This window comes from Pseudomonas sp. UBA7530 (assembly GCF_002479365.1).
Classification (GTDB): Bacteria; Pseudomonadota; Gammaproteobacteria; order Pseudomonadales; family Pseudomonadaceae; genus Aquipseudomonas.
Genome location: NZ_DLMS01000001.1, coordinates 487,126 through 531,842 on the forward strand (window position 1 = coordinate 487,126; position 44,717 = coordinate 531,842).

The 44,717-nt window shown below is 63.4% G+C and carries 41 protein-coding genes, 1 other RNA gene and 1 pseudogene; 20 read left to right on the top strand and 23 right to left on the bottom strand.

All coding sequences use genetic code 11. The features are described 5' to 3' along the window. Positions 1-720: DNA polymerase III subunit gamma/tau (gene dnaX, locus B2U07_RS02365; protein ID WP_296275640.1), on the bottom strand; the 720-nt coding region annotated here is incomplete at its 3' end. 164 nt (positions 721-884) lie between these two features. Continuing rightward, entirely contained in the window at positions 885-2,618 is a 1,734-nt protein-coding gene (ltrA, locus tag B2U07_RS02370; protein ID WP_296275643.1) for a group II intron reverse transcriptase/maturase, read from the bottom strand. A 1,487-nt stretch (positions 2,619-4,105) separates the two neighbouring features. On the opposite strand from ltrA, the gene B2U07_RS02375 reads away from it, so the two are divergent. Then, a complete protein-coding gene (locus B2U07_RS02375) occupies positions 4,106-4,327 on the top strand; it encodes a hypothetical protein (RefSeq protein ID WP_197859471.1) in 222 nt (73 codons plus the stop codon). 56 nt (positions 4,328-4,383) lie between these two features. Next, positions 4,384-4,671 (top strand): DUF3509 domain-containing protein, encoded by a 288-nt coding sequence (locus tag B2U07_RS02380; protein ID WP_197859472.1) that lies wholly within the window; start codon positions 4,384-4,386, stop codon positions 4,669-4,671. A 132-nt stretch (positions 4,672-4,803) separates the two neighbouring features. Here B2U07_RS02380 and ffs read toward each other — a convergent pair. The 3 genes and pseudogenes from ffs to B2U07_RS23015 all read right to left on the bottom strand — a co-directional run. Then, an RNA gene (gene ffs / locus B2U07_RS02385) (signal recognition particle sRNA small type) lies at positions 4,804-4,900 on the bottom strand. 104 nt (positions 4,901-5,004) lie between these two features. Then, positions 5,005-5,784 carry a methyl-accepting chemotaxis protein gene (locus B2U07_RS23010; RefSeq protein ID WP_419096317.1) on the bottom strand — a complete coding sequence of 260 codons (780 nt, stop codon included), beginning with the start codon at positions 5,782-5,784 and terminating at the stop codon, positions 5,005-5,007. A 78-nt stretch (positions 5,785-5,862) separates the two neighbouring features. Next, positions 5,863-6,639 (bottom strand): annotated as a pseudogene (locus tag B2U07_RS23015) (MCP four helix bundle domain-containing protein); the annotation flags it as partial. Positions 6,640-6,958: 319 nt separating this feature from the next. On the opposite strand from B2U07_RS23015, the gene B2U07_RS02395 reads away from it, so the two are divergent. Then, on the top strand, positions 6,959-7,237 hold the full coding sequence (locus B2U07_RS02395; RefSeq protein ID WP_197859434.1) for an HU family DNA-binding protein: 279 nt from the start codon (positions 6,959-6,961) through the stop codon (positions 7,235-7,237). Positions 7,238-7,290: 53 nt separating this feature from the next. Here B2U07_RS02395 and B2U07_RS02400 read toward each other — a convergent pair whose 3' ends face one another. The 5 genes from B2U07_RS02400 to B2U07_RS02420 form a co-directional block, all read right to left on the bottom strand. Beyond that, the gene (locus B2U07_RS02400) at positions 7,291-7,800 is read right to left on the bottom strand and encodes a cupredoxin domain-containing protein (protein ID WP_197859435.1); all 510 of its coding nucleotides are present in this window, start codon (positions 7,798-7,800) and stop codon (positions 7,291-7,293) included. A gap of 85 nt (positions 7,801-7,885) precedes the next feature. Beyond that, complete coding sequence (locus B2U07_RS02405) at positions 7,886-8,257, bottom strand: hypothetical protein (protein WP_275544829.1); 372 nt, start codon at positions 8,255-8,257, stop codon at positions 7,886-7,888. Between the two features lie 70 nt (positions 8,258-8,327). Further along, entirely contained in the window at positions 8,328-9,755 is a 1,428-nt protein-coding gene (gene arcD, locus B2U07_RS02410) for an arginine-ornithine antiporter (RefSeq protein WP_275544828.1), read from the bottom strand. 71 nt (positions 9,756-9,826) lie between these two features. After that, on the bottom strand, positions 9,827-10,429 hold the full coding sequence (locus B2U07_RS02415) for a glutathione S-transferase family protein (protein WP_275544827.1): 603 nt from the start codon (positions 10,427-10,429) through the stop codon (positions 9,827-9,829). 120 nt (positions 10,430-10,549) lie between these two features. Further along, on the bottom strand, positions 10,550-11,707 hold the full coding sequence (locus B2U07_RS02420) for a PLP-dependent aminotransferase family protein (protein ID WP_275544826.1): 1,158 nt from the start codon (positions 11,705-11,707) through the stop codon (positions 10,550-10,552). Between the two features lie 83 nt (positions 11,708-11,790). Here B2U07_RS02420 and B2U07_RS02425 point away from each other — a divergent pair, with 83 nt between their 5' ends. The 4 genes from B2U07_RS02425 (at position 11,791) to B2U07_RS02440 (ending at position 16,481) form a co-directional block, all read left to right on the top strand. Further along, entirely contained in the window at positions 11,791-12,300 is a 510-nt protein-coding gene (locus B2U07_RS02425) for a MarR family winged helix-turn-helix transcriptional regulator (protein ID WP_275544825.1), read from the top strand. Between the two features lie 220 nt (positions 12,301-12,520). Beyond that, positions 12,521-13,039 carry an RNA polymerase sigma factor gene (locus B2U07_RS02430; protein ID WP_275544824.1) on the top strand — a complete coding sequence of 173 codons (519 nt, stop codon included), beginning with the start codon at positions 12,521-12,523 and terminating at the stop codon, positions 13,037-13,039. Next, entirely contained in the window at positions 13,036-13,995 is a 960-nt protein-coding gene (locus B2U07_RS02435; RefSeq protein WP_275544823.1) for a FecR domain-containing protein, read from the top strand. Before B2U07_RS02430 ends, B2U07_RS02435 begins: the two co-directional genes overlap by 4 nt. A gap of 80 nt (positions 13,996-14,075) precedes the next feature. Further along, on the top strand, positions 14,076-16,481 hold the full coding sequence (locus B2U07_RS02440) for a TonB-dependent siderophore receptor (RefSeq protein ID WP_275544822.1): 2,406 nt from the start codon (positions 14,076-14,078) through the stop codon (positions 16,479-16,481). A 53-nt stretch (positions 16,482-16,534) separates the two neighbouring features. On the opposite strand, the gene B2U07_RS02445 is transcribed toward B2U07_RS02440, so the two are convergent. Next, positions 16,535-17,182, bottom strand: a complete 648-nt coding sequence (locus B2U07_RS02445) for a hypothetical protein (RefSeq protein WP_275544821.1) — start codon at positions 17,180-17,182, stop codon at positions 16,535-16,537. A 144-nt stretch (positions 17,183-17,326) separates the two neighbouring features. On the opposite strand from B2U07_RS02445, the gene B2U07_RS02450 reads away from it, so the two are divergent. Both B2U07_RS02450 and B2U07_RS02455 read left to right on the top strand, forming a co-directional pair. Beyond that, positions 17,327-17,938 carry a LysE family translocator gene (locus B2U07_RS02450; RefSeq protein WP_275544820.1) on the top strand — a complete coding sequence of 204 codons (612 nt, stop codon included), beginning with the start codon at positions 17,327-17,329 and terminating at the stop codon, positions 17,936-17,938. Continuing rightward, positions 17,938-19,128 (top strand): benzoate/H(+) symporter BenE family transporter, encoded by a 1,191-nt coding sequence (locus tag B2U07_RS02455; protein WP_275544819.1) that lies wholly within the window; start codon positions 17,938-17,940, stop codon positions 19,126-19,128. Before B2U07_RS02450 ends, B2U07_RS02455 begins: the two co-directional genes overlap by 1 nt. A 138-nt stretch (positions 19,129-19,266) precedes the next feature. Here B2U07_RS02455 and B2U07_RS02460 read toward each other — a convergent pair whose 3' ends face one another. From B2U07_RS02460 to B2U07_RS02480, 5 genes are all read right to left on the bottom strand, one after another. Further along, a complete protein-coding gene (locus B2U07_RS02460) occupies positions 19,267-20,172 on the bottom strand; it encodes a bile acid:sodium symporter family protein (RefSeq protein ID WP_275544818.1) in 906 nt (301 codons plus the stop codon). Positions 20,173-20,283: 111 nt separating this feature from the next. Continuing rightward, the gene (locus B2U07_RS02465; protein WP_296275649.1) at positions 20,284-21,045 is read right to left on the bottom strand and encodes an SDR family oxidoreductase; all 762 of its coding nucleotides are present in this window, start codon (positions 21,043-21,045) and stop codon (positions 20,284-20,286) included. 218 nt (positions 21,046-21,263) lie between these two features. Continuing rightward, positions 21,264-21,965, bottom strand: coding sequence for an orotidine-5'-phosphate decarboxylase (gene pyrF, locus B2U07_RS02470; RefSeq protein ID WP_275544817.1), 702 nt, complete (start codon positions 21,963-21,965; stop codon positions 21,264-21,266). A gap of 235 nt (positions 21,966-22,200) precedes the next feature. Further along, a complete protein-coding gene (locus tag B2U07_RS02475) occupies positions 22,201-23,118 on the bottom strand; it encodes a response regulator (protein ID WP_296276268.1) in 918 nt (305 codons plus the stop codon). Further along, positions 23,115-24,389, bottom strand: a complete 1,275-nt coding sequence (locus B2U07_RS02480) for a sensor histidine kinase (RefSeq protein WP_275545335.1) — start codon at positions 24,387-24,389, stop codon at positions 23,115-23,117. The genes B2U07_RS02475 and B2U07_RS02480 overlap by 4 nt, the downstream gene beginning before the upstream one ends. Before the next feature lie 260 nt (positions 24,390-24,649). Here B2U07_RS02480 and B2U07_RS02485 point away from each other — a divergent pair, with 260 nt between their 5' ends. The 4 genes from B2U07_RS02485 (at position 24,650) to B2U07_RS02500 (ending at position 27,863) form a co-directional block, all read left to right on the top strand. Next, complete coding sequence (locus B2U07_RS02485) at positions 24,650-26,044, top strand: ethanolamine ammonia-lyase subunit EutB (RefSeq protein WP_275544816.1); 1,395 nt, start codon at positions 24,650-24,652, stop codon at positions 26,042-26,044. Next, positions 26,044-26,808 (top strand): ethanolamine ammonia-lyase subunit EutC, encoded by a 765-nt coding sequence (eutC, locus tag B2U07_RS02490; protein WP_275544815.1) that lies wholly within the window; start codon positions 26,044-26,046, stop codon positions 26,806-26,808. Before B2U07_RS02485 ends, eutC begins: the two co-directional genes overlap by 1 nt. A 55-nt stretch (positions 26,809-26,863) precedes the next feature. Further along, entirely contained in the window at positions 26,864-27,037 is a 174-nt protein-coding gene (locus B2U07_RS02495; RefSeq protein WP_161865283.1) for a DUF2897 family protein, read from the top strand. A 67-nt stretch (positions 27,038-27,104) separates the two neighbouring features. Further along, entirely contained in the window at positions 27,105-27,863 is a 759-nt protein-coding gene (locus B2U07_RS02500; RefSeq protein ID WP_275544814.1) for a CPBP family intramembrane glutamic endopeptidase, read from the top strand. Here the strand turns inward: B2U07_RS02500 and B2U07_RS02505 are convergent. Together B2U07_RS02505 and B2U07_RS02510 are read right to left on the bottom strand one after the other, a co-directional pair. Next, on the bottom strand, positions 27,814-28,632 hold the full coding sequence (locus B2U07_RS02505; RefSeq protein WP_419096305.1) for a substrate-binding periplasmic protein: 819 nt from the start codon (positions 28,630-28,632) through the stop codon (positions 27,814-27,816). The two genes, B2U07_RS02500 and B2U07_RS02505, sit on opposite strands and share 50 nt — an antisense overlap. A 204-nt stretch (positions 28,633-28,836) precedes the next feature. Beyond that, entirely contained in the window at positions 28,837-29,460 is a 624-nt protein-coding gene (locus B2U07_RS02510) for a TetR/AcrR family transcriptional regulator (protein ID WP_275544812.1), read from the bottom strand. Positions 29,461-29,681: 221 nt separating this feature from the next. Between B2U07_RS02510 and B2U07_RS02515 the strand changes: the two genes are divergently transcribed. The 7 genes from B2U07_RS02515 to B2U07_RS02545 all read left to right on the top strand — a co-directional run bounded on the left by B2U07_RS02515 (position 29,682) and on the right by B2U07_RS02545 (position 39,218). Continuing rightward, on the top strand, positions 29,682-31,469 hold the full coding sequence (locus B2U07_RS02515; protein WP_275544811.1) for an acyclic terpene utilization AtuA family protein: 1,788 nt from the start codon (positions 29,682-29,684) through the stop codon (positions 31,467-31,469). A 235-nt stretch (positions 31,470-31,704) separates the two neighbouring features. Continuing rightward, a complete protein-coding gene (locus B2U07_RS02520; protein WP_275544810.1) occupies positions 31,705-32,574 on the top strand; it encodes an SDR family oxidoreductase in 870 nt (289 codons plus the stop codon). 4 nt (positions 32,575-32,578) lie between these two features. Further along, positions 32,579-34,195, top strand: coding sequence for a geranyl-CoA carboxylase subunit beta (gene atuC, locus B2U07_RS02525; protein ID WP_275544809.1), 1,617 nt, complete (start codon positions 32,579-32,581; stop codon positions 34,193-34,195). A gap of 25 nt (positions 34,196-34,220) precedes the next feature. Next, positions 34,221-35,381 (top strand): citronellyl-CoA dehydrogenase, encoded by a 1,161-nt coding sequence (atuD, locus tag B2U07_RS02530; protein ID WP_275544808.1) that lies wholly within the window; start codon positions 34,221-34,223, stop codon positions 35,379-35,381. A 57-nt stretch (positions 35,382-35,438) separates the two neighbouring features. Further along, positions 35,439-36,236: an isohexenylglutaconyl-CoA hydratase gene (gene atuE / locus B2U07_RS02535; RefSeq protein ID WP_275544807.1), complete on the top strand. Its 798-nt coding sequence runs from the start codon at positions 35,439-35,441 to the stop codon at positions 36,234-36,236. Positions 36,237-36,322: 86 nt separating this feature from the next. Then, positions 36,323-38,311, top strand: a complete 1,989-nt coding sequence (locus tag B2U07_RS02540; protein ID WP_275544806.1) for an acetyl-CoA carboxylase biotin carboxylase subunit — start codon at positions 36,323-36,325, stop codon at positions 38,309-38,311. An 82-nt stretch (positions 38,312-38,393) separates the two neighbouring features. Further along, positions 38,394-39,218 (top strand): SDR family oxidoreductase, encoded by an 825-nt coding sequence (locus B2U07_RS02545; protein WP_275544805.1) that lies wholly within the window; start codon positions 38,394-38,396, stop codon positions 39,216-39,218. A 167-nt stretch (positions 39,219-39,385) separates the two neighbouring features. Here the strand turns inward: B2U07_RS02545 and B2U07_RS02550 are convergent, their stop codons facing one another. The 5 genes from B2U07_RS02550 to B2U07_RS02570 form a co-directional block, all read right to left on the bottom strand. After that, positions 39,386-39,877, bottom strand: coding sequence for a hypothetical protein (locus B2U07_RS02550; protein WP_275544804.1), 492 nt, complete (start codon positions 39,875-39,877; stop codon positions 39,386-39,388). A gap of 90 nt (positions 39,878-39,967) precedes the next feature. Continuing rightward, positions 39,968-40,642: a hypothetical protein gene (locus tag B2U07_RS02555; RefSeq protein WP_275544803.1), complete on the bottom strand. Its 675-nt coding sequence runs from the start codon at positions 40,640-40,642 to the stop codon at positions 39,968-39,970. After that, complete coding sequence (locus B2U07_RS02560; RefSeq protein WP_197857274.1) at positions 40,639-41,211, bottom strand: RNA polymerase sigma factor; 573 nt, start codon at positions 41,209-41,211, stop codon at positions 40,639-40,641. The genes B2U07_RS02555 and B2U07_RS02560 overlap by 4 nt, the downstream gene beginning before the upstream one ends. Further along, positions 41,208-42,908, bottom strand: a complete 1,701-nt coding sequence (locus tag B2U07_RS02565) for a VWA domain-containing protein (RefSeq protein WP_197857276.1) — start codon at positions 42,906-42,908, stop codon at positions 41,208-41,210. The genes B2U07_RS02560 and B2U07_RS02565 overlap by 4 nt, the downstream gene beginning before the upstream one ends. 86 nt (positions 42,909-42,994) lie before the next feature. Further along, positions 42,995-44,440 (bottom strand): PLP-dependent aminotransferase family protein, encoded by a 1,446-nt coding sequence (locus B2U07_RS02570; protein WP_197857278.1) that lies wholly within the window; start codon positions 44,438-44,440, stop codon positions 42,995-42,997. Between the last annotated feature and the right edge of the window lie 277 nt (positions 44,441-44,717).

A 44,717-nucleotide genomic window follows, 5' to 3' on the forward strand; every position in this document is an offset into this window, starting at 1 on the left:
CATGGCGCGCACATCGGCGGCCAGCACCTTGCCTTCACCAAAGGCGATGGCCTGGTCAGTCAGGCTCATGGCGTCACGCATCGAGCCATCGGCAGCGCGGCCGAGCAGCCACAACGCATCGTCCTCGAAGGGTACGCTCTCGGCGGTCAGAACATGAGTCAGGTGCTCGACCACACGCTCCGGCGGCATGTTCTTCAGCGAGAACTGCAGGCAGCGCGACAACACGGTGACCGGCAGCTTCTGCGGATCGGTGGTGGCCAGGAGGAACTTCACGTGAGGCGGCGGCTCTTCCAGGGTCTTCAACAGCGCGTTGAAGGAGCTGGTAGAGAGCATGTGCACTTCGTCGATCAGGTAGACCTTGAAGCGGCCACGACTCGGCGAGTACTGCACGTTGTCGAGCAGCTCGCGGGTATCCTCGACCTTGGTGCGGCTGGCGGCGTCCACTTCGATCAGGTCGACGAAGCGCCCCTCGTCGATCTCCCGGCATACCGAGCAGGTACCGCAGGGCGTGGAGCTGATACCGGTTTCACAGTTGAGGCACTTGGCGATGATTCGCGCGATAGTGGTCTTGCCGACACCACGGGTCCCGGTGAACAGGTAGGCGTGGTGCAGGCGCTGGCTGTCCAGGGCGTTGATCAGGGCTTTGAGCACATGGGTCTGGCCGACCATTTCGCGGAACGAGCGCGGACGCCATTTACGTGCAAGAACCTGATAACTCATGGAAAACCGTCATGTGAAGAAAGCAAATCGGGTAGGGACAGACCATTACTGGCCCGCCCCCCCCTAAGAACCGTACGTGCGGCTTTCACCGCATACGGCTCAAGCTTACGAAAAACCAAGTAGCTTGGCCGGCAACGTACGAAGTGTTGCGTCGGATTCTACAGCTATAAGCCGCTGAATCGTAGAGTTACCTCTTGGCGCTGGCTGTGAACCAGCGCGTGGCAGTTGGGATGAAGCAGGGTGCGATTACGTAAAGTATCCGAGCCGCCGTCCACACGCCTGATGACGTGGTGATCGTGCCAGCCCGTTTCCTTACTCACCGCTTGCCCGCAAAGGGCACAAAGCCCCTTTTGTCTGCGGAAGATACTGAGTATCTGCCCCCGATAACGCAGCTTGTGCTGCATTCGCTGGACTCTCAGTGCCTCCCACTTCAGTTCGTGTTCCGCGTCGTAGGGGTTGTAGTCCCCCGGAAGACGTTTGTGGCGCACGATTGCGGTTCCCGCCAACAGGTATAGCCGGCGGTACTGCTTTTCTCCCTTACCATTCTTGTAGGGGTACGCGAACACCCAGCTCTGCCCGCCTATGGATCGGAAGTATTTATTCCTGATCCAGTCAGCTGACTTCCTCGGATGCCTACGCTTCACCCACCTCCAGATTCGCCAAAAGATCAGGTGATCCAGCTTGCTGAAGGTTTCCTTTGCCACGACCGGGGAGTGGTATTGTGCCCACCCCTTCAGTACCGGGTTCAGTTGGCCGATCAACGCTTCCTGCGTCAGTGCCCCACTACTTTTGATGATCTCGCGCACCTTCCGATACAACGCCGAGGCGTTCTTCTTCGAGGGCTTGATCAGCAGCTTGGCCTTCCTGCGTGGTGACTTCGGCACGTACTTCCTGAAATTCCACCCCAAGAAATCGAATCCTTGGTGAATGTGCGTGATGCGCGTTTTCTCCCGAGATAACTCAACCCCTCGTACTGACAGGAATTGCTCTACCCAGGGCTTGACCTCTTCCTCCAGCAGCTCTTTCGAGGCCGCCAGGATCACGAAGTCGTCCGCATACCGTACACACTGCACCTTGGTCTTCTCGGCCTTCTTGATGCCTAGCTTCTTCGCCAGATGACGTTTCAGCTGAGTTTCCAGACCGTTCAGAGTGGCATTGGCCAGACAGGGCGAAATAATTCCACCCTGCGGCGTCCCGGCTTCCGTTGCCATGAGTTGTCGCCGGTCGATAACCCCGGCTTTTAACCACTTGCGCAGTACCTTGGTGTCCATCGGAACATTTCGGCATAGCCACTCGTGGTTGATGTTGTCGAAGAAGCCTTTGATGTCCCCCTCCAGAACCCAGGCCGGTGCCACTTCGGGCGCCAGCAGGTGGAAAAGTTCAACCATGGCATCAGCGGTCGATCGGTCAGGCCGGAAGCCATAACTTTTCGGGTCGCTGGTGCTTTCTATTACAGGCTCCAACGCTTGCAGATGCAGCGCCTGCATGGCCCGATCCAACATCGTCGGGATGCCCAGCGGGCGCTCCTCCAGCTTACCGGGTTTCGGTATCCAGACCCGCCGTAGCGGTTTGGGCCGATAACCCCGTTGTTTCGACAGACTTCCCACAGCACGGAGCTTGGCCTGGGGCGATCCCCAGGTTTCTCCATCGACGCCCGGAGTCTTACGACCCCGGTTCTCCGTGACTCGTCGTACAGCCAAACAGCGGCCGTAAAACGAATAGGTCAGCATCCGTTGCAGGCGTTTAACCCTGCGCCAGTTACCTTCCTGTGTTGCCTGCGCAATCTTTAGCTGCGTTTTCCGAACGGCTTGCTGAATGGTGGCCCAATCAAGATCGTGCCAATTCATCACTCCGCCGGAGGGCGCAGACGCGACCGGTGTTGCTGGTTGCGTTTTCATACAGTCCTCCTGAGATGAACGACATTCAGGACGGACTACTCCCCTATGGGCAGTAGTCGCCCATAGGGTCGTTTGGTTATCGCTGGAATCAGCGGCTCTTCTTGCGCTCGTAAACCAGATGCACGTCAGCCAGGGTTGCCCCTGCCGGTGATATTTCAACCGGTATGCTACCCATTACAGGCAGCCATTCGCTTTTTGCATCCTCTTCTTCCCCACACTCATCAGCGCCCCTTGCGGTTTGCCTGCCTGACCATGTTACTGGCCAGGCGAGTGGTCGGGATTGCCACGTTCCCCGAGTCGCATCAATTCCCCGTTTAGGCTTCGTCTTTCCCCCGGCAGCGGTGTAGTACCGCATCCCTTCCACTCATAGGGATGACTAACTGCATTGCCATTTTGGCTGGGGCCAATAATTGCCGTAGGCCCGTCGATTATGACGAGGGTTCTGGCGACGATTCACATGTGTTAGCCATGCGGGTTGGGTCATTAGCCTCGTTACGTCCGTGCAATTCGGACGTAAAGCGTTCTCCGTCACCGGATAACACCCTCATGGGAGCGAGACATTGTTAATCGGGCTTCACACCCCAGGGTTGGCCCCTGACGCATGCCGATCTAATGAACTGGCAGGTACATGCCAGGCTCGGTACTTCCTGTGCCAGCGAAGTTGAGCAATGCGATTCGGAGCTTTTCGCTCCGTGCTTGGTTCAACATCCCCCCAACGTCTCACGACGGTGAATTGGCTCACTGCCAGACGTGCGAGGATGAGTTCTGCCCGGAGGACAAATTCACCCTCGGGCCAGACATTTTTAGTAACAATTCGATGATAGCTGAACGTTACTATCCTGTTTCTGTAACCGCTCATTGACCCATTTTAGGGTGTGAACAGATACAGCTTTTGTTATCCATCCCCGCCAAAACGAAGCGTTTCCAGGGTGTGGATTAACCAGGCTGAGCCGGTTTGTTGACTGCTTTTCTGGCTTAAACCCCCTGATAGCAAGGGATTCAGGTGCCTAGGCGCAGTGACCTAACCAAGTCCGGCACGTTCAACGTGTCGCACAAGTGGGCTAATCCTAGCGGAGCAACCGGCAAATTGCATCCGCCATCCGAGCCCCAAGGCGGCCGGGCATGAGCTCGGCAAATAGCACTGGTCAATTCTTGAACAATGGCGTATCATTCGCGCCGTTCGTACCACGCTGTAAGTCAAAAAGGCCGTAGCGCCTCCTCGCTGGTTTCCCGGTTCAACGTCTAGCGCACCCTGCGCTGCCGCCCTCCCCGATCCCACCTGCTGACTGACCAGGCCGACTCGCCACTTATCGGCGCTGTTTCTCTGCCTGCCTCCGACGTACCGACCACGCCGAAGAACCGTAACAATGGAACTTTATCGTGCCCATAAAGCTCCGAATGGTTTACCTAGCAGGCCGCTTTTCGGCCGACCTCATGGAGCAAAGCGCGCATCGATGCGCACACCGTTTTAAGGAAAACCTAACAACATGAATACTCAACATCAGATCCAGAAAGCCATCAGCACGCTGACCCACGCCTTCGCACCTTTCGACTGCCGTATTCAGGCAACGCGCAAGGGCAGCTTCAGCTTTACCTTGGTCGACAAGACCGGCATTGCCCAGTACAGCCAGCGCCTGTATCCCGGCCAGTACAACGACGACTCGCTGCAACAGGTGATCGAGCGTACCCGCCAGTCGCTCACGGCCTGAACCAATCCACCATCCCGAGGTCGAAGGTGACCAACCATCAGGATGGAGTGGGATATTTGGAACTCACCAACCAGCAACTCGTCGATCACCTGTTCAACCCGCTGCGTGCCAGCTTCAGCTCACCACGCCCGGACGGCAGCATCATCCTCGCCCTGCTCGACGAGAGCGACAGCACCGTATACAGCCGAGTCCTGGCCAAACTTCAAGTCGACGACCAGAGCGCCTTCGCCCAGAGCCTGGAAGAGATTCGCCTTGAGTTGGCCCTACGCGCCGGCAATATTCCCGCCGACCTGCGCAAGACGCTCAAGGAACAGGACAGCGTGTTGAACTACCGCATCGCCTAATTCCGCCCAAAGATCAAAGCCCGCGCCATTGCGCGGGCTTTTTCTTGCACGCAGGAAAACGCTCGACGCGATATGCGACTTGAAAAAGAGGGAATCAGGAAGCTGGCAAACGCCCGGAAAACTGGAGGTGGACCCTACCAGCCACACCCCGGCACTCGATGTCACCGCTGCGGCTGCTCCCTTCCGGGCCTGACCGGGTTCACGGCTGATCAATGCGAGGGGACCGGCAGGGCCACCATAACGCTGCCCACCATTGCGATGGGCCGCGCCATTGTAACGACTAAACGTAAACTTACAACTGCTTCAAACACTTAGATACGCAAGTCGCTCACCTCAAACGCGGAAACGGCCCACCAATTGGGCCAGGCCAAGGGACAACTCGGACAGGTGCTGACTGGCCCGCGTGCTTTGTTCGGAAGTCTGCGCCGCCTCGTTGGAGAGGTCGCGGATGTCGCTGATGTTGCGCGCGATCTCCTCGGTGACGCTGCTCTGCTCCTCGCAGGCCGTGGCAATCTGCGCAGCCATGTCGTTGATCCGCTGCACCGAATCACCGGTCACGCTCAGTGCCTGGTCCACTCCAGCTGCCTGCTCGACGCTCTGCCGCGCCCGGGCGCTACCCGAATGCGTAGCCTTGACCGCATTCTGCACACCGACCTGCAGGCGCTCGATCATTTGCTGGATATCCTTTGTCGAGTCCTGAGTACGCGCGGCCAGCGCCCGCACTTCGTCAGCCACCACGGCGAAACCGCGGCCCTGCTCCCCCGCGCGCGCCGCCTCGATGGCCGCATTGAGCGCCAGCAGGTTGGTCTGTTCGGCGATGCCTTTGATAACCGCCAGCACTGCGCCGATGTTGGCAGTTTCCTGCTCCAGGGTCTGAATGGTGTCGGAGGCGCTTTCCACTTCCTGCGCCAGTTGACGGATCGAGTTGATGGTCACGCCGACCACCTGCGCTCCCTCGCGAGACTGCACCTCGGCATGCCGCGCGGCATCGGCGGCACTCTGCGCGTTGCGCGCGACTTCATGCACCGCCACGCTCATTTCTGTCGCTGCGGTGCTGACCTGATCCACCGCAGCATGCTCGCTGCTGATCAGCCGGTCGTTGGCCGCCGCCATTCCCGCCAGGCTCTTGGCCGAATCAGCCACTTCACCGGTTACCCGCCCGACTTCCCTGATCAAAGGCTGCAGCTTGTCGAGAAAACGGTTGAAGGCATGGCTGAGCTTGCCCAGTTCATCTCTGGACAGCACATCCAGACGCACCCGCAGGTCGCCATCGCCATCCGCGATTTGCTCGATGCGGTGGAGTAGGCTGTGCAAGGGCCGGGTCACCAATAGCGGAAAGCCGACCACCAGTGCCACGCAGACCAGCAGGCCGATGGCGATGATAAGTCCCTGCTGCCAGGCCAGAGCCTCACCGTGCGCAATGGCTTCGGTGCCGACAGCGTTGGCGGCGCTGTCTTCGAGTTCACCCAGCTTATCGATAGCGGTACGCGCTTGTTCGAAATGCACTTCGCTGTCAGCGAAACTCAGCCTACTGGCTGCGTTAGGATCGCTGTCGGCCATTTCCAATACGCGCAGAGAAGTCGCTTTCCAGCGCTCATAACCACGATCGAATTCCGCCACCAGCGCCAGCGCCTCTTTACTCGGCTGCATTGCGGCGAATTCGTGCACCCGGTCGTAGGCTTGCTGCAGGTTCTCCGCATGGGAGGCGCGAAGCTCCGCCGCATGCGCGTCGGAGTCTTCGTCGAGCAAACTGCGCTCGGCAATGAAGGCTTGATAAAGATCACGGTCTGCATTGAGCAGCAGGCTGATTGCCGGCAAATGACGATTCGTCAGCGTGGTGCTGGATTCGGCAACCTGGGTGATACCACGCATGCCCAGCGCACCCATGGTAACCAGCAAGGCAGCCAACAATAGAATCGGCAGAGCGATTTTCCAGCGAAACCCTAAATCGGCGAATGCGCGCAACATGATGGCACTCCAACAATGGGCAGGTTTCAGAAGCTTAGTCGAGCCTTGCCAAGTCGCCGTCTGGCTGCAAGAACAATGATTGGCTCAGACCAGCCTGTGCGACCGGCTCGATAGCGAGCCATGCTCGGCACCACAACCAGGCCGATGCGTTTTTTGGTCGCACGCCGGAACCACAAGGGCCGATGCGACACTAAGCCCTATCGGAAGTGCCTGCTGCGGCGCAGCCGAGCCCTATCTTTTGTGCTAGCTTTCCCACGTTTTCGGCTGTGCAGGCCTTGCCTGGCGCGCCGAACCTCTCACCTGCAAACGGAGTTACATCATGGCAATCACCAAAGACCAACTGATCAGCGACCTGGCCGAGGCCGTATCCCTGCCGAAAGCCACTGTCCGCACCCTGATCGATCAGTTGGGCGAAATTGTCGGCGACGCGCTGGAAAATGATGGTGAGATCACCCTGCCGGGTATCGGCAAACTGAAGGTGAGCGAGCGTCCGGCCCGCACCGGCCGCAACCCGCAGACCGGCAAGAGCATCGAAATCGCGGCCAAGAAAGTGGTCAAGCTGGTACCTGCCAAGGGCCTGACCGACGCGCTGAACTGATCCAGCGTCTGGCCGCGACTCGTCCTGAGTCGCGGCCATCCCCTACCCCCGCCTTACTCAGCCAGCACCTCGATGCTGCCGCGCATACCCGCCTGGTAGTGCCCGGCGATCAGGCACGCGAATTCGAATTCGCCAGCTTGATTGAACGTCCAGATCATCTCACCCTGCTGCGCTGGCGCGACGTGCGCCATGTACGCCTCACCGTGCGCCATGCCCGGTGCCTTGAGCATCTCGGCGGCATGCTCGTCCAGGGTTTGCCGTGTTCCCAGAACGAACTCGTGCATCAGCTCGCCCTCATTGCGATGGACGAAGCGGATGGTCTCACCCTGCTTGACCTGCAGCCTCTCGGGGGTGAAGCGCATGCTGTCGTCCATACGAATCTCCACGCTGCGATCGACCTTGTCGGCCTGCCCGGCGATGCCCCAGGGCTTCTGCTGCGGGGCGTGCTGCATCATGTTCATGGCGCCATGGCCGGCGTGACTGTCCTCGTGGGCCTGGGCCTGCACCGCGCTGAGCAGTGTTGCGAGCAGCAGGGCTGGCACGGTGTAAGAAGCTCTTTTCATCTATCCATCTCCAATCATTCGTATCGTTAGCGCGCAACCAGGCGCGCACGGCCAGCCAGATGCTGCCGTGTGTAAAGGTGTTCGATCAGACGAAAGAGAGACGCGGCGGACGCTCGGGCGTGTCCGGCACGATGGAGACAAGGCGCTCGTTCGATGAGCCAGGCGGCTGCGCAAGGCGCATCGGCTCGGCGTGAGCGAAGGGCTGGCTGATTACCACGGCACTGACGCAGAAGGCGCAGAGGCTGCAGACGGTGGCACTGGCCGGATGATGCGTGGCAGGTTTTGGCTTTTCGGCAGCCATCGTCGCACCATGCTGAGCGCCATGATCGACCATCCCGTGCAGCGCAGCGCTGCCATGCACCTGCTGGCAAAGCTGCAGGCCGAACGCGGCCATGGCTTGAATCGGCAGAGCCAGTATCAGCAGACAGACAAGGGCGGTATGCAGCCGTTTGCGCATGGCAGGACAAGAGAGCCAGAAGAATGCGAATAGCGATTATCCACCTCCAGCCTGCATCCTCCAACCCCACTTACAAACTCAGATGCCCGCTATACAAGCCATAACCCGCCAGCAGCGCGGTCAGCAGCACCGCGATGAAGATCAGCCATTCAAAGTGCCTGAAAACCGCCTGCCCCAGCTCCCGCTTGGCCTTGTGGAACAGCAGCACGCCCGGCGCGTAGAGCAGCGCCGACAGCAGCAGATACTTTACCCCGCCGGCATACAGCAGCCAGATGGCATAGAGCGTGGCCAGCAGGCCGACCAGCAGGTCCTTGCGACGCGTGCCGGGCTGCCCCTCGTAGCTGTCGCCGCGCAGCACCAACAGCAGTGCATAGACCGACGACCACAGATAGGGCACAAGGATCATCGACGACGCCAGGTAGATCAGCGATAGGTAAGTGCCCTGGGCGAACAGGATGACCAGCAGAAACAGCTGAATCATCGCATTGGTCAGCCACAGCGCATTGGCCGGCACCTGGTTGGCGTTCTCCTTGCGCAAAAAGGCCGGCATGGTGCCGTCCCTGGCCGAGACGAAGAGGATTTCGGCGCACAGCAATGCCCAGGACAGCAAGGCGCCGAGTAGCGAAACCGCCAGACCGATACTGATGAAGATCGCCCCCCAGCGCCCCACCACATGCTCCAGCACGCCGGCCATGGAGGGATTCTGCAGCGCCGCCAGCTCGGGCTGGCTCATCACCCCCAACGACAACAGGTTGACCAGCATCAGCAGCGCCAGCACGCCGAGAAAACCGATCACCGTGGCCTTGCCCACGTCGCTACGACGCTCGGCCCGCGCCGAATACACGCTCGCCCCTTCGATACCGATGAACACGAATACCGTCACCAGCATCATGTTTCGCACCTGCTCCAGTACGCTGCCGAACTGCGGATTGCTGCGGCCCCAGATATCGCGGGTGAAGATGTCGCGATCGAAGGCCAGCGCAACGATGACGATGAACAGCAGGATAGGCACCAGCTTGGCGACGGTGGTGATCAGGTTGATCAGCGCCGCCTCCTTGATCCCGCGCAGCACCAGAGCGTGCACGCACCACAGCAGCACCGACGCGCAGCCAATCGCCAGCGGCGTATTGCCCTCGCCGAAAACCGGAAAGAAGTAACCCAGGGTCGAGAACAGCAGCACGAAGTAACCGACATTGCCCAGCCAGGCGCTGATCCAGTAGCCCCAGGCCGAGGAGAACCCCATGTAGTCGCCAAGACCGGCCTTGGCATAGACGTACACGCCGCCGTCCAGCTCCGGCTTGCGATTGGCCAGGCTCTGGAACACGAAGGCCAAAGCCAGCATGCCCACCGCAGTGATGCCCCAGCCGATCAGCACCGCGCCCACATCAGCCCGCGCAGCGATGTTCTGCGGCAGCGAGAAGATCCCGCCACCGACCATCGAACCCACCACCAGCGCGGTCAGCGATCCCAGCCCCAGCTTGCGATTTCCATCCGACATGGCGGCTCCCTCGTACGGTTACCGCCAAACTCTAGTCGAGGCCGGCTCACCTGCCAGCCTTTTCAGGCTGCTCAGCCCAGCAGGGTGACGTGACGCGGATGGCTGGCAACGCGATCGACCCAGGCGCGTATGGCCGGGAAGGCGTCGAGGCTGAAGCCGCCCTCGTCCGCCACATGGGTGTAGGCATACAGGGCGATATCGGCGATGGAGTACTGTTCGCCAACCAGATAGGGCGTGCGTTCGAGCTGCTTCTCCATCACCTTGAGCGCCTTGTAGCCGCCGCTCAGGCAGCGTGCGTGCTCCTCACGGCGGGCTTCGGGCAAGCCCTGATAAAGCTGGATGAAGCGCGCCACCGCGACATAGGGCTCGTGGCTGTACTGCTCGAAGAACTGCCACTGCAGCACCTGGGTACGCAGCCGCGGCTCGCTGGGCAGGAACTCGCTGCCATCGGCGAGGAAGTTGAGGATGGCGTTGGACTCCCACAGGCAGGTGCCGTCTTCCAGCTCCAGCACCGGGATCTTGCCGTTGGGGTTCTTGGCCAGGAAGGCTTCGCTCTGCGTCTCGCCCTTGAGGATATCGACGTCAATCCACTGGTACGCCTCGCCCAGCAGATGCAGCATCAGCTTGACCTTGTAGCAGTTGCCCGAACGGTAATCGCCGTAGACCTTGAACATCGCGTTGCCCTCCCATCAATCCTCGCGGCAATCACCCTGCTTTTGTAGAAGCGGCTGGGCGGCATTCCGCTTCAGCCGCGAATTTCGCGGATAAATCCGCTCCTACAGGGAAATATCCAATCACGCACTCTGCGCATCGCGGATCACCGCCGCCAGCCGGCGCAGCCCCTCGCCCAGACGCTCCGGCGCCACATGACTGAAGTTCAGTCGCAGGTGGCCGGGGTTGGCATCCGGGTCGATGAAGAACGGCTCGCCCGGCATGAAGGCGACGTTCTGCGCCAACGCGGCGTCGAGCAGCGTGCGGGTGTCCAGCGGCTGCTTCAGGGTCAGCCAGAAGAACAGGCCGCCCTGCGGGATTTCCCACGAGGCCAGATCGCCGAAGTGCTCCTGCAGCGCCGCCTGCATGGCGTCGCGGCGAATGCGGTAGAAATCGCGCAGCTCGGCCAGGTGGCCGCGGTACTGCTCGCTACCCAGCCACTGCAGCGCCTGCCATTGGCCGATGCGGTTGGTGTGCAGGTCGGCCGACTGTTTCAGACGCAGCAGGTGCGGGTACAGATCCCTGGTGGCGATCAGGTAGCCGACGCGCAGGCCCGGCAGCAAGGTCTTGGACACGGTGCCGGTGTAGATCCAGCTGGCCCTCTGCAGGCGGCTGACGATGGGCGTGGCGCTCCCTTCATCGAATACCAGCTCGCGGTACGGCTCGTCTTCGATCAGGGTCACGCCGAACTCGTCGAGCAGCGCCGCTACCGCTTCGCGCTTGGCTTCGCTGTAACGGGTGCCGGACGGATTCTGAAAGGTAGGGATCAGGTAGGCGAAGGCCGGCTTGTGGTTTTCCAGACGCTGGCGCAGCGCAGCCAGCTCGGGGCCGTCGGCCTCCTGCGGCACGCTGATGCAATCGGCGCCGAGCAGCTGGAAGGCCTGCAGGGCCGCCAGATAGGTCGGCGCTTCGAGCAATACTTCGGTACCCGGATCGATGAACAGCTTGGAGGCCAGGTCCAGGGTCTGCTGCGAGCCGCTGACGATCAACACCTGGCTGGCATCGCAGGGCACGCCCAGCGCACGTGCCTCGGCGGCGATGGCTTCACGCAACGCCGGCTCACCTTCGCTCATACCGTACTGGCCCATGCTCGCCGGCATCTCGGCCCAGTCCACCTTGGGCAGCATCGGCTCGGCCGGCAGGCCGCCAGCGAACGACATCACCTCCGGACGCTGCGCCGCGGCAAGAATTTCACGGATCAGGGAGCTTTTCAGGCGGGCGATGCGTTCGGAGAAGGCCATGGGATGTCCTGGGGTGCAAAAGTCGTTGGAATTAAGTCAAACTGCTTGACCGAAACTACGCCGCCAACCCGAGATACGTCAATATGACTGACCTAAAAAATTTCCCCGAGAAGTTTTTAGCCCCATCCGCCGAGGGCGCGCAAGGTGGCCGTCATGGCGCGCAGGTCATCAAGAACGCCGCGGCTCAGCAGGCTGCCATGGAAGCCTTCTTCTTCGGCTATCAGGCTTTCACCGCCAAGCCCGACGAAATGCTCGCCAAACGCGGCCTGTCACGCGTGCATCACCGCATCCTGTTCTTTATTGCCAAGTATCCGGGGCTGAACATGAGCGAACTGCTGGGTTACCTGGGCGTGAGCAAGCAAGCGTTGAACATGCCGCTGCGCCAATTGATCGAGATGGACATGGTGCAGAGCGAAGCGGCCGCGGACGACAAGCGCAAGCGCCTGCTCGGCTTGAGCGCTGAAGGCGCCAAGCTGGAACAGGCCCTGCGCCGCGAACAGGCGCGCCTGTTGCAGCGCGTATTCGGCGAGATGGGCGAAGACGCCGTACGCGGTTGGCTGGATGTCAATCACGCCCTGGCTCGCGGTCGTTAGGAAGGCACCTGAGCATCGTCGTCACAAGCCCCCCGTAGGAGCGAGCTCTGCTCGCGAACCCTCTTATTCGCGAGCAGAGCTCGCTCCTACGGATTCAGCCCGCCTTTTCGTTCCCCTTCACCACCGGTCATGCCACACCAACGCGTGATTGCACGCTGACACGACCTCTGCAATCATATGCGAATCATTATCACCTTAACTTAGATGTCGCGAGGTGCGCGTGTCGGTTCAGGATTCCAGCAATCAGCAGCTGGTCGGTCTGCTTTATCGCGACCATCGTGACTGGCTGTTCGGCTGGCTGCGCAGAAGCCTGAATTGTGCGCAGCGCGCCGAAGACCTGAGCCAGGACACCTTCGTTCGCCTGCTCGCTCGTGCTGACCTGCACACCCCACGCGAGCCCAGGGCCCTGCTTACCACCATCGCCAAAGGCCTGATGGTCGACCAGTTCCGCCGCAGCGCGCTGGAGCGCGCCTATCTGGAGGAACTCGCGCAAGCTCCCGAATCCGTGCAGCCGAGCCCGGAGGAACAAACCCTGGCACTGGAACAGCTGGCCGAGATCGACCGCCTGCTCGGACAGCTGTCGAGCAAGGCACGCGCGGCTTTCCTCTATAACCGCCTGGATGGTCTGGGCCACGCCGAGATCGCCGAGCGCCTGGGTGTGTCCGTCTCACGCGTGCGCCAGTACCTCGCCCAGGGCCTGCGCCAGTGCTACATCGCACTGTACGGGGTGGCGCAGTGAACCAGGTTTCGGCGCGCGTACTCGATGAAGCCATCGCCTGGCAGCTGTGCCTCGACTCGGGGGAAGCCAGCGAGCAGCAACGTCACGATTTCGCCGACTGGCTCGCCGCTCACCCGGAGCATGGCCTGGTCTGGCGGCGCCTCGGCGGTATCGACCAGCAACTCTCCGCCGCCAGCGCCCCCATGGCACGGCGCGCCCTGCTGCAGAGCAGCGTCAATCGTCGACGCAGCCTGCGCCGGTTTGGCGGCAGCGCTTTGGGCGTGCTGCTGGCCGCAGGCATGACACTGACGTTGCTGGCTCAGCAGCGCCCGCTGGGTGATTACCTCGCCGACTACCATACCGCCAGCGGTGAGCAGCGCGACCTGTTGCTCGCCGACCGCAGCCAGATTCGCCTCAACAGCCGCAGCGCACTGGATATCGAGTTCGACGACAACGAACGACGCCTGCATCTGCGTAGCGGCGAGATCCTGATTCAGACGGCCAAGGGCGATGCCCGCCCCTTCGTCGTAGAAACGGATCAAGGGCGCCTGCGCGCACTGGGCACGCGCTTTCTGGTGCGACGCGACGGCGCCGCCACCGAGTTGATCGTATTGCAGTCGGCGGTCGCGGCCAGACCGCTGGCTGGCTCGCAGGAGCGCGTCATTCACAGCGGTGAACAGGTGCGCATGGACAGCCAGCGCCTCAGCGACAGCAGCCCCGCCCCCGTCGGCGCCGACGCCTGGAGCCGCGGCATGCTGGTGGCGGACAACCTGCCGCTGCAGAGCCTGATCGACCAGCTTGGCGAATACCGCAGCGGTTATCTGAGCCTCGACCCGAGCCTGGCCGGGCTGCGTATTAGCGGCAGCTTCCCGCTGCATGACAGTGACAAGGCGCTGGCAGCATTGGCATTGAGCCTGCCAGTACGGGCCGAGCAACTGGGCCCTTGGTGGACTCGCGTGGTGCCGGCGGAAAAATAATTTTTTCCGCCCCTGTCACTTTTCGTTTCTGCTTCGGCAGAAGGGCATTGAGATACATTAACTCTTAGGAGAGATTCGCAATGTCCTTCCGCCCTGTCCCGTTCCGCCATACGCTGTTGGCCCTGACCATCGCCTTCGCCGGCCATGCCGGGCTGGCTCATGCGGAGCCCTATCAGTTGCCGGCCGGCCCCTTGGCCGCCACGCTCAACCAGATCGCCAGCCAGGCCGGCGTGACATTGAGCATCGATCCTGCGCTGACCGAGGGCAAACGCTCGGCACCGGTCAGCGGTGACTACGAAGCCATCGAAGCGCTCAATCAGGCGCTGCGTGGCACCGGCCTGCAGCTGCAAGGTAGCGGCGGCGCTTACAGTCTGGTCCCGGCAGCAGACGCAGCAGTTGCGCTACCGGACGTGACCGTCACCGCCAGCGAGCAGGCCGCCGAAACGGCTTTGGGCCCGACCCGCAGCTACCTGGCCAACCGCACAGCGACCGGCACCAAAACCGACACACCGCTGCTGGAAACGCCGCGCTCGATCTCCGTCGCCACCCGCGAACAGATGCAGGACCGCAAGGTCCAGAACCTCGATGACGCCGTGCGCTACATGCCGGGCGTGATCGCCAGCAGCTACGGCAGCGACAGCCGCGCCGACTGGATGAAGATCCGCGGTTTCGAGCCGATCCAGATGCTCGACGGCCTGCCGCTGCCCAAGGGCAGCTACACCATGGCCAAGCTGGAAACCTGGAATCTGGAGCGTGTCGCCGTGCTGCGCGGCCCCGCCTCGGCTGTGTATGGCCAGACGCCGCCCGGTGGCCTGGTGGATGCCGTCAGCCGCCGCCCGCAGGCTGAAAGCAGCCATGAAGTACAGGTCCAGGTCGGTAACTACAACCACAAGCAGATCAGCTTCGACAGCACTGGCAAGATCGATGATGAAGGCCAGTTTCTCTACCGTTTCAGCGGCACCGGCCGTGACAGCGGCACCACCGTCGAACATATTGACGATCAGCGTTTCAATCTCGCGCCAAGCCTGACCTGGAATATCGCCGACGACACCAAGCTGACCTTCCTCGGTCAGTTCAACCGTGACGATACCGGCGGCACCAGCCAGTTCCTGCCCCTGCAAGGCACCAAGCTGGGCACGCCGGCCGGCAAGGTCGACTACCACAAGAACCTTGGCGACCCTGATTGGGAGTTCTACGACAAGACCTTCTATGCGCTGGGCTACGCCTTCGAGCACCGTATCAACGATATCTGGCAGTTCAATCAGAACCTGCGCTACAGCAAGCTCGAACTGGATAACCAGATCATCACGGCCGGCGGCTGGGCCACTGCAGTGGCTGACGACGGCACCGTTGCGCGCGGCGCCAACGTGTACGACGAAAACATCAGCCACTTCGCTGTGGACAACAACTTCCAGGCCGACTTCAACACGGGCGCAATCGGGCACACCTTGCTGCTCGGCGTGGACTATCTGCGCGTCGACACCGATTACCGCTGGCTGTATGGCACGGCGCCGAGTAGCAACATCGTTCGCCCGATCTATGGTCAGGACTTCAGCGGCGTCGCCTACACCGCCTACCAGGACTACAACCAGAAACGCCGCAACACCGGCCTCTATCTGCAGGACCAGATGTCCCTCGACGCCTGGCGCCTGACCCTGGGTGGCCGCTGGGATCGCCTGGACACCGACTCGGTATTCCACAACGCCAACGATGCCAAGGATAGCCGCCGCGACAGCCAATTCAGCGGTAACGCGGCGCTGAGCTACGTGTTCGAATCGGGCTTCACGCCTTATGTGTCCTATGCCGAATCCTTCCAGGCCGAAGCGGGCGGTAATAGCGGCGCAGCATTCAAACCCAGCACCGGCAAGCAGTACGAACTGGGCATCAAGTACCAACCTCCGGGCAGCGACATGCTGTTCACCGCCGCCGTCTATGACCTGACGCGGCAGAACATCGTCACCACCAACATCGCCGGTGCCACCGAGCCAGTAAGCGAGGTAGAAGTTCGTGGCCTGGAGCTGGAAGCTACCGGCAACATCACCGAGAACCTCAGCCTGACCGCGTCCTACAGCTACACCAACAGCAAGATGACCGAGGTCGGCGACCCACGCGACAAGAACCGCGCCCTGCCGCTGATCCCCGAGCATCAGGCGTCGATCTGGGCCGACTATGACTGGACACAGGGTGCGCTGGCGGGCTTCGGCATTGGTTTTGGCGCCCGCTTCGTCGGTTCCACAGACAATATTGCCGTTGGCAACCTGGGTTTCGTGCGTGACGCATCCGACGGCCACAGCAGCGCTTACACCGTCTACGACGCTGCGGTGCGCTACGACCTCGGCCAACTCGATGGCAGCTTGCGCGGCGCCAGCATCTCGCTGAACGCCAACAACCTGTTCGACAAGGAATACCTGGCCACCTGCGACGGTTTCTACTGCTACGCCGGCGACCCGCGCCGGGTTACGGCGAGCCTCGACTACAAGTGGTAATCGGCTGAAAACAGGAGCCGCCCAATGGGCGGCTCCTGTCATTTACGCCGCTGTCAGTCGGCAGCGCCGCGCAACTCGGCAGCGCCTTTGAAGAACACCCCCATCAGCGCCACTCCAGCGCCGAGCAACGGCAGCAGTGCCAGCAGCATCAACAACACGCTGGCCAACATCAGCCCGCCGACGATATCCAGCCAGGCCATCACCTTCAGTGACTGGTAGGGATATTCCAGTTTCAGCAAACGTATCCCCAGCCAGGTCGTACAGCTGCCCATCAGACACAGCAGCACCATATAGCTCAGCGTCTGCCAGTCCAGCCCGGCAAATAGCTGCTCGCCGAATAGCACATCAGCCAGCTCCAGCAACAGGGAAACGAGCAACACGGCCCATACCGGCGCGCTCAGATTGCGCGCTGCGAAGCGGGCCTCGGCAAAGGCCTTGAAGCGCAGCAGCAGATAGCAACCAAGCAGTACCAGCACCAGACCCAGCCAGTCGGTGTAGGCGAACAACAGCTCGGCCTCCTGCGCGTCCAGCAGCGCCCCGGCGAACAGCAGCGCGACCACCAGGGTATTGATCAGCACCGAGACCAGCGCCAGCCAGCCCAGTACCCGCAACTGCCTGGCACTCCAACCCGGCAACGCCTGGACCCCGGCCCCCTCGAGCAAGTCCGCCTGTGGCGCACGGTAAGGATTGTCCGGTTGCATCGCCTTTTATCCTTGTTCGGCCAAACCCCGAGGCTAACCACCTGCGCAACGCTTGACCAGACTGTATGGCCCAACCCAGCCATGGCTGTACCGCGACGCCGCTGCGGTGGCGCAATAGGCTTTGCCAGTCCCCGGAGAACGACCATGTCCACCGAACTGCTGCTCGCCTTCATTGCCTTCGCCTTCGTCACCTCTGTGACGCCCGGCCCCAACAACATGATGCTGCTCGCCTCCGGCGTGAACTTCGGCGTACGCCGCAGCATTCCGCACATGCTCGGCATCAGCCTCGGCTTCATGCTGCTGGTGGCGGCCGTGGGTCTGGGTCTTGGCCAGGTCTTCCAGCGCCTGCCGGTGCTGCACGATGTGCTGCGCTATGTCGGCGCTGCGTATCTGCTCTACCTGGCCTGGAAGATCGCCCAGTCCGGCGCGCCGCAAAGCCGCGAGAATCCCGAGGCAAAGCCGTTCACCTTCATCCAGGCTGCCGCCTTTCAGTGGGTGAACCCGAAGGCGTGGATCATGGCCATCGGTGCCATTACCACCTACACACCGCAAGATGGCTTCTTCAGCAACGTGTTGCTGATCGCGGCCCTGTTCGCCCTGGTCAACTGCCCCAGCGTGGGCTTATGGACCATCGCCGGTAGCCTGCTGCGCAAATGGCTGAACAACCCGCGCGCGCTGCGCGCCTTCAACATCGGCATGGCGCTGCTGCTGGTCGCCTCGCTCTATCCCATCATCGTCGACACTGGAATGTTCTGATGCAAGACGCCGCCCCTACCCGCCTGCGCCCACTGGCGGACACCTCCACCTCGGCCGTGGTCGCTGGCTTCATCGCCATGCTCACCGGCTATACCAGCTCTCTGGTGCTGATGTTCCAGGCCGGCCAGGCTGCCGGCCTTACTGCCGGGCAGATTTCCTCGTGGATCTGGGCGCTGTCGATCGGCATGGCGCTGTGCTGCATCGTGCTCTCGCTGCGCTATCGCGCGCCTGTGATGATCGCCTGGTCCACCCCGGGCGCCGCGCTGTTGATCACCAGCCTGCCGGAAGTTTCCTATGGCCAGGCGATTGGCGCCTATATCCTGGCCTCAGGCCTGATCGTGCTGATCGGCCTGACCGGTACCTTCGACCGCCTGATGCGCCGCATCCCGGCCTCCATCGCCGCCGCCCTGCTGGCCGGCGTGCTGTTCAAGATCGGCCTGGAAATCTGCGTGGCCGCCGAACAGCAGCCGATTCTGGTGGTCGCCATGCTGCTCGCCTACCTGCTCGGCAAACGCCTGTGGCCGCGCTACTCGGTGCTTTGTGCGCTGATCGTCGGCAGCGTGCTGGCCGCGGTCTTCGGTCTGCTGGATTTCAGCGATTTCCAGCTGCAACTGGCAACACCCGAATGGACGACGCCCAGCTTCTCCCTGGCCGCGGCGATCAGCATCGGCATCCCGCTGTTCATCGTCGCCATGGCCTCGCAGAACCTGCCGGGCATGGCCGTACTGCGTGCCAATGGCTATGACGTGCCGGCCTCGCCGCTGCTGACCAGCACCGGCCTGGTGTCGATTCTGATGGCGCCGTTCGGCAGCCACGGGATTCACATGGCTGCCATCAGCGCCGCCATCTGCGCCGGCCCGGAGGCTCATGAAGACCCGCGCAAGCGCTACACCGCTGCGGTCTGGTGCGGGGTGTTCTACGCCATCGCCGGCACCTTTGGCGCCGCCCTGGCCTCGCTGTTCGCCGCGCTGCCGGCAGCGCTGATCCTGTCCATCGCCGCGCTGGCACTCTTCGCCTCGATCATTGGCGGCCTGACCCAGGCCATGAGCGAGCCCAACGAGCGCGAAGCGGCGCTGATCACGTTCCTGGTCACCGCTTCCGGCATGACTCTGGCCGGAGTCGGCTCGGCGTTCTGGGGTATCGTCGCCGGCCTGCTGACGCTGGCCGTGCTGAACTGGGGCAAGCGGTAGATTCTCTGTAGCCGGATGCAATCCGGGAACGCTCTGCCAGGCCGCCCCGGATTGCATCCGGGCTACGGTTTCCGTCGAAAGTGGGAGGGGCTTTAGCCGCGATCATCGCAGGCAAAGCCTCTCTCACTCTCGCTGGCTCTAGGCCCTCTCCCCTGGCCCTACTACCGGCTCGGCCAGTTCGGCGCCATGCACACGATTGACCCACAAGCCGAACAACGCCGCCGTGATGAACATGATCAGGCTGTAGATGGCTGCCGGAATCGCCATGGTCGGGTTGTTCAGCAGCGCCGGGCTCAGCGCCAGGGCGATGGCCAGCGTGCCATTGTGAATGCCGATTTCCATGGCGATGGCGATCGCCTGACGCAGGTTGAGCTTGAGCAAGCGCGGCACGCAGTAACCCACCGCCATGCTCAGCAGATTGAAGGCCAGCGCCGCACCGCCCACCGAAGGCGCATAGTCGACGAAGGTGCGCCAGTCCTTGGCCGCCGCCAAGAGGATGATCAGCAGCAGGAACAGCGCCGAGATGATCTTCACCGGCTTCTGCATGCGCTCGGCGAACGCAGGGAAACGGCTGCGCAACCACATGCCGATCGCCACCGGGCCGAGGACGATGATGAACACCTGCACCACCTTGGCGAACTGCAGCGGGATGGCCTGATCGGCGGACATGAAGTACGCCAGCGACAGGTTGACGATCAGCGGCATTGTCAGAATCGCGATCACCGAATTGACCGCGGTGAGGGTGATGTTCAGCGCCACGTCGCCATGGGCCAGGTGGCTATAGAGATTCGCCGTGGTGCCGCCCGGCGAAGCCGCCAGCAGCATCAGGCCGACGGCCAACGCCGGTGCCAGGCCGAACGCCTTGGCCAGGAAGAAGCAGGCCAGCGGCAACAGCAGCAACTGACAGGCCAGGCCGATCAGCACCGGCTTGGGGAATTTGGCCACGCGGGCGAAGTCAGCCAGGCTCAGCGACAGGCCAAGCCCGAGCATGATGATGCCCAGCGCAGCGGGAAGGAAAAACGTCAGCAAGGGATCGGCGGTCATTATTGTTATCGCTCCAGTTGAACCTGGCAGGATTTTGCGCAGTCAGGCCACCACTGACAGTGGCCCTGCGTGCCAACCTTAGCCTGCTTGCAGACTACCGGGCTAGAGCCATCAGATTGCGGTAGCGCCGCCATCGACCGCCAACGCATGGCCGGTGGTGAACGCGGCATGGTCGCTGCAGAGGTAGAGCACCGCGGCGGCGATTTCCTCGACCTTGCCGATGCGCCCGACCGGGTGCATGGCGGCGGCGAACTCGGCTTTCTTCGGATCGGCTTCATAGGCGCGGCGGAACATATCGGTGTCGATCACCGCCGGGCACACCGCGTTAACGCGGACTTTCTTCTTCGCGTATTCCACCGCCGCAGATTTGGTCAGGCCGATCACCGCATGCTTGGATGCTGCATAGATGCTCATCTTCGGCGCCGCCCCGAGACCGGCTACCGATGCGGTATTGACGATTGCACCACCGCCCTGGGCCAGTAGCAGCGGAATCTGGTGCTTCATGCACAACCACACGCCCTTGACGTTGACGCCCATGATCGCGTCGAACTCGGCCTCGTTGCCATCGGCCAGCTTGCCCTGCTCGATCTCGATGCCGGCGTTATTGAATGCGTAGTCGAGGCGGCCATACTGTGCCACGGTGGCGTCCAACAGCGCCTTGACCTCGGCGTCGCGGGTCACGTCGCAGCGCACGAAGCAGGCCTCGCCACCGGCCGCGTGAATAAGCTCGACGGTGCCCTCACCGCCTGCCACATCCACGTCGGAAACCACCACCTTCAGCCCTTCGGCGGCGAATGCCTGGGCCGTGGCACGGCCAATGCCGGCGGCACCGCCGGTGACCAAGGCGACCAAGCCGGAGAACGTCATGCTCATGTCTGCTTCCTCGCAGCGATTCGTGTTGAATTGGCGAGGAGTCTAGCCAGCAAGCCAGACGGCGAGCAGCACTATTAGACTCTAGAGTGGTGGGTCATGCAGGGCACTGATGGCGACTCCACCAGCGCGGCGCTGCGATCAGCGGACAGCCCGGATCAAATCCGGTAAAGATCGGACGGCGTGCCAGGCCGCCCTGGATCTCATCCAGGCTACAGGGCTCAGGCGCGCAGTTCTGCGACCACAGCAGCCAAGGCCTGCGCCGGATCGGCGGCCTGACTGATCGGGCGACCGATCACCAGGTAATCGGAGCCGGCCTCCAGCGCCTGGCTCGGGGTGAGGATGCGCTTCTGGTCGTCGGCGCTGCTGCCGGCAGGGCGGATGCCCGGGGTCACCAGTTGCAGGCGCGGCTGCGCGACCTTCAGCGCGCGGGCCTCCTGCGCCGAGCAGACCAGGCCATCGAGCCCGGCCTCGGCGGCCAGACCGGCCAGGCGCAGCACCTGTTCCTGCGGCGGCACGTCGAGACCGATGCCGGCCAGATCCTGCTGTTCCATGCTGGTCAGCACCGTCACTCCGATCAGCAGCGGCTTGGCACCCGCCAGCTTGTCCAGCTCGTTACGACAGGCCGCCATCATGCGCAGACCACCGGAACAGTGCACGTTCACCATCCACACACCCATTTCCGCCGCGGCCTTGACCGCCATGGCCGTAGTGTTGGGAATGTCGTGGAATTTCAGATCAAGAAACAGCTCGAAACCCTTGGCCTGCAGCGCCTCGACCACCTGCGGCCCGCTGCGGGTGAACAGCTCCTTGCCGACCTTGACCCGGCACAGCGCCGGGTCGAGCTGATCGGCCAGGGCCAGAGCGGCATCCTGGCTGGGAAAGTCGAGGGCGACGATGATCGGAGTTTGGCAGGCGGGCATGGGCAAGTCTCGGACAGATGAAAAAACGCCGCGCATTGTAGCGCAAAGCTCGCCGGCACTGGTCGCGGCTGAAGCCCTGCCATCAGCAGCCCGTAGCCCGGATGCGATCCGGGGTGTTGGCTTCGGCACAAAGGCATCGCGGCTGAAGCGGAGTGCCGCCCAGCCGCTCCTACAGATAGCCACAGCCTCGTAGGAGCGGCTTCAGCCGCGAAAACGCTTAAGGGCAGCCAGCCGATCAGGCAATCAGACGCTCACGCAGGCGCCCGAGCATGCCCATCAGGCTGCCCACCTTCTCCTGTTCGCGCTCGTCACACGGCACCTCGGCCAGGCGGGTGACCAGCTGTTGCGGCTGCGCGCGCCAGATCAGGGCCTGCTCGGCAGCGGCCTTGAGGCCCTTCTCGAACAGACCACGGCGAACCGGCTTGGGCAGATAGCGGAAGATTTGCGCCTCGTTGACCAGGCGTAGCAGCGCCTGGGTATCCTGAAAGGACGTGACCACCAGGCTGAGCAGGCGTGGATGGGCTTGCGCCAGGGTCTTGAGCAGCGGCGCGGTGTCTTCGCCGGCCAGTATCAGGTCGCTGACCAACATGTCCACGCGCTCGTTGTTAAGCTGCAGCATGGCCTCGGCCAGGTTGCGCGCACGCAGCAGGCGATGCCCGCCCGCGACACAGAAGTCGCCGACGACGCCGAGCGTATCCGGCTCGTCGTCGAGCAACAGCAGAGTCAGCGGCGCGCTCAGTTGCTCGCTGGCGACGGTTTGCAGCGGCTGCGCCTGGCGCACGGCCAGTTCAGCCGCCTGGCGCAGGGTGAAGGCCATTTCCTGCTGATCCCAGGGCTTGGTCAGGTAGCGGAAGATGCCGCCGTTGTTCAACGCCTCCACCGCGGCATCCAGATCGGAATAACCGGTCAGCAGAATGCGCAAGGTGTTCGGCGCGATCTCGCGCGCTTCGGCGAGCAGCTGCGCCCCGCTCATCTGCGGCATGCGCTGATCGCTGACCAGCACGTGAATCTGCTCCTCGCGCAGGCGCTGCAACGCGCGCAGCGGGTCGCTTTCGGTCAGCACCTCGTAATGGCGGCGAAACTGCAGGGCGAGACTGCGCAGAATGCGCTCCTCGTCGTCGACGAACATGATGCGAACGGGTGCAGACATCAGGCGCTCCTTTTCATGGCGACGGTGGCGGGCAGTGGCAGGCTGATGAGAAAGCGCGTGCCTCGCCCTGGCTCGGAGGCAACGCGAATCTGGCCGCCATGGTCCTGGACGATCTTGTAGCTGATGGATAAACCCAGGCCGGTGCCCTGGCCGACCGGTTTGGTGGTGAAGAAAGGGTCGAAAATCTTTGCCATGACCTCGGGCGGCATGCCACGGCCGTTGTCCTGCAGCGAGATGTGAATGCCCTGGGCATTGGCCCAGCTGCGAATCTGGATGCGCCCCATGCCATCGATGGCCTGGGCGGCGTTGGTCAGCAAGTTGAGTAGCACCTGGTTGATCTGCGATGGCGCGCAGGCGATACGCGGCAGCTCACCCAGTTGCTGCACAACTTCGGCCTTGTCCTTGATGTTATTGCGAGCGATCAGCAGCGCGCTGCGGATGCAGTCGTTGAGGTCGACTTCCTCGCTCATGGCGCGATCGAGACGGGCGAAATCCTTGAGACCGACCACCAGTTCGGCGATCTGCTCCAGGCCGTAAAGGGTGTCGCCATACAGCTGCTGCAGGTCCTCGGCGAGCAGCTCCGGCGCGGCCTGTTGGCGAGCCTGCTCGGCAGCCTGCAATGCCTGAGCAAGGCTCGCCTCGTCACAATCGGGGTCGCTCAGGCATTGGCCCAGCCGCGCCTGGGCGGCGGCCAGTTCGAACAGCGGCTCGCTCAGCTCGCGCAGCAATTGCACGTTGTTCTTCACGTAGCCCAGCGGCGTGTTCAGTTCATGGGCGACACCGGCGACCATCTGCCCGAGCGATGCCATCTTTTCCGACTGCAGCAGCTGCGCCTGGGATTCCTTGAGGTCCACCAGTGCCTGGCGCAGCACGCGGTTGCGCTGAGCAACGCGCGCCTCCATGGCTTTGAGCAGGTCCAGTACCGTGCCCAGACCGCAGTACTCGCCCTGAGCATTAATCAGGATGAAGTCCTCGGTGATCGGATACTGCAGCTGGGCGGTGACCTGCTTGGAAGCCTCCTCCAGGTTTGCTTCGAGGCTGACGATCAGCGGTGCGGTATTCATCACGTCGCCAACCGGGTGACGGCCGCGCAGATCGCGTCCGAAGCGCTGCATGAAGATGTCCTGCAGCGTGACACGGCTGACCAGGCCAAGCGGCCGGTTGTTTCCGTCCACTATCGGCAGAGACAGGAAAGCGCGATGTTCGGCCGCCAGGAACAAGTCGGCGACCTCGTTGATACTGGTCGATGCGGCTAGCGGGTTGACGTCCCGCATCAGCGATTGCAGCGCTCTGGCATGGGTCACGAACGGCCTCCCCGTGCGTTCGGAAAGCCATCATTCAAACAGTGCCAGGTTGCCATCATGTGACAGCCGTCACACGCGGATGCGCCAGGTGGGTGCATCGAGCCCTCCTCTGCACCCTTTTCATTCACCGGCGACGACCGGCACGCGCCAGAGGCTGTGCGCACTCGGCAATCCGGCCCTGGCATGAGCGCTGCACGGCAAGCACATCCTTTTCGCCACGGGTTGCAGCCATGCCCTACCAGACCACCATCGGCAGCCTGGTCTACCGTTTCGCCGACCTCAAGACGCTGCTGGCCAAGGCCAGCCCGGCGCGCTCCGGCGACTACCTGGCCGGGCTCGCTGCCGCCACCTATGAAGAGCGCATGGCGGCCAAGCTGGCGCTGGCCGATGTGCCGCTCAAGCGTTTTCTCGACGAGGCACTGATTCCCTACGAGCAGGACGAAGTCACCCGCCTGATCATCGACCGCCATGACGCCGCCGCATTCGCCCCGATCAGCCACCTTACGGTCGGCGACCTGCGCGACTGGCTGCTGCTGGAGAGGACCGACAGCGCGCGACTGGCCGCAGTGGCCACCGGGCTGACACCGGAGATGGTCGCGGCGGTGAGCAAGCTGATGCGCAATCAGGATCTGATCCTGGTGGCGCGCAAATGCCGGGTGATCAGCCGCTTTCGCAACACCCTGGGCCTGCCCGGGCACCTTGCCGTGCGCCTGCAGCCCAATCATCCCACCGACGACGTGCGCGGCATCGCCGCCAGTATGCTCGACGGCCTGCTCTATGGCTCCGGCGACGCCACGGTCGGCATCAATCCGGCCAGCGATTCGCTGCCAACGCTGATGCGCCTGTGGCAGATGATGGACGAGGTACGCCAGCACTTCGAGATTCCCATGCAGAGCTGCGTGCTCACCCATGTCACCACGCAGATCCAGGCCATCGAGGCCGGCGCGCCGATCGATCTGGTGTTCCAGTCCATCGCCGGCACCGAGGCCGCCAACGCCGGCTTCGGCGTCTCCCTGGCGATCCTGCACGAGGCCCACGAGGCCGCACTGTCGTTGGGACGCGGCACTTTGGGTGATAACGTCATGTATTTCGAAACCGGCCAGGGCAGCGCGTTGTCGGCCGGCGGCCACCATGGCGTCGACCAGCAGACCTGCGAGGCGCGCGCCTACGCCGTGGCCCGCGAATTTCGCCCGCTGCTGGTCAACACCGTGGTCGGTTTCATCGGCCCGGAATACCTCTACGACGGCAAGCAGATCATCCGCGCCGGGCTGGAGGATCACTTCTGCGCCAAGCTGCTCGGCCTGCCGATGGGTTGCGACGTCTGTTACACCAACCACGCCGAAGCCGATCAGGACGACATGGACAGCCTGCTCACCCTGCTCGGCGCGGCCGGTATCAACTTCATCATGGGCATCCCGGGCGCCGACGACATCATGCTCAATTATCAGAGCACCTCGTTCCACGATGCGCTGTACCTGCGCAGCGTGCTGGGCCTGAAACGCGCCCCGGAGTTCGATGCCTGGCTGGCGCGCATGGCCATTACCGAACCGACCGGCCGCCTGCGCGACATCGGCCGCGGCCACCACCTGCTCAAGCAACTGCCGCATATCTCGGGAGCCGCGTGATGACCGACGACCTGATCCAGCACAATCCCTGGGACGAATTGCGCGCGCACACCTCGGCGCGCATCGCCCTCGGCCGCGTCGGCTGCAGCCTGCCCACTCGCGAGGTGCTCAAGTTCGGCCTGGCCCACGCCCAGGCGCGCGACGCCGTGCATCGCCCGCTGGACTTCGCCGAGCTCAGGCATCAGTTGCACACAGCCGGTTTTCGCGCGCTGAAAGTGCGTAGCAACGCCGAAGACCGGCAGACCTACCTGCTGCGACCGGATCATGGCCGCCACCTGCACGGCGACTGCCAGGTGCAACTGCAACACGAACTGCCTGCGCCAGAAATCGCCATCGTGCTGGCCGACGGTCTGTCGGCCATCGCCGTACAACGCCATGCCCTGCTGTTGCTGCAGGCCTTTCGCGATCGCTTCGCTACCGACTGGGCCAACACTCCCGTGGTGCTGGCCGAGCAAGGGCGCGTGGCGATTGGCGACGGTATCGGTGAAGCGCTACGCGCCCGCCTGGTGATCGTGATGATTGGCGAACGCCCGGGCCTGACCTCACCGGACAGCCTGGGCCTGTACCTGACCTACGCGCCGCGGCTGGGCTGCCCGGACAGCGCACGCAACTGCATCTCCAACGTGCGCCCGGAAGGTCTGCCCTACGAGCTGGCCGCGCACAAGCTCGACTACCTGGCGCGCCAGGCGCTACGGCTGCAACTGAGCGGCGTGCGGCTCAAGGACGAGAGCACCCTGCAAGCCGTGGCACTACAGGCCAACTGACAAGTCTCCGAACGCGGGGTATGGTGAAGGCTCAATTCCCCCGTGAGGACTCGTCATGCCCTGGTACGTCTGGCTGTTGCTGGTACTGGTCTTCGGCTCGGTGATCGGTAGTCTGCTGGTGCTGCGCAGCAGCGCCAAGAAGATGCGCCTGAGCGAGGACCAGCTAGAACGCATGCGTAAACGCGCCATCGAGCAAGAAGCCAAGGACGCGCGCGAGCGCCAGCGTTAGGCGCGTCCACTCCCCTCGCCTGGGCAGACAGCCTGCTAGACTGCGCGCCTTCCAAGGAGAAGGTGCCATGCCCCTGCATCTGCGCTTGCTGTTCCCCGCGCTTACCCTCGCCCTGGGCACGGGGCTAGGCTTCATCGAGCCCATCGGCCTGCTGCTGGGCAGCCTGTTCGTCATGCTCCTGCTAACCGGCGAACGGTATCTGCCGAAGTGGCGGTGGTTACCCCTGATTTTGCTCGGCGGGATCGCTCTGGCGGCACATCTCGTCCCTGGTTTCCGCCCCTGGCAACTGTGGCCGCCGCGCCTCGTCAGCCCGGACGCCACGCCCTACGCGCTGCGCCTTTCCTGGGACAAACTCCTGCTCGGTAGCGCTTTGCTCGGCTGGTGGCTTGGGCAGACCCGCCGGCCCGTCATATCACTGAAATACGCAGGGCTAGTGTGCCTCGCCACACTGCTGCTGGTGCCGGTATCGGCGATCGCATTGGGCCTGGTCGCCTGGCAACCGAAATGGCCGCAAGGCTTGCTGCTGTGGCTGGCAGTCAACCTGGGCGTGGCGGTGCTGGCGGAGGAACTGCTGTTTCGCGGCGTGCTGCAACCGGCGCTGGTCGGACGTATGGGTACCTGGCCCGGCTTGCTGCTGACGGCGGGCCTGTTCGGCGCAGCCCACTTGCCTTTCAGTGTGCTATTCGCCGTGGTGGCGACTTGTGCGGGATTGGGCTATGGGCTGGCCTTTCACTACAGCGGCCGCATCAGCCTGACCATCGCGCTGCATGCAGCGGTCAATCTGCTGCATATTTCGTTGCTGAGCTACCCGCTAAAGCTGGCATGACGGCAATTCGGTAAGGCGAGAAGATGCGCTGCAGCTCGCCGCTGACCCGCAGTTGCTCGAGCAGCGCAGTGAAGCGTTCAGGGCTTATCGGCGCACCGCGACGAATCATCGCGTGATGGCGATAGACCTGATCGATTCGCTCGGAGATCAGCAACTGGCGTGCTTGGTCGCGATTACGCTTGATGAAATCGTAAAGGTTCGAGCGAGTGACCAGCGCGACATCGGCTCGCCCGCGCAGCACCATCAGCAGATTGCTGTCATGCGAATGACCGAGGTTGGCGTTGAAGGTGGTAGTGAGGAACTCCGGATCGCTGTTGAACTGGGCAAAACCGTAGTGATAACCCCGGTAGAGTGCCAGGCGCTTGCCAGCGAGCTGCTCGAAGTATTGCTGGCCGCGCAGTTCCTCGCTTCTGGCAACGAATAGCTCGGCATCCTCCAGGCCCATATCGATGGCTTCGGCGTCGATATCCTGCCAGCCCCACTCGGGATTCTCGAATATCGCCATGTCGATACGCCCGCGCTGCAGGTCGCCGAAACGGCGCACGATGGCAGTGGGCAGCATGGTGAAGTGGTATTCGCTCTGCGCGTTATTGAGCGCCTCGAGCAATTGCGGCAGAAGCCCGCTCGACTCCTGCAGGTTGGACTTGATCACATAGGGTGGGAAATGCGCGCCGCCGACCTTGACCACCTCGGCAGCGCAAAGAAAACCGGCAAGCAACAGACACAAGGCACCCACACATCCATGAACCCAGCGCCGCATATGCCGCATCTCGAATCCTCAATTCCTTCTGCCAGTGGAGTGCAGCCTACCCGAGTCTCTTCTGACCGACCAGATAGATTTTATGGCGTCAGCACTTTGTTGTCTGATAGCAGACGATAGCCTCAATTTAAGGCATTAGCGCAGCGCCAGCCGACTCGCTGCCACGGCAGATGACGCCTGCGCCGGTCCGGATTTGCCCTGCTCCGAAGCGGCTCAGAGGTCCTTGCACACCAGCGACAATGCCTCTTCAGCCAGCTGGTCCAGGCTCATCGGCCCCTGAGGGCGGAACCAGGTGTTGGTCCAGCTTAGTGCGCCGGTGAGAAAACGCCGCTGAATGAAAGGATCGCCCTTGAAATAGCCGGCCTCGCGCGCCTCGCCCAGCACCGCCAGCCAGATCTGCTCGTAGGTATCACGCAGTGCCAGCACCTGCGCCTGGCCGTCTTCCGACAGCGAACGCCATTCGTAGACCAGCACCGCCATGGCCTCACCGGTGCCGCCCATGATTGATTGCAGCTCGCAGCGGATCAGCGCCAGCAAACGTTCGCGGGTGTCCTGCGCAGTGGCCAGCGCGGCACGCATCAGGGCGGTGTTGTAGATGATGGTTTCCTCCATCACCGAGCGCAGGATCTCATCCTTGCTCTTGAAGTGATGAAAGATGCTGCCCGATTGAATACCGATGGCCGCGGCCAGGTCTCGCACAGTGGTGCGCTCGTAACCCTTGCTGCGGAACAGGTGGGCGGCCATCTGCAACAGCTTGCCGCGGGCACTGTCCGGATCAGTCACTTGGCCATTGTCGACCAACTCCTGCATCACGGCCTGGGCCTTGTGTTCATCCACGCTGACTTCTCCCCTGCTTGCCCTGCTCGGCGATTGTTCTGATCAATTCTTCATGCTGCCGGCAAGTGCTTGTCTTGCTTGATGAAATGTATGCGGCAGCAGCTGACCAAGCAAGCGCTTGGGCGCATTTTTGGCCGAATCACCCTAGCGCGACACTTTTCAACCAAGCGCTTGCTTGGTAATGTCGACACACCTTCTCAATGTGTGACGGACCAATTCCAATGAGCAAAACCGTACGCATCGGCTGCGCCTCGGCATTCTGGGGCGACACCTCCACCGCTGCCGCCCAGCTTGTTCGGGGTGTCGAGCTGGATTATCTGGTGTTCGACTACCTGGCCGAGATCACCATGTCGATCATGGCCGGCGCCCGCATGAAGAAGCCGGATGACGGCTACGCCCGCGATTTCATCGAGGTGCTCACACCGTTACTCGGCGAGCTGGCGGCAAAAAACATTCGTGTCATCAGCAACGCCGGCGGGGTCAACCCGATGGCCTGCGCCGCCGCCTTGAGCGCCGCCTGCGAACAGGCCGGGGTGAACCTGAAGATCGCCGTGCTGCACGGCGACAACCTGCAGCCCAAGCTCGGCGAACTGGTCAAGGCCGGCACCCGCGAGATGTTCACCGGCGCCGCGCTGCCGCCCTTCTGCGTCTCGGTCAACGCCTACCTGGGCGCGCCGGGCATCGTCGCCGCACTGGACCAGGGCGCCGACATCGTCGTCACCGGCCGGGTGGTCGACAGCGCGGTGGTCAGCGCCGCCCTGGTGCACGAGTTCGGCTGGGCCTGGAGCGATTACGACAAGCTGGCCCAGGCCGCGCTGGCCGGGCACATCATCGAGTGCGGCGCGCAGTGCACCGGTGGCAACTTCACCGACTGGCGCGACGTGCCGGACTACGAGCACATCGGTTTCCCCATCGTCGAGGTAGAGGACGATGGCCGCTTCGTCGTGACCAAGCCGGAGAGTTCCGGCGGCTTGGTCACGCCTTTTACCGTTGGCGAGCAGATGCTCTACGAGATCGGCGACCCGCGCGCCTATCTGCTGCCGGACGTTATCTGCGACTTCACTCAGGTCGAGCTGAGCCAGGCCGGCGACAACCACGTGCAGCTGCAGGGCGCACGCGGCCTGCCGCCCACCGACCAGTACAAGGTCAGTGCCACCCATCCGGACGGTTTCCGCTGCACCGCCAGCTTCCTGCTCGCCGGTATCGATGCCGTGGCCAAGGCCGAACGGGTCAGCGAGGCGATCATCAAGAAGACCGAAGAGCTGTTCGCCGAGCGCGGCTGGGGCCGTTACCAGGAAGTCAGCGTCGAGCTGCTCGGCAGCGAAGCCACTTATGGCGTCCATGCTCACCGCAAATACAGCCGCGAAGTGGTGGTGAAGATCGCCGCACGGCATGCCAAGAAGGAGGCGCTGATCCTCTTCTCCCGCGAGATCGCCCAGGCTGCCACAGGCATGGCGCCGGGCCTGACCGGCATTGTCGGCGGCCGCCCCACCGTCTACCCGGTGATCCGCCTGTTCAGCTTCCTGGTGGACAAGAGTGCCTGCGCCCTGAGCGTCGAAATCAACGGTGAGCGCCAGCCGGTCGCCCTGCCCCAGATCGATGCCTTCGACCCAGCCCAACTCCGTGCGCCAGCCGCTCTGCCCGTACCAATGGGTGAAGCCGACGCGGCCGTGCCGCTGATCCGCCTGGCCGTGGCCCGCTCCGGCGACAAGGGTAATCACAGCAACATCGGCGTGATGGCCAGAAAGCCCGAATACCTGGCATGGATCGCCGCTGCGCTGACGCCCGAAGCCGTGGCCAACTGGATGGCGCATACCCTGGACGCCGAGCAGGGCCGCGTCAGCCGCTGGTATCTGCCGGGCAGCCACAGCCTCAACTTCCTGCTGGAAAACGCTTTGGGCGGTGGCGGCGTCGCCAGCCTGCGCATCGACCCTCAGGGCAAGGCCTTCGCCCAACAGTTGCTGGAATTCCCGGTGCCGGTACCCAAGGCGCTAGCTGAAAGCCTGTAGGAGCGAGCTCTGCTCGCGAACTGTGGGAGCAGACTTGTCCGCGAATGGTTAGAAGCCTCGCGGACAAGTCCGCTCCCACCGAAGATCGACAAGGACAATAAGTCGTAGGTGGATGACGCTTTATCCATCTACCGGCTTATGGTGGAAAACGCTTTGCGATTTCCACTTACAACCAGATCAATAGCGCACCACCTTGACATAGTGGTGCCCACGGTAAGGTCGAAGGACAACAACAATGAGCTACGACTCCGTATTCAAACCTGGCCTGTTCAATGAACAGACCATTCTGGTCACCGGTGGTGGCAGCGGCATCGGCCGCTGCGTGGCCCACGAGCTGGCCCACCTGGGCGCCTATGTGGTGCTGGTCGGGCGCAAGCCGGAGAAGCTGGAGAAGACCTGCGCCGAGATCATCGAAGACGGCGGCAGCGCCAGCTTTCAGGTCTGCGATATCCGGGAGGAAGACGCAGTCAAGGCCATGGTCGCTGCCGTGATCAAGGAACGCGGACGCATCCACCAGTTGGTGAACAACGCCGGCGGCCAGTTCCCCGCACCGCTGATCGGCATCAACCAGAAAGGCTTCGAGACCGTGGTGCGCACCAATCTGGTGGGCGGTTTTCTGGTGGCCAAGGAAGTCTTCCTGCAGAGCATGAGCAAGCACGGCGGCGCCATCGTCAACATGCTCGCCGACATGTGGGGCGGCATGCCCGGCATGGGCCATTCGGGCGCGGCGCGCGCGGGCATGGAGAACTTCACCAAGACCGCCGCCTACGAGTGGGGCCACGCCGGTGTGCGGGTCAACGCCGTAGCGCCGGGCTGGATCGCCTCCAGCGGCATGGACACCTACCCCGAGTCGATGAAGAACATGATCCGCAACCTCAAGGATCACGTGCCATTGCAACGCATCGGCACGGAGTCCGAAGTGGCCGCCGCCATCGCCTTTTTGCTCAGCCCCGGCGCCAACTTCATCAGCGGCAACACCATCCGCATCGATGGCGCCGCCAGCCAGGGCACTCGCGCCTGGACACTGGGCAAGGCGAAAAACAGCGAGTCCTACAACGGTTTCCACCGGGCCTACCTGCCCGACGTACTGAAAGATCAGGAGTAAGGCGATGCCCGTGATCCAATCGGAAATCGACGTGCATGGCGAAGCCTTCGCGCAGAACCGCGAAGCCATGCTGGCGGCCATCGCGACCTTCCGCGACGTGGAGCAGAAGGTGCTCGACAAGGCGCAGGAAGCCAAGGCCAAGTTCGACAAGCGCGGCCAGTTGCTGCCGCGTGAACGCATCAACCTGCTGCTCGATGCCGGCGCGCCCTTCCTCGAACTGGCCTCGCTGGCCGGCTACAAGCTGCACGACGACAAGGACGGCAGCCAGGCCGGCGGCGGCCTGATCGCCGGCATCGGCTACATCGCCGGCGTGCGCTGCCTGGTGATCGCCAACAACAGCGCGATCAAGGGCGGCACCATCTCCCCCACGGGCCTGAAGAAATCCTTGCGCCTGCAGCAGATCGCCTTCGAGAACAAGCTGCCGGTAGTGACCCTGGCCGAGAGCGGCGGCGCCAACCTCAACTACGCCGCCGACATCTTCGTCGAGGGCGCCCGCGGCTTCGCCAACCAGGCGCGGATGTCCGCCATGGGCCTGCCGCAGATCACTGTGGTGCACGGCTCCAGCACCGCTGGTGGGGCCTACCAGCCGGGCCTATCGGATTACGTGGTAGTGGTGCGCGGCAAGGCCAAGATGTTCCTTGCCGGCCCGCCCCTGCTCAAGGCCGCCACCGGCGAGATCGCCACCGACGAGCAACTCGGCGGCGCCGAGATGCACGCCCAGGTCGCCGGCACCGCCGAGTACCTGGCCGAGAACGACGCCGACGGCGTACGCCTGGCGCGCGAGATCCTTGGCATGCTGCCGTGGAACCAGCAGTTGCCGGCGCGTCCGTCGAAAAGCTGGCGCGAGCCGCTTTACCCGGCCGAGGAGCTGCTCGGCCTGGTACCTGCCGACGCCAAGAAGCCCTACGACGTACGCGAGATCATCGCACGCATCGCCGATGGCTCGGAGTTCCTCGACTTCAAAAACGAGTTCGACAGCCAGACCGTCTGCGGTCATTTGCAGATCGAAGGCCAGGCCTGCGGTTTCATCGGCAACAACGGCCCGATCACCCCGCAGGGTGCGGCCAAAGCGGCGCAGTTCATCCAGCTGTGTGAGCAGAGCAACACGCCGATCCTGTTCTTTCACAACACCACCGGCTTCATGGTCGGCACGGAATCGGAACAGAACGGCGTGATCAAGCACGGCTCGAAGATGATCCAGGCCGTGGCCAACGCCACCGTGCCCAAGCTCACCATCGTCGTCGGCGGCTCCTACGGCGCTGGCAACTACGCCATGTGCGGCCGCGGCCTCGATCCACGCTTCATCTTCGCCTGGCCCAACAGCCGCACCGCCGTGATGGGCGGCGCCCAGGCCGGCAAGGTGCTGCGCATCGTCACCGAGGAAAAGCACGCCAAGGAAGGCAAGGAAGCTGATCCAAAGATGCTCGACATGCTGGAAACGGTGACCGCGCAAAAGCTCGACAGCCAGTCCACGGCGCTGTACGGCACCGCCAGCCTGTGGGACGACGGCCTGATCGACCCACGCGATACACGCAAACTGCTGGGCTTCTTGCTGGACATCTGCGCCGAAGCCAACCTGCGGCCGTTGAAATCCAACCGTTTCGGCGTCGCCCGTTTCTGACCCTTATCATCGGAGCACAACAATAATGATCTTCACCCAGGAACACGAAGAACTCCGCCGTACCGTCCGCAACTTCGTCGACAAGGAAATCAACCCGCATGTCGACGCCTGGGAGAAGGAAGGCCGCTTCCCCATCCATGACATCTTCAAGAAGGCCGGCGAACTGGGCCTGCTGGGCATCTCCAAGCCGGAGAAATTCGGCGGCATGGGCCTGGACTACAGCTACTCCATCGTCGCCGCCGAAGAGTTCGGCACCATCCATTGCGGCGGCATCCCCATGTCCATCGGTGTGCAGACGGACATGTGCACCCCGGCCCTGGCGCGCTTCGGCTCCGACGAGCTGCGCGACGAGTTTCTGCGTCCGGCCATCAGCGGCGAGATGGTCGGCTGCATCGGCGTCTCCGAAGTCGGCGCCGGCTCCGACGTGGCGGGCCTGAAGACCACCGCGCGCAAGGACGGCGACGACTACGTGATCAATGGCAGCAAGATGTGGATCACCAACTCGCCGTCGGCCGACTTCATCTGCCTGCTGGCCAACACCAGCGACGACAAGCCGCACGTCAACAAGTCGCTGATCGTGGTGCCGATGAAGACCCCGGGAATCAGCGTCAGCCCGCACCTGGACAAACTCGGCATGCGCAGCTCGGAGACCGCCCAGGTGTTCTTCGACAACGTGCGCGTGCCGCAGCGCTATCGCATCGGCCACGAAGGCGCCGGCTTCATGATGCAGATGCTGCAGTTCCAGGAAGAGCGCCTGTTTGGCGCGGCCAACATGATCAAGGGCCTGGAGCACTGCGTCGACAGCACCATCGACTACTGCAAGCAGCGCCACACCTTCGGCCAGCCGCTGATCGACAACCAGGTCATCCACTTCCGCATGGCCGAGTTGCAGACCGAGATCGAAGCCCTGCGCGCGCTGGTCTACCAGGCCACCGAGCAATACGTGAAGGGCCGTGACGTGACCAAGCTGGCGTCGATGGCCAAGCTCAAGGCCGGCCGCCTGGGCCGCGAGGTGTCCGACGCCTGCCTGCAGTACTGGGGCGGCATGGGCTTCATGTGGGACAACCCGGTGTCGCGCGCTTACCGCGACGTGCGCCTGGTCAGCATCGGCGGCGGCGCTGACGAAATCATGCTCGGCATTATCTGCAAGCTGATGGGCATCCTGCCGGGGAAAAAGAAGGGCTGACCCGTACCACCCAGACCGTTGCGGCGGGTTTCACCCGCCCTACACCGAGGCTATGCGATGAACGATCTGCCCCACTGCGAAACCCTGCTGCTGAACCTCGACGTTGGCGTGCTGAACGTCACCCTCAACCGCCCGGACAGCCGCAACGCCATGAGCCTGGCCATGGTCGGCGAACTACGCGCCACCCTGGAAGCCGTGCGCCATGAGCCGAACGTGCGCGCCCTCGTCCTGCGCGGCGCGGGCGGCCACTTTTGCGCCGGCGGCGATATCAAGGATATGGCCGGCGCCAGAGCCCGCGGCGGTGACGCATACCGCGAGCTGAACCGCGCCTTCGGTGCGCTGCTGGAAGAGGCTCAGGCCGCGCCGCAGGTACTGGTCGCTGTGCTGGAAGGCGCCGTGCTCGGCGGTGGTTTCGGCCTTGCCTGCGTGTCCGACGTGGCCATCGCCGCCAGTGGCGCCAAGTTTGGCCTGCCGGAAACCACGCTGGGCATCCTCCCCGCGCAGATCGCTCCCTTCGTCGTGCACCGCATCGGCCTGACCCAGGCCCGCCGCCTGGCCCTGACCGCCGCCCGCTTCGACGGTGCCGAGGCCCTGCGCCTGGGCTTGGTGCACTACTGCGAGAACGATGATGCTGCTCTGCAGCAGCGCCTGGACGAGACCCTGGAGCAGATTCGCCAGTGCGCGCCGCAGGCCAACGCCCAGACCAAGGCCCTGCTGCTGGCCAGCGAACGCGAAGCCCTCGGCCCGCTGCTCGACCGCGCCGCCGAACAGTTCGCCGCCGCCGTGACTGGCGCCGAGGGCGTCGAAGGCACCATGGCCTTCGTGCAGAAGCGCAAGCCGAAGTGGGCCCAATGAAACCGTAGCCCGGATGCAATCCGGGAGCGCTCGGCCAACATGATTCCCCGGATTGCATCCGGGCTACGCACAGCAGGAGCACGAAGATGCCCGCATTCAACAAGATCCTGATCGCCAACCGTGGCGAGATCGCCTGCCGGGTGATGCGCACCGCCATCGAGCTCGGCTATCGCACCGTGGCGGTGTACTCCGAGGCCGATGCCGACGCCCGCCACGTGCAGATCGCCGACGAAGCCGTATGCATCGGCCCGGCCCAGGTCAACCAGTCCTACCTGCGCATCGACGCTATCATCGAGGCGGCGCGCAAGACCGGCGCCGACGCCATCCACCCCGGCTATGGTTTCCTCTCCGAGAACGCCGACTTCGCCCGCGCCTGTGAAGCAGCCGGCATCGTCTTTATCGGCCCGACCGTGGAAGCCATCCACCTGATGGGCAGCAAGCGCCTGTCGAAGATCGCCATGCTCGAGGCGGGCGTGCCCTGCATCCCCGGCTTTGAGGGCGCCGCCCAGGATGACGAAACCCTGACCAGCGAAGCCGAGCGTATCGGCTACCCGCTGATGATCAAGGCCAGCGCCGGCGGCGGCGGCCGCGGCATGCGCCTGGTGCATGAATCCGCCGAACTGCTGGGGCAGATCCGCACCGCCCGCTCGGAGGCGCAGAACGCCTTCGGTTCGGGCGAGCTGATCCTCGAACGTGCGGTGATCCGTCCACGCCATGTGGAAATCCAGGTCTTCGGCGACCAGCACGGCAATATCGTCTACCTTGGCGAGCGCGACTGCTCGGTACAGCGTCGCCACCAGAAAGTGGTCGAGGAAGCGCCCTGCCCGGTCATGACTCCGGAGCTGCGCAAGGCCATGGGTGAAGCGGCGGTCAAGGCTGCAGCCTCGGTGAACTACGTCGGCGCCGGTACCGTGGAATTCCTCCTCGATACCTCCGGAGAGTTCTTCTTCCTGGAAATGAACACCCGCCTGCAGGTCGAACACCCGGTCACCGAGCTGATCACCGGTCAGGATCTGGTGGCTTGGCAGATTCGCGTAGCCGAAGGCCAGCCCCTGCCGCTGCAGCAGGACGAAATCCGCCTCACCGGCCACGCCATGGAGGTGCGTCTGTACGCCGAGGATTCGGCCGCCGGCTTTCTGCCGCAAACCGGCCAGGTGCTGCGCTGGGAGCCCGAACTGCTGGCCGGCGTGCGCATCGACCACGGCCTGGTCGAGGGCCAGGCTGTCACCCCCTTCTACGACCCGATGCTGGCCAAGGTCATCGCCTACGGCGAAACTCGTGACGAAGCCCGGCGCAAGCTGGTGCGCGCTGTAGAACAATGCGTGCTGCTCGGCGTCAACGGTAACCAGCGCTTTCTCGCCAATCTGCTCAAGAACCCGGAGTTCGCTGCCGGCAATGCCACCACGGCGTTCATCGCCGAACACTTCGCTGATGACCCCAGCCTGCAACCGCACACGGCCAGTCTGGCCGAGCTGGCCATGGCCGCCGCCCTGCTCTACCAGGCCTCGGCCGACGCCCGTGCGCATCAGCCCGGCCTGTCCGGCTGGCGCAGCGCCGGCAGTGCGCCCTGGCGCTTCGTCCTCAAGCAGGGCAAACACAAACACGCCGTGGAGCTGGACGTGCTCGCCAGCGGCACGCAAGCGCAACTGCGCGTGCGTCGGGGCGAAGAACAGCTGTCCCTGCGCCTGCTGGCCAGCGACGGCCGCTGGCTGACCCTGGAACTGGACGGCGTACGCCGCCGCCAGGCCTACCACATCGAAGGTGAGCATCTGTGGCTGTATGGTGAGCACGGCAACCTGGAACTGGTCGATGCCACCCACGAGCCGGCCGGCGGCCAGAACGCCGCCAGCAGCGGCGCGGTGAAGGCACCGATGGATGGCGCCATCGTCGACGTGCTGGTCGCCGAAGGCGCCAGCGTGAGCAAGGGGCAACTGCTGGTGGTGCTGGAAGCGATGAAGATGGAGCACCCGCTCAAGGCCGGCGTCGACGGCATCGTCCGCCGCGTTGGCGTAAGCCAGGGCGACCAGGTGAAGAATCGTCAGTTGCTGGTGGAAATCGAAGCTGTAGAGGCCTGATATATCGCTGTGGGAGGGGCTTTAGCCGCGACGAATACTCAAACTCCCTACGCCCCAATAACAACAATACCGGAGCACGCCCATGTCCCTTTCCGGCAAGACCCTGTTCATCACCGGCGCCAGCCGTGGCATCGGCCGCGAAATCGCCCTCAAGGCCGCCGCGGATGGCGCCAACATCGTCATCGCGGCCAAGAGCGCCGAGCCCCACCCGAAACTGGAAGGCACCATCTTCAGCGTCGCCGCCGAGGTCGAAGCCGCTGGCGGCAAGGCCCTGGCCCTGCAGCTGGACGTGCGTGACGAACAGGCCGTGGCGGCCGCCATGGCAAAGGCAGCCGAGCATTTCGGCGGTATCGACGCCCTGGTCAACAACGCCGGGGCGATCAAGCTGGTGGGCGTGGAGAAACTCGAACCCAAGCGCTTCGATCTGATGTACCAGATCAACACCCGCGCGGTGATGGTCTGCAGCCAGGCAGCCCTGCCTTATCTGAAACAGAGCGCGGGCGGGCATATCCTCAACCTCTCCCCACCGCTCAACCTTGACGCCAAGTGGTTCGCCCAGCACGGCCCCTACACCGTCACCAAGTACGGCATGAGCATGCTCACCCTGGGTATGAGCGAGGAGTTCAAGAAGTACGGCATCAGCGTCAACTCGCTGTGGCCGAAGACCATGATCGCCACCGCCGCCATCGAGTTCGAGCTGGGCAGCCGCGACGCCTTCAAACGCGCACGCACGCCAGCGATCATGGCCGACGCGGCCCATGCGATTCTGACCAGCCAGGGCCGTAGCCTCACCGGGCGCCTGCTGATCGACGAAGACATCCTGCGCGAACGAGGCGTCAGCAACTTCGAGCAGTACCGTTTCGATCCCGCTGGCGGCAGCCTGGTGCCCGACCTGTTCGTCGATTGAAGCCTCGGCGTTGGCGCCGTAGCCCGGATGCAATCCGGGTAAATCCGTGCTCGGACCGGGCTGACTAGAGTCAGGACTCTGCCGTAGGGCGGGTGCAACCCGCCAGTTCACCGATGACGGGTTGCTACCGCGCTGGACTATCCGGGCGATCCCTGCCCTCCAGACGACTACTGCTTGAACTCGAACTGCACCTCGGCGCCCTCGATGGAATCCCAGTAGTCGTCCACCCGCTCGTTGCTGATCAGCCGGCCGCTGATCTGGAACGGGCTCTCGGCAACGGGCTTCTCAGCGAACAGCGGCGGCAGCAGGGAAGAGAGCTCTTCGCGGGTTTCGCTCTCCACGGCCTCGGCGAACAACTCTTGCGGCACGCTCAGATCCAGCGCCAGCTTCGACTCAGGCCCTGCCGGTTTGAGTGGCGCCGCAACAGGCTTGGGCTTGGCCGCCACCGGCGCTTCGCTGGGCGCCGCGGGCTTGCTTTCGACTGCCTTGGCAGGCGGCGCCGGTTCGACAGGCTTGGGCTTGACGACCTCGGCAACGGGCTCAGGCGTTGCCACCGCTGCCGGTTCAGGCTCGGATTGCTGCGCGACAGGCTCCGGCTCGCGCTCGCAGGCGCTCAGCCAACCCAGGCACAGTAGTAACAGCAGGAACTTACGCATCATGGGACTAGGGTAACTCGATCAATAACGCACCCATGCTCCTCCGCCTGGGCGCGCCTGACAAGCCGACTTACACGACTTTTACCCAACTGCTCATTCACTCTCTGGCTCATTAGCCAGATGATCGAGCTCGGCTTCGATATCCAGTAGCGGGTAGTCGGCCTTCAGTTGCTCCAGCAGCCGCTGCGCCTCCTTCTGCTGGCCACCCTTGCGCAGCTCCAGCAAATGCAGCAGCGCCTCCCGCGGTTCGCTCTGGGTCACCAGTTCGGCCATCGGCGCGATTGCGGCGGCGCTGGCCACCGGCGCCTCAGCCATATCGGCAGTGGGGGCCTGGCGGGCCATGACCTGGGTTCTCATGCGCTCCTGCGGGGTAGCTGTCGGTGCCGCCTGCTGCTCTGCGGCGCGCTTGGCCGCCATCGGCGCGGGAGCCGGAGCAGCGGGGCTCATGGCCATGCTGGGCGGGACTGCATCGAAGTTGTCGGGCGTCTGCTCCAGCGTGCGCCAGGTCAGACTGACGCCGATCCCAACACAAGCAAGCCCGGCCACGGCCACTGACCAGCGCTGGCGTCCGCTGCCGAACAGCCATTGGTGCAAGCGCTGCGCCCAGCCAGAATCCGGCTTATCGGGTTGATGCGTTTCTCGGGCAGCCGCACTGGCCGCCGCCAGGATACGCGCGTCCAGCTCGGCCGAGGGTTCGCCGCTGCCATGGGCACGGAAATGCGCCAACAGCGCCTGTTCGTGATCCAGCGGTTCTCGTTCATGGGTCATGCGGACAACTCCTCGGTGGCCAGCAGCCGGCGCAGTTTCTGCAGGGCATAGCGCAGACGGCTCTTGACCGTCTCGGCCGGCGTGCGGGTCAACTCGGCGATCTCGTTCAATTCCAGATCGCCATGGGCGCGCAGCAGGAACACCTCGCGCTGATCTTCCGGCAGGTCGGCCAGTGCCGCCTGCAGCCGCTCGCTATCGCGGCTCAGGCCCCACAACTGCTCCGGGCCCGGTTGCGGGTCGGCCTGGGCGTGCTGGCCTTCATCGTATTCGTCATGCCCAGCCTGATGACGGCCCGTCTTGCGCCAGTGGTCGATCAGGCGATTGCGGGCGATCTGGTACAACCAGGTTTTGAACAGCACCGTCTCGCGCTGCTCGCTCTGGCTGCGGATCAGGCTCATCCAGGTTTCCTGGAACACTTCCTCGGCCAGGGCATGATCGCCACACAGGCCTAGCAGAAAGCGGAACAGGCCCAGCCGATGGCGCTGGTAAAGCGCGTTGAAGGCCGTGGCATCGCCGCGGCGGTAACGCCGCAATAGAGCGGCGTCGTCATCCGTGAGAGGTGCGTTCACTGCTGGACTCTTACTGGTGTGGAGCCGGAAGTTTGCAGGCTCTGGGCAATTTCGGCCAGCTGGATGAATTCGCCGCGCAGGCCGAAGCGATCCTCGCCCTTGGCCGAGCGCGCCAGTTCGATGCTCTGCGCCAGACCGAAATCGCCCGTATAGCGTCCATCCTTAAGCTGCTGGGCAAAGGCCGCAACCGCAGCGGCGAAACGCAGGTCCTCGCTGGCAGCGTTCATCGGCTTGGCCTCGGCACGCGCGATAGGCCGCTCCAGCAGGCGACTGCTCGCCTCCCCCGGCGCCTTGTAGCGAATCCGCAGCCAGGCCAGCTCGCGTGTCTCGAGCGCAGGCTGAGTGATGACCTTATAGCGCAGCGGCTCGAGCCAGCCCTTGCCACCAGCCGGGACGATCTCGTACAGCGCGGTGACGGTGTGCCCGGCACCGATATCACCGGCATCGACCTTGTCGTTGCTGAAATCCTCGCGCTTGAGCGCGCGGTTCTCGTAGCCCAGCAAGCGGTACTCGCTGACTTCGCTCGGGTTGAATTCCAGTTGCAGCTTCACGTCGCTGGCCACCGTGGCCAGGGTCGAGCCGAGCTGATCGACCAGTACCTTGCGCGCCTCGCGCAGGTTATCGATATAGGCGTAGTTGCCATTGCCGGCATCGGCCAACTGCTCCATCAGACGCTCGTTGTAATTGTCCACGCCGAAACCCAGGGTGGTCAGCGAGACGCCGCTCTTGCGCTTGTCGGCGGCCAGTTGCTTGAGGCTGTCGAAGTCGCTGATGCCGACGTTGAAGTCGCCGTCGGTGGCCAGCAGGATGCGGTTGATGCCGCCGTCGATCAGATGCTTGCCGGCCTGCTGATAGGCCAGCTGGATGCCCGACTCGCCCGCCGTCGAACCACCCGCGCTGAGTTGATCGATGGCCGCACGGATCTTCGCCTTGTCGCTGCCGGGCGTGGAGTCCAGCACCACCTGGCTATCACCGGCATAGGTGACCAGCGAGACGCGATCCTGCGGGCGAAGCTGGTCGACCAACAGCTTCAGCGTACCCTGCACCATCGGCAGGCCTTCGCGGCGATGCATAGAGCCGGACACGTCGACCAGGAACACCAGGTTGGCCGGTGGCAGCTCGTCCACACTGCGATCCGAGGCCTTGATGGCGATGCGCAGCAGCCGCGTCTGCGGGTTCCACGGCGTCACCGCCAGCTCGGTGCTGACGCCGAACGGTACGTCGCCCTGCGGCAGCGGATAGGCATAGGGAAAATAATTGACCAGTTCTTCCAGGCGCACGGCGTCCTTCGGCGGCAGTTGCCCGCCATTGAGAAAGCGCCGCACGTTGGCGTAGCTGCCGGTATCGACGTCGATGCTGAAGGTGGATACCGGCGTTTCGGCGACAGCGAACACCGGGTTGTCGGCATAGGCCTGATATTGCTCGCGCGACTCGTCACGGTAGCTTGGCGGCAGGCCATCGGCGATGGGGGCCGGCGCATAGGCCAGGGTCGCCATGCGCTTGTGGCTGGCTTCGGCAGGCATTTCGGCCGCTGCGGGTGCAGGCAGTCGTTCACGTACGAGCGTCGCCGCCGGCTGCGAGCTGGCCTGGGCTTCCGGCTCCGGGCCAGAAGCGCTGCAGGCGGCGAGCAGCAACAAGGTTCCAGCCGAGAAACCGACGGCGAACGGACGAACGAGCAACGCGGAATAAGCGGACATGGTGCATCTCCTGAGCAATGGCACGAGACCTTCGCTCAGGTAGACGCAGCACTGCGACGAATCGGGTTAAGCCAGAAGGATCATTTTCAATCCTCCCAGGAGCCACCTGCCTCCTGGCACAGCTGCGTGGCCAGCATGCCCAGCGTCATCAGCGCCCTTTCCGCCTCGCGATTCCACGGGATGCCGCAGTTGAGGCGTACGCAGTGGTTGAACTGCTCCGTGTTGCTGAAGATCAGCCCCGGTGCGATCGAGATGCCCTGCTGCAGCGCACGCACGTGCAGATCCTTGGTGTTGACCCTTGCCGGCAGGCTGACCCAGAGGATGAAGCCGCCCTTGGGGCGGGTCATCTGCGTGCCAGCCGGGAAGTACTGCTGCACCGCCAACTGGAAGGCGCTGAGGTTCTTGCGGTACTCCTGGCGGATATGCCGCAGATGGCGGTCGTACCCGCCATTCTCCAGGTAGGCCGCCACCGCCATCTGGGTGACGCTGCACGCCGAATGGGTGGAGAAGGTCTGCAGGCGCTGAATCTCGTCCTGGTACTTGCCGGCGACGATCCAGCCGATGCGCACTCCCGGCGACAGCGTCTTGGAGAAGCTCGAGCAATAGATCACCCGGCTGTCGCGGTCATGCGACTTGAGCGCCTTGGTCGGCCCCTGTTCGAACATCAGCTCGCCGTAGATATCGTCCTCGACGATCTGGAAATCATAATCACCGGCCAGGCGCAGCAACTGGCGCTGGCGCTCCTCGGGAATGGTACCGCCCAATGGATTGGACAGCCGTGCAGTCAGCACCAGCGCCTTGATAGGCCACTGGTTGGCCGCCAGTTGCAGCGCTTCCAGGCTGATGCCGGTGGTGGGGTCACACGGGATCTCGATGACCTTGAGCCCCAGCAAGTCGGCCAGTTGCAGCAGACCGTAATAGGTTGGCGACTCCACTGCGATCAGGTCGCCCGGCTTGGTCAGCACGCGCAGGCTCATCTGCAGCGCATCGACGCAGCCATGGGTGATCACCACTTCCGAGGGATCGACCACCACGCCGGCATCGCGCATGCGGATCGCCACCTGGCGGCGCAACGGCTCGAAGCCGGGGCTGAACATGTAGCTGAAGGCACGCGGGCTGTGAAAACGAGTGACCTTGGCCAGTTGCTGGTGCAGCGCGCGCACCGGCAGGTAATCGACATGCGGCACCGCTGCGCCCAGCGGGAACACGCCCTCACGACGTGACTCGGTGAGCACCTGATTGATAATGCTGGCGCGGGTGACCAGGCCCGGCCGCTCGACCTTGGCAATATCGGGCGTCGGCGCGGTCAGCGCTGGCGTCTGGTGAACATAGAAGCCCGACTGCGGCCGCGCCCGGATCAGCCCCTGGTCCTCAAGATTGGCGTACGCCTGCAAAACCGTGGCGTGGCTGACATTGAGCTGCGCGCTCATCTTGCGCACCGAGGGCACACGCTCGCCCGGCTGGTAGACGCCACGGCGAATATCCTCGGCCAACTGCTGGGCGATGCGTTGATAGAGCAGCAGATTGGTCATGGCGAGATTCTCCGGGTCAATGGAGCATAACAGTAACCTATTGCTACACAATTGTACCGGCACAGATGCAATCTGTTTTTCTGATACGGCAAGGTCTGCGGGAAAAACGCGGCGTCGCCGCTATCTTCAATGCATAAAAAACCCCGGACGCGCCGTAATGCTGTTCACATAAGAAGTGGTCGCAGGCGATTAGTCCCCTCGCCCCTGAGGGGAGAGGGTTAGGGAGAGGGGGAAACTGGCAGTCTTGCGGAATTTTCAGCCCTCTCCCCCAGCCCCT

What these genes read in the sequence shown, in the direction of transcription:
- B2U07_RS02465 (WP_296275649.1), bottom strand. Translation starts at nt 21,045, where the DNA reads ATGAGCATGACGTTCTCCGGCTTGGTCGCCTTGGTCACCGGCGGTGCC.
- B2U07_RS02550 (WP_275544804.1), bottom strand. Translation starts at nt 39,877, where the DNA reads ATGATGCGTAAGTTCCTGCTGTTACTACTGTGCCTGGGTTGGCTGAGC.
- B2U07_RS02555 (WP_275544803.1), bottom strand. Translation starts at nt 40,642, where the DNA reads ATGACCCATGAACGAGAACCGCTGGATCACGAACAGGCGCTGTTGGCG.
- B2U07_RS02455 (WP_275544819.1), top strand. Translation starts at nt 17,938, where the DNA reads ATGCAAGACGCCGCCCCTACCCGCCTGCGCCCACTGGCGGACACCTCC.
- B2U07_RS02570 (WP_197857278.1), bottom strand. Translation starts at nt 44,440, where the DNA reads ATGACCAATCTGCTGCTCTATCAACGCATCGCCCAGCAGTTGGCCGAG.
- B2U07_RS02450 (WP_275544820.1), top strand. Translation starts at nt 17,327, where the DNA reads ATGTCCACCGAACTGCTGCTCGCCTTCATTGCCTTCGCCTTCGTCACC.
- B2U07_RS02445 (WP_275544821.1), bottom strand. Translation starts at nt 17,182, where the DNA reads ATGCAACCGGACAATCCTTACCGTGCGCCACAGGCGGACTTGCTCGAG.
- B2U07_RS02505 (WP_419096305.1), bottom strand. Translation starts at nt 28,632, where the DNA reads ATGCGGCATATGCGGCGCTGGGTTCATGGATGTGTGGGTGCCTTGTGT.
- B2U07_RS02425 (WP_275544825.1), top strand. Translation starts at nt 11,791, where the DNA reads ATGACTGACCTAAAAAATTTCCCCGAGAAGTTTTTAGCCCCATCCGCC.
- eutC (WP_275544815.1), top strand. Translation starts at nt 26,044, where the DNA reads ATGACCGACGACCTGATCCAGCACAATCCCTGGGACGAATTGCGCGCG.
- B2U07_RS02565 (WP_197857276.1), bottom strand. Translation starts at nt 42,908, where the DNA reads ATGTCCGCTTATTCCGCGTTGCTCGTTCGTCCGTTCGCCGTCGGTTTC.
- B2U07_RS02400 (WP_197859435.1), bottom strand. Translation starts at nt 7,800, where the DNA reads ATGAAAAGAGCTTCTTACACCGTGCCAGCCCTGCTGCTCGCAACACTG.
- ltrA (WP_296275643.1), bottom strand. Translation starts at nt 2,618, where the DNA reads ATGAAAACGCAACCAGCAACACCGGTCGCGTCTGCGCCCTCCGGCGGA.
- pyrF (WP_275544817.1), bottom strand. Translation starts at nt 21,965, where the DNA reads ATGCCCGCCTGCCAAACTCCGATCATCGTCGCCCTCGACTTTCCCAGC.
- B2U07_RS02440 (WP_275544822.1), top strand. Translation starts at nt 14,076, where the DNA reads ATGTCCTTCCGCCCTGTCCCGTTCCGCCATACGCTGTTGGCCCTGACC.
- B2U07_RS02500 (WP_275544814.1), top strand. Translation starts at nt 27,105, where the DNA reads ATGCCCCTGCATCTGCGCTTGCTGTTCCCCGCGCTTACCCTCGCCCTG.
- arcD (WP_275544828.1), bottom strand. Translation starts at nt 9,755, where the DNA reads ATGTCGGATGGAAATCGCAAGCTGGGGCTGGGATCGCTGACCGCGCTG.
- B2U07_RS02540 (WP_275544806.1), top strand. Translation starts at nt 36,323, where the DNA reads ATGCCCGCATTCAACAAGATCCTGATCGCCAACCGTGGCGAGATCGCC.
- B2U07_RS02395 (WP_197859434.1), top strand. Translation starts at nt 6,959, where the DNA reads ATGGCAATCACCAAAGACCAACTGATCAGCGACCTGGCCGAGGCCGTA.
- B2U07_RS02480 (WP_275545335.1), bottom strand. Translation starts at nt 24,389, where the DNA reads ATGCGGGACGTCAACCCGCTAGCCGCATCGACCAGTATCAACGAGGTC.
- B2U07_RS02545 (WP_275544805.1), top strand. Translation starts at nt 38,394, where the DNA reads ATGTCCCTTTCCGGCAAGACCCTGTTCATCACCGGCGCCAGCCGTGGC.
- B2U07_RS02495 (WP_161865283.1), top strand. Translation starts at nt 26,864, where the DNA reads ATGCCCTGGTACGTCTGGCTGTTGCTGGTACTGGTCTTCGGCTCGGTG.
- B2U07_RS02375 (WP_197859471.1), top strand. Translation starts at nt 4,106, where the DNA reads ATGAATACTCAACATCAGATCCAGAAAGCCATCAGCACGCTGACCCAC.
- B2U07_RS02415 (WP_275544827.1), bottom strand. Translation starts at nt 10,429, where the DNA reads ATGTTCAAGGTCTACGGCGATTACCGTTCGGGCAACTGCTACAAGGTC.
- B2U07_RS02485 (WP_275544816.1), top strand. Translation starts at nt 24,650, where the DNA reads ATGCCCTACCAGACCACCATCGGCAGCCTGGTCTACCGTTTCGCCGAC.
- atuD (WP_275544808.1), top strand. Translation starts at nt 34,221, where the DNA reads ATGATCTTCACCCAGGAACACGAAGAACTCCGCCGTACCGTCCGCAAC.
- atuC (WP_275544809.1), top strand. Translation starts at nt 32,579, where the DNA reads ATGCCCGTGATCCAATCGGAAATCGACGTGCATGGCGAAGCCTTCGCG.
- B2U07_RS02420 (WP_275544826.1), bottom strand. Translation starts at nt 11,707, where the DNA reads ATGGCCTTCTCCGAACGCATCGCCCGCCTGAAAAGCTCCCTGATCCGT.
- B2U07_RS02520 (WP_275544810.1), top strand. Translation starts at nt 31,705, where the DNA reads ATGAGCTACGACTCCGTATTCAAACCTGGCCTGTTCAATGAACAGACC.
- B2U07_RS02405 (WP_275544829.1), bottom strand. Translation starts at nt 8,257, where the DNA reads ATGCGCAAACGGCTGCATACCGCCCTTGTCTGTCTGCTGATACTGGCT.
- B2U07_RS02460 (WP_275544818.1), bottom strand. Translation starts at nt 20,172, where the DNA reads ATGACCGCCGATCCCTTGCTGACGTTTTTCCTTCCCGCTGCGCTGGGC.
- B2U07_RS23010 (WP_419096317.1), bottom strand. Translation starts at nt 5,784, where the DNA reads ATGGCGGCGGCCAACGACCGGCTGATCAGCAGCGAGCATGCTGCGGTG.
- B2U07_RS02515 (WP_275544811.1), top strand. Translation starts at nt 29,682, where the DNA reads ATGAGCAAAACCGTACGCATCGGCTGCGCCTCGGCATTCTGGGGCGAC.
- atuE (WP_275544807.1), top strand. Translation starts at nt 35,439, where the DNA reads ATGAACGATCTGCCCCACTGCGAAACCCTGCTGCTGAACCTCGACGTT.